Annotated in this window: 57 protein-coding genes and 2 tRNA genes (1 of these 59 only partly in view); 28 read left to right on the top strand and 31 right to left on the bottom strand. The window is 70.6% G+C overall.

Translation table 11 applies throughout. The features are described from left to right. The 3 genes in view from MICNX66_RS12115 to MICNX66_RS12105 are tightly spaced (at most 45 nt apart) and all read right to left on the bottom strand, a layout consistent with a single transcriptional unit that may run on beyond the window. On the bottom strand, nucleotides 1-854 hold the 5' portion of the coding sequence (locus tag MICNX66_RS12115) for an NUDIX hydrolase (protein WP_187662092.1). 133 nt of this gene lie to the left of the window's left edge; the window shows 854 of its 987 coding nt (coding positions 1-854); its start codon is at nucleotides 852-854; the stop codon falls past the left edge of the window. Next, nucleotides 851-3,019: an RNA degradosome polyphosphate kinase gene (locus MICNX66_RS12110; protein WP_187662091.1), complete on the bottom strand. Its 2,169-nt coding sequence runs from the start codon at nucleotides 3,017-3,019 to the stop codon at nucleotides 851-853. Before MICNX66_RS12110 ends, MICNX66_RS12115 begins: the two co-directional genes overlap by 4 nt. A gap of 45 nt (nucleotides 3,020-3,064) precedes the next feature. Next, the gene (locus MICNX66_RS12105; protein ID WP_060923071.1) at nucleotides 3,065-3,748 is read right to left on the bottom strand and encodes a winged helix-turn-helix transcriptional regulator; all 684 of its coding nucleotides are present in this window, start codon (nucleotides 3,746-3,748) and stop codon (nucleotides 3,065-3,067) included. A 74-nt stretch (nucleotides 3,749-3,822) separates the two neighbouring features. On the opposite strand from MICNX66_RS12105, the gene MICNX66_RS12100 reads away from it, so the two are divergent. The 3 genes from MICNX66_RS12100 to ygfZ all read left to right on the top strand — a co-directional run bounded on the left by MICNX66_RS12100 (nucleotide 3,823) and on the right by ygfZ (nucleotide 5,994). Beyond that, a complete protein-coding gene (locus MICNX66_RS12100; protein ID WP_187662090.1) occupies nucleotides 3,823-4,113 on the top strand; it encodes a hypothetical protein in 291 nt (96 codons plus the stop codon). Between the two features lie 150 nt (nucleotides 4,114-4,263). Then, nucleotides 4,264-4,866, top strand: a complete 603-nt coding sequence (locus MICNX66_RS12095) for an FABP family protein (protein ID WP_187662089.1) — start codon at nucleotides 4,264-4,266, stop codon at nucleotides 4,864-4,866. Nucleotides 4,867-4,878: 12 nt separating this feature from the next. Then, entirely contained in the window at nucleotides 4,879-5,994 is a 1,116-nt protein-coding gene (ygfZ, locus tag MICNX66_RS12090; protein WP_187662088.1) for a CAF17-like 4Fe-4S cluster assembly/insertion protein YgfZ, read from the top strand. A gap of 15 nt (nucleotides 5,995-6,009) precedes the next feature. Here the strand turns inward: ygfZ and MICNX66_RS12085 are convergent, their stop codons facing one another. Beyond that, nucleotides 6,010-6,831 (bottom strand): class I SAM-dependent methyltransferase, encoded by an 822-nt coding sequence (locus MICNX66_RS12085; RefSeq protein ID WP_187662087.1) that lies wholly within the window; start codon nucleotides 6,829-6,831, stop codon nucleotides 6,010-6,012. Nucleotides 6,832-6,891: 60 nt separating this feature from the next. Between MICNX66_RS12085 and MICNX66_RS12080 the strand changes: the two genes are divergently transcribed. Next, nucleotides 6,892-7,641, top strand: a complete 750-nt coding sequence (locus MICNX66_RS12080; RefSeq protein ID WP_101848551.1) for a phosphoglyceromutase — start codon at nucleotides 6,892-6,894, stop codon at nucleotides 7,639-7,641. Nucleotides 7,642-7,722: 81 nt separating this feature from the next. Here the strand turns inward: MICNX66_RS12080 and phoU are convergent, their stop codons facing one another. After that, complete coding sequence (gene phoU, locus MICNX66_RS12075) at nucleotides 7,723-8,421, bottom strand: phosphate signaling complex protein PhoU (protein WP_187662086.1); 699 nt, start codon at nucleotides 8,419-8,421, stop codon at nucleotides 7,723-7,725. Nucleotides 8,422-8,636: 215 nt separating this feature from the next. Here phoU and MICNX66_RS12070 point away from each other — a divergent pair, with 215 nt between their 5' ends. Both MICNX66_RS12070 and MICNX66_RS12065 read left to right on the top strand, forming a co-directional pair. Then, nucleotides 8,637-9,860: a sensor histidine kinase gene (locus MICNX66_RS12070; protein ID WP_187662085.1), complete on the top strand. Its 1,224-nt coding sequence runs from the start codon at nucleotides 8,637-8,639 to the stop codon at nucleotides 9,858-9,860. Further along, a complete protein-coding gene (locus tag MICNX66_RS12065; protein ID WP_071328841.1) occupies nucleotides 9,857-10,540 on the top strand; it encodes a response regulator transcription factor in 684 nt (227 codons plus the stop codon). Before MICNX66_RS12070 ends, MICNX66_RS12065 begins: the two co-directional genes overlap by 4 nt. Nucleotides 10,541-10,598: 58 nt before the next feature. Here the strand turns inward: MICNX66_RS12065 and MICNX66_RS12060 are convergent, their stop codons facing one another. After that, nucleotides 10,599-11,069: a DNA modification methylase gene (locus MICNX66_RS12060; protein ID WP_187662084.1), complete on the bottom strand. Its 471-nt coding sequence runs from the start codon at nucleotides 11,067-11,069 to the stop codon at nucleotides 10,599-10,601. 134 nt (nucleotides 11,070-11,203) lie between these two features. Between MICNX66_RS12060 and MICNX66_RS12055 the strand changes: the two genes are divergently transcribed. From MICNX66_RS12055 to MICNX66_RS12035, 5 genes are all read left to right on the top strand, one after another. Beyond that, nucleotides 11,204-11,686 (top strand): CarD family transcriptional regulator, encoded by a 483-nt coding sequence (locus tag MICNX66_RS12055; protein WP_045255828.1) that lies wholly within the window; start codon nucleotides 11,204-11,206, stop codon nucleotides 11,684-11,686. Between the two features lie 68 nt (nucleotides 11,687-11,754). Beyond that, a complete protein-coding gene (ispD, locus tag MICNX66_RS12050) occupies nucleotides 11,755-13,002 on the top strand; it encodes a 2-C-methyl-D-erythritol 4-phosphate cytidylyltransferase (protein ID WP_187662083.1) in 1,248 nt (415 codons plus the stop codon). Nucleotides 13,003-13,011: 9 nt separating this feature from the next. Next, nucleotides 13,012-14,418 carry a cysteine--tRNA ligase gene (gene cysS / locus MICNX66_RS12045; RefSeq protein WP_187662082.1) on the top strand — a complete coding sequence of 469 codons (1,407 nt, stop codon included), beginning with the start codon at nucleotides 13,012-13,014 and terminating at the stop codon, nucleotides 14,416-14,418. Beyond that, complete coding sequence (gene rlmB, locus MICNX66_RS12040) at nucleotides 14,411-15,415, top strand: 23S rRNA (guanosine(2251)-2'-O)-methyltransferase RlmB (protein ID WP_187662081.1); 1,005 nt, start codon at nucleotides 14,411-14,413, stop codon at nucleotides 15,413-15,415. Before cysS ends, rlmB begins: the two co-directional genes overlap by 8 nt. 15 nt (nucleotides 15,416-15,430) lie before the next feature. Continuing rightward, nucleotides 15,431-16,072 carry an NAD(P)-dependent oxidoreductase gene (locus MICNX66_RS12035; RefSeq protein ID WP_187662080.1) on the top strand — a complete coding sequence of 214 codons (642 nt, stop codon included), beginning with the start codon at nucleotides 15,431-15,433 and terminating at the stop codon, nucleotides 16,070-16,072. 26 nt (nucleotides 16,073-16,098) lie between these two features. On the opposite strand, the gene MICNX66_RS12030 is transcribed toward MICNX66_RS12035, so the two are convergent. Further along, nucleotides 16,099-17,400, bottom strand: coding sequence for a DUF4032 domain-containing protein (locus MICNX66_RS12030; RefSeq protein ID WP_187662079.1), 1,302 nt, complete (start codon nucleotides 17,398-17,400; stop codon nucleotides 16,099-16,101). Between the two features lie 79 nt (nucleotides 17,401-17,479). Continuing rightward, complete coding sequence (locus MICNX66_RS12025; RefSeq protein WP_187662078.1) at nucleotides 17,480-18,583, bottom strand: ABC transporter ATP-binding protein; 1,104 nt, start codon at nucleotides 18,581-18,583, stop codon at nucleotides 17,480-17,482. A 228-nt stretch (nucleotides 18,584-18,811) separates the two neighbouring features. Between MICNX66_RS12025 and MICNX66_RS12020 the strand changes: the two genes are divergently transcribed. The 4 genes from MICNX66_RS12020 (at nucleotide 18,812) to MICNX66_RS12005 (ending at nucleotide 21,401) form a co-directional block, all read left to right on the top strand. After that, nucleotides 18,812-19,762 carry a thioredoxin domain-containing protein gene (locus MICNX66_RS12020; RefSeq protein WP_187662077.1) on the top strand — a complete coding sequence of 317 codons (951 nt, stop codon included), beginning with the start codon at nucleotides 18,812-18,814 and terminating at the stop codon, nucleotides 19,760-19,762. Nucleotides 19,763-19,804: 42 nt separating this feature from the next. After that, a tRNA-Thr gene (locus tag MICNX66_RS12015) sits at nucleotides 19,805-19,880 on the top strand. 115 nt (nucleotides 19,881-19,995) lie between these two features. Then, nucleotides 19,996-20,283: a hypothetical protein gene (locus tag MICNX66_RS12010; protein WP_187662076.1), complete on the top strand. Its 288-nt coding sequence runs from the start codon at nucleotides 19,996-19,998 to the stop codon at nucleotides 20,281-20,283. 164 nt (nucleotides 20,284-20,447) lie between these two features. Continuing rightward, nucleotides 20,448-21,401 (top strand): aldo/keto reductase, encoded by a 954-nt coding sequence (locus MICNX66_RS12005; protein WP_187662075.1) that lies wholly within the window; start codon nucleotides 20,448-20,450, stop codon nucleotides 21,399-21,401. Nucleotides 21,402-21,408: 7 nt separating this feature from the next. Here MICNX66_RS12005 and MICNX66_RS12000 read toward each other — a convergent pair whose 3' ends face one another. From MICNX66_RS12000 to MICNX66_RS11985, 4 genes are read right to left on the bottom strand one after another with little or no spacing between them, the layout of a single operon-like run. Next, on the bottom strand, nucleotides 21,409-22,083 hold the full coding sequence (locus MICNX66_RS12000; protein WP_187662074.1) for a response regulator: 675 nt from the start codon (nucleotides 22,081-22,083) through the stop codon (nucleotides 21,409-21,411). After that, on the bottom strand, nucleotides 22,080-23,348 hold the full coding sequence (locus MICNX66_RS11995) for a sensor histidine kinase (RefSeq protein WP_187662073.1): 1,269 nt from the start codon (nucleotides 23,346-23,348) through the stop codon (nucleotides 22,080-22,082). The genes MICNX66_RS12000 and MICNX66_RS11995 overlap by 4 nt, the downstream gene beginning before the upstream one ends. 8 nt (nucleotides 23,349-23,356) lie before the next feature. Further along, on the bottom strand, nucleotides 23,357-24,181 hold the full coding sequence (locus tag MICNX66_RS11990; protein ID WP_187662072.1) for an ABC transporter permease: 825 nt from the start codon (nucleotides 24,179-24,181) through the stop codon (nucleotides 23,357-23,359). Next, nucleotides 24,178-25,089: an ABC transporter ATP-binding protein gene (locus tag MICNX66_RS11985; protein ID WP_187662071.1), complete on the bottom strand. Its 912-nt coding sequence runs from the start codon at nucleotides 25,087-25,089 to the stop codon at nucleotides 24,178-24,180. Before MICNX66_RS11985 ends, MICNX66_RS11990 begins: the two co-directional genes overlap by 4 nt. A gap of 164 nt (nucleotides 25,090-25,253) precedes the next feature. Here MICNX66_RS11985 and MICNX66_RS11980 point away from each other — a divergent pair, with 164 nt between their 5' ends. Further along, complete coding sequence (locus MICNX66_RS11980; RefSeq protein WP_187664202.1) at nucleotides 25,254-26,168, top strand: DMT family transporter; 915 nt, start codon at nucleotides 25,254-25,256, stop codon at nucleotides 26,166-26,168. On the opposite strand, the gene MICNX66_RS11975 is transcribed toward MICNX66_RS11980, so the two are convergent. Together MICNX66_RS11975 and msrB are read right to left on the bottom strand one after the other, a co-directional pair. Beyond that, on the bottom strand, nucleotides 26,165-26,860 hold the full coding sequence (locus tag MICNX66_RS11975; protein ID WP_197971842.1) for a nitroreductase family protein: 696 nt from the start codon (nucleotides 26,858-26,860) through the stop codon (nucleotides 26,165-26,167). The genes MICNX66_RS11980 and MICNX66_RS11975 overlap by 4 nt on opposite strands. After that, nucleotides 26,857-27,261, bottom strand: coding sequence for a peptide-methionine (R)-S-oxide reductase MsrB (gene msrB, locus MICNX66_RS11970; RefSeq protein WP_101848572.1), 405 nt, complete (start codon nucleotides 27,259-27,261; stop codon nucleotides 26,857-26,859). Before msrB ends, MICNX66_RS11975 begins: the two co-directional genes overlap by 4 nt. Nucleotides 27,262-27,332: 71 nt before the next feature. Here msrB and MICNX66_RS11965 point away from each other — a divergent pair, with 71 nt between their 5' ends. The 4 genes from MICNX66_RS11965 (at nucleotide 27,333) to groL (ending at nucleotide 30,976) form a co-directional block, all read left to right on the top strand. Beyond that, nucleotides 27,333-28,325: a DUF2332 domain-containing protein gene (locus tag MICNX66_RS11965; RefSeq protein ID WP_187662070.1), complete on the top strand. Its 993-nt coding sequence runs from the start codon at nucleotides 27,333-27,335 to the stop codon at nucleotides 28,323-28,325. A gap of 9 nt (nucleotides 28,326-28,334) precedes the next feature. Next, nucleotides 28,335-28,595, top strand: coding sequence for a DUF3263 domain-containing protein (locus MICNX66_RS11960; protein WP_187662069.1), 261 nt, complete (start codon nucleotides 28,335-28,337; stop codon nucleotides 28,593-28,595). A 70-nt stretch (nucleotides 28,596-28,665) separates the two neighbouring features. Further along, nucleotides 28,666-29,232, top strand: a complete 567-nt coding sequence (locus MICNX66_RS11955) for a LytR C-terminal domain-containing protein (RefSeq protein WP_332107624.1) — start codon at nucleotides 28,666-28,668, stop codon at nucleotides 29,230-29,232. 124 nt (nucleotides 29,233-29,356) lie between these two features. After that, entirely contained in the window at nucleotides 29,357-30,976 is a 1,620-nt protein-coding gene (groL, locus tag MICNX66_RS11950) for a chaperonin GroEL (RefSeq protein ID WP_025105526.1), read from the top strand. Between the two features lie 77 nt (nucleotides 30,977-31,053). On the opposite strand, the gene MICNX66_RS11945 is transcribed toward groL, so the two are convergent. The 3 genes from MICNX66_RS11945 to MICNX66_RS11935 all read right to left on the bottom strand — a co-directional run bounded on the left by MICNX66_RS11945 (nucleotide 31,054) and on the right by MICNX66_RS11935 (nucleotide 33,907). Then, nucleotides 31,054-31,341 (bottom strand): WXG100 family type VII secretion target, encoded by a 288-nt coding sequence (locus tag MICNX66_RS11945; protein ID WP_187662068.1) that lies wholly within the window; start codon nucleotides 31,339-31,341, stop codon nucleotides 31,054-31,056. 123 nt (nucleotides 31,342-31,464) lie between these two features. After that, a complete protein-coding gene (locus MICNX66_RS11940; protein ID WP_187662067.1) occupies nucleotides 31,465-33,153 on the bottom strand; it encodes a sensor histidine kinase in 1,689 nt (562 codons plus the stop codon). A gap of 61 nt (nucleotides 33,154-33,214) precedes the next feature. After that, nucleotides 33,215-33,907, bottom strand: a complete 693-nt coding sequence (locus tag MICNX66_RS11935) for a response regulator transcription factor (protein ID WP_025105529.1) — start codon at nucleotides 33,905-33,907, stop codon at nucleotides 33,215-33,217. A 119-nt stretch (nucleotides 33,908-34,026) separates the two neighbouring features. On the opposite strand from MICNX66_RS11935, the gene MICNX66_RS11930 reads away from it, so the two are divergent. Continuing rightward, nucleotides 34,027-35,034, top strand: coding sequence for a CPBP family intramembrane glutamic endopeptidase (locus MICNX66_RS11930; RefSeq protein ID WP_187662066.1), 1,008 nt, complete (start codon nucleotides 34,027-34,029; stop codon nucleotides 35,032-35,034). Nucleotides 35,035-35,049: 15 nt separating this feature from the next. On the opposite strand, the gene MICNX66_RS11925 is transcribed toward MICNX66_RS11930, so the two are convergent. From MICNX66_RS11925 to MICNX66_RS11915, 3 genes are read right to left on the bottom strand one after another with little or no spacing between them, the layout of a single operon-like run. Beyond that, complete coding sequence (locus MICNX66_RS11925; protein WP_187662065.1) at nucleotides 35,050-36,690, bottom strand: DNA repair helicase XPB; 1,641 nt, start codon at nucleotides 36,688-36,690, stop codon at nucleotides 35,050-35,052. A gap of 36 nt (nucleotides 36,691-36,726) precedes the next feature. After that, nucleotides 36,727-38,430, bottom strand: coding sequence for a helicase-associated domain-containing protein (locus MICNX66_RS11920; RefSeq protein WP_187662064.1), 1,704 nt, complete (start codon nucleotides 38,428-38,430; stop codon nucleotides 36,727-36,729). Between the two features lie 10 nt (nucleotides 38,431-38,440). Then, nucleotides 38,441-38,716: a multidrug ABC transporter ATPase gene (locus tag MICNX66_RS11915; RefSeq protein WP_187662063.1), complete on the bottom strand. Its 276-nt coding sequence runs from the start codon at nucleotides 38,714-38,716 to the stop codon at nucleotides 38,441-38,443. Between the two features lie 114 nt (nucleotides 38,717-38,830). On the opposite strand from MICNX66_RS11915, the gene MICNX66_RS11910 reads away from it, so the two are divergent. Then, on the top strand, nucleotides 38,831-39,211 hold the full coding sequence (locus MICNX66_RS11910) for a cold-shock protein (protein ID WP_025105533.1): 381 nt from the start codon (nucleotides 38,831-38,833) through the stop codon (nucleotides 39,209-39,211). Beyond that, nucleotides 39,195-39,806, top strand: coding sequence for a DUF3027 domain-containing protein (locus MICNX66_RS11905; protein WP_187662062.1), 612 nt, complete (start codon nucleotides 39,195-39,197; stop codon nucleotides 39,804-39,806). Before MICNX66_RS11910 ends, MICNX66_RS11905 begins: the two co-directional genes overlap by 17 nt. A gap of 9 nt (nucleotides 39,807-39,815) precedes the next feature. Here MICNX66_RS11905 and serC read toward each other — a convergent pair whose 3' ends face one another. Next, nucleotides 39,816-40,928 (bottom strand): phosphoserine transaminase, encoded by a 1,113-nt coding sequence (serC, locus tag MICNX66_RS11900; protein WP_187662061.1) that lies wholly within the window; start codon nucleotides 40,926-40,928, stop codon nucleotides 39,816-39,818. A gap of 100 nt (nucleotides 40,929-41,028) precedes the next feature. On the opposite strand from serC, the gene MICNX66_RS11895 reads away from it, so the two are divergent. The 4 genes from MICNX66_RS11895 (at nucleotide 41,029) to MICNX66_RS11880 (ending at nucleotide 43,726) form a co-directional block, all read left to right on the top strand. Next, nucleotides 41,029-41,730: a metal-dependent transcriptional regulator gene (locus tag MICNX66_RS11895; protein ID WP_025105536.1), complete on the top strand. Its 702-nt coding sequence runs from the start codon at nucleotides 41,029-41,031 to the stop codon at nucleotides 41,728-41,730. 344 nt (nucleotides 41,731-42,074) lie between these two features. Next, on the top strand, nucleotides 42,075-42,800 hold the full coding sequence (locus tag MICNX66_RS11890; protein ID WP_232089064.1) for a M23 family metallopeptidase: 726 nt from the start codon (nucleotides 42,075-42,077) through the stop codon (nucleotides 42,798-42,800). A gap of 307 nt (nucleotides 42,801-43,107) precedes the next feature. Further along, nucleotides 43,108-43,605: an HNH endonuclease gene (locus MICNX66_RS11885; protein WP_060921795.1), complete on the top strand. Its 498-nt coding sequence runs from the start codon at nucleotides 43,108-43,110 to the stop codon at nucleotides 43,603-43,605. 47 nt (nucleotides 43,606-43,652) lie between these two features. Further along, nucleotides 43,653-43,726 (top strand) — tRNA-Arg (locus tag MICNX66_RS11880). Between the two features lie 18 nt (nucleotides 43,727-43,744). Here the strand turns inward: MICNX66_RS11880 and MICNX66_RS11875 are convergent. Genes MICNX66_RS11875 through idi form a run of 8 tightly spaced genes read right to left on the bottom strand, consistent with a single transcriptional unit; the run spans nucleotide 43,745 to nucleotide 51,636 of the window. Beyond that, nucleotides 43,745-45,931, bottom strand: a complete 2,187-nt coding sequence (locus MICNX66_RS11875; RefSeq protein WP_187662059.1) for an MMPL family transporter — start codon at nucleotides 45,929-45,931, stop codon at nucleotides 43,745-43,747. Nucleotides 45,932-45,968: 37 nt separating this feature from the next. Beyond that, on the bottom strand, nucleotides 45,969-46,859 hold the full coding sequence (locus MICNX66_RS11870; RefSeq protein ID WP_187662058.1) for a prenyltransferase: 891 nt from the start codon (nucleotides 46,857-46,859) through the stop codon (nucleotides 45,969-45,971). Continuing rightward, entirely contained in the window at nucleotides 46,856-47,194 is a 339-nt protein-coding gene (locus MICNX66_RS11865; protein WP_187662057.1) for a lycopene cyclase domain-containing protein, read from the bottom strand. The genes MICNX66_RS11870 and MICNX66_RS11865 overlap by 4 nt, the downstream gene beginning before the upstream one ends. Next, complete coding sequence (locus MICNX66_RS11860; RefSeq protein ID WP_232089249.1) at nucleotides 47,191-47,535, bottom strand: lycopene cyclase domain-containing protein; 345 nt, start codon at nucleotides 47,533-47,535, stop codon at nucleotides 47,191-47,193. The genes MICNX66_RS11865 and MICNX66_RS11860 overlap by 4 nt, the downstream gene beginning before the upstream one ends. Then, nucleotides 47,535-49,127 (bottom strand): phytoene desaturase family protein, encoded by a 1,593-nt coding sequence (gene crtI / locus MICNX66_RS11855; protein WP_187662056.1) that lies wholly within the window; start codon nucleotides 49,125-49,127, stop codon nucleotides 47,535-47,537. Before crtI ends, MICNX66_RS11860 begins: the two co-directional genes overlap by 1 nt. Then, a complete protein-coding gene (locus MICNX66_RS11850; protein WP_187662055.1) occupies nucleotides 49,124-50,032 on the bottom strand; it encodes a phytoene/squalene synthase family protein in 909 nt (302 codons plus the stop codon). Before MICNX66_RS11850 ends, crtI begins: the two co-directional genes overlap by 4 nt. Further along, nucleotides 50,029-51,102, bottom strand: coding sequence for a polyprenyl synthetase family protein (locus MICNX66_RS11845; RefSeq protein ID WP_232089063.1), 1,074 nt, complete (start codon nucleotides 51,100-51,102; stop codon nucleotides 50,029-50,031). The genes MICNX66_RS11850 and MICNX66_RS11845 overlap by 4 nt, the downstream gene beginning before the upstream one ends. Before the next feature lie 12 nt (nucleotides 51,103-51,114). Beyond that, a complete protein-coding gene (idi, locus tag MICNX66_RS11840) occupies nucleotides 51,115-51,636 on the bottom strand; it encodes an isopentenyl-diphosphate Delta-isomerase (RefSeq protein WP_187662053.1) in 522 nt (173 codons plus the stop codon). A 75-nt stretch (nucleotides 51,637-51,711) separates the two neighbouring features. Between idi and MICNX66_RS11835 the strand changes: the two genes are divergently transcribed. Then, entirely contained in the window at nucleotides 51,712-52,344 is a 633-nt protein-coding gene (locus MICNX66_RS11835) for a MarR family winged helix-turn-helix transcriptional regulator (RefSeq protein WP_187662052.1), read from the top strand. Nucleotides 52,345-52,361: 17 nt separating this feature from the next. On the opposite strand, the gene MICNX66_RS11830 is transcribed toward MICNX66_RS11835, so the two are convergent. Further along, nucleotides 52,362-52,724, bottom strand: a complete 363-nt coding sequence (locus MICNX66_RS11830) for a histone-like nucleoid-structuring protein Lsr2 (protein WP_187662051.1) — start codon at nucleotides 52,722-52,724, stop codon at nucleotides 52,362-52,364. A gap of 89 nt (nucleotides 52,725-52,813) precedes the next feature. Beyond that, on the bottom strand, nucleotides 52,814-53,674 hold the full coding sequence (locus tag MICNX66_RS11825) for a LuxR C-terminal-related transcriptional regulator (RefSeq protein WP_187662050.1): 861 nt from the start codon (nucleotides 53,672-53,674) through the stop codon (nucleotides 52,814-52,816). Nucleotides 53,675-53,759: the final 85 nt, after the last annotated feature.

Genomic DNA, 53,759 nt, shown 5'->3' with positions numbered 1-53,759 from the left:
GTCGCGAGGGCGATCTCCGAGAGGAGCGCGGGGAGCACGGGGCCGTGACTGCAGAGCACCGCGGGCTTGCCTGCACGGATGCGGCGACCGACGACGGAACGGAGGTCGGCGACGCCGTCCTCCCATGCGTCCTGGCTGATCTTCTCGGTGAGGACCGGCTTGCGGTCCAGGGCCTTGGCGAGCGGGGTGACGGTCTGCACGCAGCGCACCGCGTCGCTGGTGACGATCTTGCGCACGCCGAAAGCGCGGAGCGGTCCGACGATGGCCTTGGCCTGCCGCTTCCCGCGGTCGGTGAGCGGCCGGGCCGCGTCCGCCTTGTCCCACTCCGACCGGGGCAGGGCCTTCGCGTGCCGGAGGGCGATCACCGGGAAGGTCCGCAGCACGCCGTCGTCCACCAGCGCCGCGAACGCATCGAGGATCTCGAGGTCCACCGGGTAGCTCAGCGCGGCACGCGCCTTCTTCACGCTGACCCACTCGAGGGCGGCGATCTCGCGGTTCGGCACGAACGTCGAGGCGCGGATCGCGGCATCCGTGGCCTCGGCCGCCCAGTAGTGGACGACCTTCTGCTTGCGGGACGCGAGGTGATAGCGGCTGATCCCGACGGGGACGCCGAGTGCCACCCTGATGCCGGTCTCCTCGTGCACCTCGCGCACGGCGGTCTCCGCGAGCATCTCGCCCGGGTCGACCTTGCCCTTCGGGAGGGTGACGTCGCGGTACTTGGTGCGGTGGATGAGCAGGATGCGCAGCTTGCCGTCGACCAGACGCCAGACGACGGCCCCGGCCGCGTACACGGCCTTGTCCGCCCACTTCGCGTCGGCCGCGGACGCCGGGAGCTGGACCTGCCGCGCCGTCATCGAACCGCCCGCGCCCGACGACGTCGCTGGATCATCCCCATGGTCTTATCCTGCAGGTCGACGAGCGGCTTGCCATCGGCATCCACGGCGTGGCGCTCCCACACTCCGTCGCGGCCGAGATGCCACGACGAGGTCTGGTCGTCCATCGCCAGGTCGAAGAAGGCGGTCAGCTCCTTGAGGTGCGCGGGGTCGGTGACCCGCACCAGGGCCTCGACGCGACGGTCGAGGTTGCGGTGCATCATGTCGGCACTGCCGATGTACACCTGCGGGTCGCCGTCGTTCTCGAACGTGAAGATGCGGGAGTGCTCGAGGTAGCGGCCGAGGATGCTGCGGACCGTGATGTTGTCGCTGATCCCGTCGAGATCGGTCCGCAGGCTGCAGATGCCGCGCACCCACACGTCGACCTTCACCCCGGCGGCACTGGCGCGGTACAGCGCGTCGATGATCTCCTCGTCGACCATCGAGTTGACCTTGATGCGGATGTGCGCGGGCTTTCCCGACTCGGCGATCCGGCGTTCCGCGTCGATCAGCCGGACGAGGCCCTTGCGGAGGTGGAGCGGGGCGACGAGCAGACGCTTGAACTTCTTCTCGATCGCGTAGCCGCTGAGCTCGTTGAACAGCCGCGTGAGATCCTTGCCGACCTGGGCGTCGGCGGTGAACAGCCCGAAGTCCTCGTAGATGCGGCTGGTCTTCGGGTTGTAGTTGCCGGTGCCGACGTGCGAGTAGTGCTGGAGCTTGCCGTCCTCCTCGCGGATCACGAGGGCGAGCTTGCAGTGCGTCTTGAGGCCGACCAGGCCGTACACCACGTGCACGCCGGCCTTCTCCAGCTTGCGCGCCCAGACGATGTTGTTCGCCTCGTCGAATCGCGCCTTCACCTCGACGAGCGCGAGCACCTGCTTGCCGGCCTCGGCCGCGTCGATGAGGGCCTGCACGACGGGGCTGTCTCCGGAGGTCCGGTACAGCGTCTGCTTGATCGCGAGCACGTGCGGGTCGCGGGCGGCCTGCTCGAGGAACGCCTGCACGCTCGTGGTGAAGGACTCGTACGGGTGGTGCACGAGGACGTCGGACTTGCGGATCGCCTTGAAGATGTCGGCTCGGTTGCTCGACCCCGCGGGCTGGAAGGCGACGGCGGTGGTGGGCAGGTGCGGCGGGTACCGCAGGTCCGGACGGTCGATCCGCGACAGGTCGAACAGTCCGCGCAGGTCGAGCGGTCCAGGCAGGCGATAGACCTCGAGGTCGGTGATGTCGAGTTCCCGGACCAGCAGGTCCATGGTGACATCGTCCATGTCGTCGGTGATCTCGAGCCGGATGGGCGGACCGAACCGACGACGCAGCAGCTCGGCCTCGAGCGCCTGGATCAGGTTCTCGCTCTCGTCCTCCTCGATCTCCACGTCCTCGTTGCGGGTGAGGCGGAAGGCGTGGTGGTCCAGCACCTCCATGCCGGGGAAGAGGTCGCCGAGATGGTTGGCGATGAGTTCCTCCAGCCGCAGGAAGCGCTTGATCTCGCCGCCGCCCGGCACCTCGACGAAGCGCGGCAGCATGGGCGGCACCTTGAGACGGGCGAACTCCTGCCGTCCGGTCCGCGCGTTGCGGATGCGGATGGCGAGGTTCAGGGAGAGGCCGGAGATGTAGGGGAACGGGTGCGCCGGGTCGACCGCCAGCGGCATCAGCACCGGGAAGACCTGCGCCCCGAAGTAGTCCGAGAGCGCCCGGCGCTCGTCGTCGGTGAGATCGGACCACTCGGTGATCTCGATGCCGGAGTCGGCGAGAGCGGGACGGACGAGCGTCGTCCACGCGTCCGCGTGGCGGAGCTGGAGCGCGTGGGCCTCCCGCGAGATGTCGGCGAGGGCGTCGACGGGGGAGCGCCCGATGTTGGTCGGCACGGCGAGACCGGTCATGATGCGCCGCTTGAGTCCGGCGACACGCACCATGAAGAACTCGTCGAGGTTGCTGGCGAAGATCGCCAGGAAGTTCGCCCGCTCCAGCTCCGGCAGCGACGGATCCTCCGCGAGCTCCAGCACGCGCTGGTTGAACGCGAGCCAGCTCAGCTCGCGGTCCAGATAGCGGTGGTCGGGGAGCTGCGAGTCCGGCGCCTCGACGGCGTCGTCGAAGTCGTCGTCTTCGGCGTCACCGAGGCCGGCGTCGGCGAGTGCGGGATCGATCATGGGGTACATCTAAGCACCGGCAGGTGTCGGACGTGTGAACAGCGGTCAGCGCGAGCCGACCAGGCTGTCGTCCTCGTAGACGTTGAAGCGGTAACCGACGTTGCGCACCGTGCCGATGATCTGCTCCTGATCGCCGAGCTTGGCGCGCAGCCGCCGCACGTGCACGTCGACGGTCCTGGTACCGCCGAAGTAGTCGTACCCCCACACCTCGCTCAGCAGCTGCTCACGGGTGAACACCCGCGAGGGATGGGTCGCGAGGAAGTGCAGGAGCTGGAACTCCTTGTAGGTGAGGTCGAGCGGTCGCCCGTGCAGCTTCGCCGAGTACGACTGCTCGTCGATCGTGACCCCGGAGGCCTGCACGCGCGCCGGCTCCGCGACCTCGTCCCGTCGGGCGAGCGCGAGGCGCACGCGGGCGTCGATCTCGGCGGGGCCGGCGGTGGACAGCAGCACATCGTCGATGCCCCATTCGCCCGACAGTGCGCTCATGCCGCCCTCGGTCACGACGAGCAGGAGCGGCGCATCCTGCCCGGTCGCCCGCAGCAGACGGCACAGCGACTTCGCCCCGACGAGGTCGTGACGGCCGTCGACGATCACGATGTCGTACTCCGGGGCGTTGATGAGCTGGGCCGGCTCGGCGGGGATCTGCCGCGTGCGATGACTCAGCAGCTCGAGGGCGGGCAGCACCTGCTCCGAGAGCGGAGCATTGGTCAGAACCAGCACCAGGGCCACGCGCACTCCTCACCGGCGGGGGGATCGACGCCGTGCCGCCATGATAGCGGCCGCCGATGCGCAAGAATGGTGACATGTCAGAACCGGCTCTCGCGCCCCGCAACGCCTTCACCGGCGTGATCGCGGTCTGGGCGACCGCGTTCGTCGGCAGCATCGTCATCGGGATCTTCGCTCCGGAGGAGTGGCGGATCCCCTGGATGCTCGTGGGCTTCGGTGCGGTCGTGCTCCTCTCCTTCGCGGTGCAGCTCTGGTACGGCCGCACGCAGGGCTTCATCTTCCGCGTCGCGAGCAGCGTGACGGGCTCCCTGCTGCTGATGGGGATCATCTCCGTCGGCTTCGGCCTGGCCGCCCTCATCCCTGCCTGAGCCGGATCGCCGGGGGTAAGGTGGAGGTCATGGACATCATGGCGCTCGAAATCTTCTTCATCGGCCTGCTGGGCCTGGCGAGCCTCGCGATCGTGTTCGTCTCGGCCGTGGTGCTGCGCAACCTCTTCCGCGGCCAGCGCTGACGACATCGTGATCGAGCTCCCCACAGACCTCCCCGCCGACCTCGCCCCGCTGGCGTGGTTGATCGGCGTGTGGGAGGGCTCCGGGGTGATCGACTACCCCGTCGGGGAGGAGCGGCTGCAGGGGGAGTTCACCCATCGCGTGAGCTTCAGCCATGACGGCGGACCGTTCCTCAACTACGCGGCGACCGCCACGTTCGTCGGCGATGAAGCCGCACCCGCCGTCCCGCTGACCGCCGAGTCCGGATTCTGGCGACTGGCGCGACCGGCTGCGGCGACCGATGCAGGTCCCGCCCTGCTCCCGCCGACGGCGACGCCCGTGACCCGCACCGTCGACGACGTCGAGACGCTGCGATCGCCCAACGGCGCCTTCCCGCTCGAGGTGTCGCTGGCCCGCTCGGACGGCATGCTCGAGTACTACGTCGGTGAGATCAACGGTCCTCGTGTCGACCTCTCGTCCGACGCCATCGTGCGCGGCGCCGGTGCCAAGGACTACGCCTCCGCCTCGCGGATGTACGGGCTCGTCGACGGGCACCTGCTGTGGGCGTGGGACATCGCGGCCCTCGGCACACCTCTGCGGGCGCACGCCTCGGCGCGTCTCGCCCGCGTCTGAACGGAGCACACCGTGAGCAGCAGCGTCTTCGACGGCGTCCCCGGAGCGATCACGGGTGAGCGCGGGATCGCCCACTTCGGCGACCCCTTCCGCGAGCAGCGGCGTCTCGCAACCGGAACGGCCATCGCGCCCCTCGACGACCGGACGGTCATCGAGGTGTCCGGCCCCGAACGCCTCCCGTGGCTCGACTCCATCACGTCCCAGGCGGTGAGCGGCTTGCGCGCAGGGGAGAGCACCGAGCTCCTCGTGCTCGACCCGCAGGGGCGGGTGGAGCACGCGGCCGGCGTCCTCGACGACGGCATCTCGACCTGGCTCCTCGCGGACGCCGGCGACGCCGAGGGACTCGCGACGTGGCTGACACGGATGAAGTTCCGCACCCAGGCCACCGTCGAGCTGCGCCCCGACCTCGCGCTGCTCGGATTCGTCGACGGCGGCTCCGCTGCCGACCGCGTGCGCGGCCTCGACGGTGTGCGGGTGTGGGTCGACCCCTGGCAGCGCATCAGCGTGGGCGGCCACCAGTACGCCGCGGTGTCCTCCCACCCCGGGGCGGACCTCGCCTGGCGGATCGGCATCGTGCCCGAGACGGCGGCGCGCGCACTCGCCGCGGACCTCGACCGCGAGGACGTCGCCGGGCTGCTCGCCGCCGAGGCCCTGCGGATCGCCGCCTGGCGTCCGCGCTGGGCAGCCGAGGTCGACGAGCGGTCGTTACCGCACGAGTCGGACTGGCTCCGCAGTGCCGTGCACTTGAACAAGGGCTGCTACCGCGGCCAGGAGACGGTCGCGAAGGTGCACAACCTCGGGCATCCGCCGCGGCGTCTCGCACTGCTCCAGCTCGACGGCAGCGACGCCGTGCTTCCGGAACCCGGTGCTCCGGTGTTCGCGGGTGATGACGAGGTCGGGCACATCACCTCCTCCGCGCGGCATCACGAGGACGGGCCGATCGCCCTCGCTCTCCTGTCCCGCCGCGCCCCCGTCGGCGACCTCGTCGTCCGCGCCGAAGGGATCGACATCGCCGCGTCCCAGCAGATCATCGTGCCAGCGGACGCGGGCGCCACCGCGGATGTGCCGCGACTGACGCGGCTGTCCCGCCGTCCCACAGCGCCGGATCCCCGCGACGCCGGAGTCTGAGCTGACGGGCGCCGGTCAGGCCGGTGCCACCGCCTCCCACGGCAGGGTGAGCTCTCCCAGTCGCCAGCGGCTCCGTCCGCCCTGCACGGGCCAGCCCTGCGCGCGCAGTGCGGCCACCGCGGCGAGGAAGCGCTGCGTGGCTCCGAAGGTCGACAGGGGAGCGGCGCGCTCCCACTCCCGGTCCAGGTCGACGAGCAGTGCGTGGATGCGCTCGCCGGGGACGTTGCGATGGATGAGGGCCTTGGGCAGCCGCTCCGCGACGATGCTCGGGACCTCGAGTCCGCGGAGGCGAAGGGAGATGGAGAAACGGAGGGGAGCGCCGACGGGATCGACATCCACCCAGCTCGCGACGCGCCCGATCTCGTCGCAGGTCCCCTCCACCAGCAGTCCTTCCGGCGAGAGGCGGTGCGCCATCGTCCGCCAGGCGCCCGCGACCTCGGCTTCGTCGTACTGCCGCAGGACGTTCATCGCCCGGATGACGGCGGGGCGCCGGCCGTCAGGGAGCGGCACCTCGAATCCGCCGCGGGCGAAGGAGACGCGGAGGTCGGCGGGGAATGGAGTCCGGCCGGCTCGGACCTCGCCGAGCTGCTGCTCTGCGGTGGACACCCGCTCCGGATCGAGTTCCAGACCGCGCACCTCCGCGTCCGGCCGCACTCGTCGCAGTCGTGCGGCCAGCTCGAACGCGGTCACCCCGCTCGCCCCGAAACCGAGGTCGACGACGAGCGGGTCCGCGGCGCGACGGAAGGCGGGGGAGGCGGCGATCCACCGGTCGTTCCGACGCAGCCGGTTCGTCCCGGTCGTGCCGCGGGTCGGCCGACCGAGGGGAGATGACGCCATGCGTCCATCCTCCCTCCTCCGCCGCTGCGCCCGCTCCGCGCCCCCGGATAAACTGGCGACATGACTGCGAAGCGCACCCTGATCCTGCTCCGCCACGGCCAGAGCGAGTGGAACGAACTGAACCTCTTCACCGGCTGGGTGGACGTCCGCCTGACCGAGCAGGGCAAGGGCGAGGCCCGTCGCGGCGGTGAGCTGCTCGCCGAGTCCGGCATCCTGCCCGACGTGCTGCACACGTCGCTGCTGAGCCGGGCCATCCAGACCGCCGACATCGCGCTGGATGCGGCCGACCGGCTGTGGATCCCGGTGAAGCGGTCGTGGCGCCTCAACGAGCGTCACTACGGCGCTCTGCAGGGCAAGGACAAGGCACAGACCCTCGAGGAGTTCGGCCCGGAGCAGTTCCAGCTGTGGCGCCGCTCGTTCGACGTCCCGCCGCCCCCGCTGGACGACGCGAGCGAGTTCAGCCAGGTGGGCGACGCCCGCTACGAGGGCATCGACGGCGAGGTGCCGCGCACGGAATCGCTCAAGCTCGTCATCGACCGCCTCCTGCCGTACTGGGACGCGGAGATCGTCCCCGACCTCGAAGCCGGCAAGACCGTGCTCGTGACGGCACACGGCAACTCGCTGCGCGGCCTCGTCAAGCACCTCGAGGGGATCAGCGACGACGACATCGCCGGCCTGAACATCCCGACCGGCATCCCGCTCGTGTACGAGCTCGACGAGAACAACGCGCCGACCGGTCCCGGCCGGTACCTCGACCCGGAGGCCGCCGCCGCCGGTGCCGCGGCCGTGGCCGCCCAGGGCAAGAAGTAACCGAGACCCCGGTTTCACGTCGAGACCCCCTGCTGCAGTCGCCTGCAGCAGGGGGTCTCGACGGTAAGGCGGGGTTTCGGGTCAGGCGTGACCGAGCTGCTCCTGCTGCTCCACCGCGAGGGCGATGTCCTCCTCCTCGACGTGCCAGTCGCCCGTCGCGAGGTAGACGACCTTCTTGGCGACGGCGACCGCGTGGTCCGCGAACCGCTCGTGGTACCGGCTGGCGAGCGTCGCGTCGACCGTGGCGACGGCCTCGCCCTTCCAGTTGTCGCTGAGCACCTTCTCGAAGACGCTGGCGTGCAGCTCGTCGACGTCGTCATCGGCGTTGCGGATGGCGTCCGCGAACTTGAGGTCCTGCGTGCGCAGGAGCTCGGCGAGCGTGCGGGAGATCTCCACGTCCAGCTCGCCCATCTTCACGAAGGTGCCCTTGAGGCCCTTCGGGATCGCGCGCTCCGGGAACCGCAGCCGCGCGAGCTGGGCGATGTGCTCGGACATGTCGCCCATCCGCTCCAGGGATGCGCTGACGCGGAGCGCCGTGACGACGATGCGGAGGTCGCGCGCGACCGGCTGCTGCCGGGCGAGGATCTCGATGGCCTGCTCGTCCAGCGCGACCGCGAGCTCGTCGATCTTGGCGTCGTCGGCGATGACCTCCTCGGCCAGCGCGACGTCGCTCGTGGCGAAGGCGCGGGTGGCCTTGTCGATGGAGACCGTCACGAGCTCGGCGATCTCGACGAGGCGGGACTGCAGGTCCTCGAGGGACTGGTGGAAGACTTCGCGCATGGTGGGCGCAACCTTTCGTTCGGATCCCGGCTGACGGTCCAGCGCGGGGCGGCGGGGCGTCCGCATGGGGGAGGACTGCGCGCGCGCAGGCCTGAAGCGATTGTCTGCTCCGAAGGTTAACGAACGGTGCCCAGCGAGTGAATAGTACGTCTCCGCTCCCCGTGATGGCGCGGAAACCCGCCGGATCGACGGTGAACGCGCTCTACGCTGGAGTCATGACCCTGCCGCAGCTCGCGCTGTCCTCCCTCGCCATCGGGTTGGCGATCGGCGTGGGCCTCTCGCTCCTCGTGGTCTGGGCGTACCGCGCCCGGGCGCGGGCGGAGGAGGAGACCTCGATGGTCATCCCGACCGGGATCACCGACGTGCTGCGCAGCATGGACGATGCCGCGTGCGTCGTGGACGTCTCGGGGCTCGTGCTGGCCACCTCCAAGGCCGCGACGCGTTTCGGGATCGAGGTCGGGTCGACGCTCGACAATCCCGAGCTCCGGCAGCTCGTGCGCGGTGTGCGCTCGACGGGGGAGACGGCGACGGCCTCGATGCGGATCACCCGCGGCGGTCTGAGTCTCGACCCCCGACTCGTGTCGGCCAGGGCGAGCGCGATCGGCACGCGCCTCGTGCTCCTCATCATCCGGGACGTGACTGAGCAGGAGCGCCTCGATCAGATGCGCCGCGACTTCGTGGCCAACACGAGCCACGAGCTGAAGACGCCCGTCGGCGCGGTGAGCCTGCTCGCCGAGGCCATCGAGTCCGCCGCCGACGATCCCGCTCAGGTCCGCGCGTTCGCCTCCCGGATCTCGGCGGAGGCCGGCCGGCTCGGCCAGCTCACCGGGCGCATCATGAGCCTGTCGCGGCTGCAGGCGGAGGACGGGCTGACCGAGGTCGCGCCCGTCTCGATCGACGAGGTCATCGCCTCCTCGATCGAGGCCCATGTCGTGCAGGCGGACTCGGCCGGCGTCGAACTCGCCCGCGGCGGCGACCGCGGCGTGTGGGTCCGCGGCGACGCGCAGATCCTCATCGAGGCCGTCGGCAACCTCATCGCCAACGCGATCGTCTACTCGCCCCGCGGCTCCCGGGTGGGCGTCGGGGTGAAGGCCGACGACGACGTCGTGGAGATCGCCGTGTCCGACCAGGGCATCGGGATCGTCGAGGCCGATCGCGAGCGCATCTTCGAGCGGTTCTACCGTGCCGACGAAGCCCGCTCGCGGCGCACCGGCGGCACCGGCCTCGGGCTGTCCATCGTCAAGCACGCCACTCAGCGGCACGGGGGAGAGGTGCGGCTGTGGTCGCGCCCCGGCCGAGGATCGACGTTCACCATCCGCCTGCCTCGCATCGACGCCCCCGCGAACAGCGGGCAGGGCAAGAAGAGCAAGAAGAAGCGCGCACGCAAGGGCGCCCCCGCGACCGGGGCGACGCGCGTCCGAAACGGAGAGACCGCATGACCCGCATCCTTCTCGTCGAAGACGAGCCCGACCTCGCCGACCCCCTCGCGTACCTGCTGCGCCGCGAGGGCTACGAGGTCGAGATCGCCGAGGACGGTCCCGGTGCGCTGACGGCGTTCCGGGAGCGCGGCGCCGACATCGTGCTGCTCGATCTCATGCTGCCGGGGATGCCGGGGACCGAGGTGTGCCGTCAGATCCGCTCGACGTCCGCCGTGCCGATCATCATGCTGACCGCCAAGGACTCCGAGGTCGACATCGTGGTCGGGCTCGAGCTCGGCGCCGACGACTACATCACCAAGCCCTACTCGTCGCGGGAGCTCCTCGCCCGGATGCGGGCGGTGCTGCGACGCGTCGTGCAGGCCGAGGGCGAGTTGGACGAACGGGTGCTGGAGGGCGGGCGCGTCTCGCTCGACATCGATCGGCACACGGTGTCGGTCGCCGGCGAGCAGATCAACATGCCGCTGAAGGAGTTCGAGCTTCTGGAGGTGCTGATGCGCAACTCCGGTCGGGTGCTCACGCGCGGCCAGCTCATCGACCGCGTCTGGGGGAGCGACTACTTCGGCGACACCAAGACGCTCGACGTCCACATCAAGCGCATCCGCTCGCGGATCGAGGAGAACCCCAGCGAGCCGGTGATGCTCGTGACCGTCCGCGGCCTGGGATATCGCTTCGAGGGCTGACGACAGACAGAAGAGGCCGGCACCCGCGGGTGCCGGCCTCTTCTGTTTGTCTGCGGACTCAGTCCTGCGGAGCGAGGTCCGAGTAGTACGGCAGCGTGCCGTCGAGGACCGGGATCTCGGTCGTCACACCGGCGGAGTCGCCGGACTGGAAGTGCATCGCGACGGTCGCGCCGGGCATCGTGTCGAGGCCGGTGATCTCCACGGGCTCCTCGTCGGCGCCGAAGCTTATCCTTCCGCCGGCAGGCACGGTGATCTGGAAGGGGTCGCCGCCCTCCAGCGAGACCGTGAGGGTGGCGCGGTCCTGCGACGGGTTGACCACAGCGCCGACGAAGTTGCCGACCGAGCCGTCCTCGTTCGCGATGATCAGGGCGTTGCGCACGGCGATGGGGCCGTCCTGATCGGAGACGTTCACGCCGTCGGAGGCGGCGTATTCGGTCTTCGTCGCCTGAGGGGTGATGAACGTGCACCCGGTCGCGCCGAGCAGAACGAGGGCGCTGATGGCGGCAGACGCGACAAGGCGCGATTTCACGGGTCCTCCTGAGGTCCGACGGGATATCCCTCCCCATTCTATGGGTAAGTCCGGAGCGCGCAGGGAACAGGGAGCGCGAACCTTAGCGCATATCCCCTGTGGTATCCTTGAGGTTGCCGAAAGGACATGTTTTTATGCTTTTTGAGGTTGGCGAGACCGTCGTCTATCCGCACCATGGCGCTGCGACCATCATCGAGGTCAAGGAGCGCATCATCAAGGGCGAGGCGAAGAAGTACCTGAAGCTCAACGTCACGCAGGGTGATCTCATCATCGAGGTCCCGGCTGAGAACGTCGACCTCGTCGGCGTTCGCGACGTGATCGGCAAGGAGGGCCTCGACCACGTGTTCGAGGTGCTGCGCGCGCCGTTCACGGAGGAGCCCACCAACTGGTCGCGCCGATACAAGGCGAACCTGGAGAAGCTCGCGTCCGGCGATGTCATCAAGGTGAGCGAGGTCGTGCGCGACCTCTGGCGCCGTGACCAGGACCGCGGCCTGTCCGCGGGTGAGAAGCGGATGCTGGCCAAGGCCCGGCAGATCCTCATCTCCGAGCTGGCGCTGGCCGAGAAGATCGATGAGGACAAGGCGGGCGCACTGCTCGACGAGGTCCTCGCGTCCTGAGACGTCCTCCACGAAAGGCGGGTGCTGCGGCACCCGCCTTTCGTCGTTCCCGCGGGTAACGTGAAGCTGTGAGCATCCTCCCCGTCCCGCACACCGCGATCATCGTCGTCGCCGCCGGCTCCGGCACCCGTCTCGAGGCGGGGGCACCCAAGGCCTTCGTCGGCATCGACGGGCGCACGATCCTGCGGCATGCCCTCGACGGTGTCTTCGCGGCGGCCCCGATGCAGGTCGTGGTGGTCGCCCCGTCGGGCTACGAAGGTGACGCGCAGACGGAGCTGCTGGCGGCTGCCGGCGATCGCGCCGACCTGGGCCGCGTGGTCACGGGAGGAGCGACGCGGCAGGAGTCCGTCGCCGCCGGACTCGCGGCCCTGTGGGGGGACATCACGACGGTGCTCGTGCACGATGCCGCCCGCGCCCTCACGCCGCCTACCGTCATCGATGCCGTGGCGGCGGCCGTGGTCGGCGACGCCGGAGCGGTGCCGAGTCTGCCCGTGGTCGACACGCTCAAGCGGGTGGCCGACGGCCTCGTCGTCGGCGCCGTGGATCGCGCGGAGCTCGCGGCCGCGCAGACGCCGCAGGGATTCCCGCGCCGATTGCTGGAAGCGGCGTACGCGGAGGCGACAGCCCAGGGCACCGAGTACACGGATGACGCCGCGCTCTTCGCCGCAGCCGGGAATGCGGTGCGGCTGGTGCCCGGCTCGGAGCGTTCGTTCAAGATCACCACCCCCGCCGACCTCGAGCGCGCGCGCCTCCTCGTGGCGACGACTCCGGGGGCGCCCTCCGCGGCGGCGCGGCCGTCGGCGGTCGTTGTCGACGCTCCCCGCGTGGGGATCGGCACGGACGTGCATGCCTTCGGCGGCGACGGGGCGCTGTGGCTGGCGGGGCTGGAATGGCCGGGGGAGCCCGCGCTCTCCGGGCACTCCGACGGCGACGCCGTCGCCCACGCCATCGTCGACGCGCTGCTCGGGGCTGCAGGGCTCGGCGACATCGGGCAGCACTTCGGCACGGCCCATCCGGAGTACGCGGGGGCTCACGCGGACGTCTTCCTCTCCCGCACCGGGGAGCTCCTGGCGGAGGCGGGGTTCGCGATCGGCAACGTGTCCGTCCAGTTCCAGGGCAACCGTCCGCGATTCAGCGGACGCCGCGGGGAGGCCGAGGCGGCGCTGTCGGCGGCGCTCGGGGGCGCCCCGGTGACGGTCACGGCCACGACGACGGACGGTCTCGGGTTCCCCGGGCGGGGCGAGGGGATCGCGGTCACGGCCGTCGCCGTCGTCATCCCGCGACCGGAGCGGGGTCTCCCAGCGCCCGCCGAGTAGGCTTGAGCGGTGACTCTCCGCCTCTACGACACCCGCGCACAGCTGCTGCGCGACTTCGTGCCTCTCGATCCCGAGAACATCACGATGTACGTCTGCGGACCCACGGTGCAGTCCGGACCGCACATCGGTCACGTCAGAGCTGCTCTGAGCTTCGATCTCCTTCGCCGCTGGCTGACATACCGCCACGGGCGCGTGACCTTCGTGCGCAACGTCACCGACATCGACGACAAGGTCCTCGCGAACGCCTCGGAGTCCGAGCCGTGGTGGGCGCTCGCCTACCGGATGGAGCGGGAGTTCGCCGCCGCCTACGCCGGCATCGGCATCCTCCCGCCCACCTACGAACCGCGTGCGACGGCCTCCGTGCCGCAGATGCAGGAGCTCATCGCGCTGCTCATCGACCGAGGCCACGCGTACCCCGCCCCCGATGGTTCGGGAGACGTGTACTTCGACGTGCGTTCCTGGCCGTCCTACGGCGACCTCACCCATCAGTCCGTGGACGCGATGGAAGCGGCGCAGGACGCCGACCCGCGCGGCAAGCGCAACCCGCAGGACTTCGCCCTCTGGAAGGGTGCCAAGGCCGACGAGCCCGCCGACGCGACGTGGGCGTCGCCATGGGGTGCCGGGCGCCCCGGCTGGCACATCGAGTGCTCGGCCATGGCGAAGCGGTACCTCGGTGCGGAGTTCGACATCCACGGCGGGGGACTGGACCTGCGGTTCCCGCATCACGAGAACGAGCTCGCGCAGTCGAGTGCAGCGGGCGACGGCTTCGCCCGGTACTGGGTGCACAACGGCCTCGTGACCGTCGACGGACAGAAGATGTCGAAGTCGCTCGGCAACTTCACGCTCGCGCGGGACGTGCTCGCTGAGCGGGACCCGCTCGTCGTGCGCTACGCCCTCGCGGCGGCGCACTACCGATCGAGCCTCGACCTCTCGGAATCCTCCTGGTCGGAAGCGGAGGCGGCGCTCGGCCGCATCCGCTCCTTCCTGGAGCGGGCGCTCCGCGCGGCCGGCTACGGGATCGGCGCCGATGACGCGCAGAGCCTGCCGTCGGCGTTCGTCGATGCGATGGACGACGACCTGGGCGTTCCGCAGGCGCTGGCCGTCGTGCACGAGAGCGTGCGGGCCGGGAACTCGGCTCTGGACGCGGGCGACACCGCAGCGGCCCTGGACGCGGCGCGGGCGGTGCTCGGCATGACCGGTGTGCTCGGCCTCGTCGAGGAGGCGGGCTCCCGTAAGGCCGGGGATGCGCAGGCAGCGGCGCTCGACGCGCTGGTGCAGGAGATGATCGCGCAGCGCGCCACCGCGCGCGCGGAGAAGGACTGGGCGGCGGCGGATCGCATCCGAGACGCGATCGCCGCCGCAGGAATCACGCTGGAGGACACTCCGGCCGGAACTCATTGGAGTATCGATGGCTAAGCCAGGGCGCCCCGGCGCGAGCAAGGGAAACAAGAAGGGCCCCACCAAGGGCACGGGAGGTCTCGGGCGCAAGGCGCTCGAGGGGCGTGGCCCGACGCCGAAGGCGGAGGACCGCGCGTGGCACCCCGCCGGTAAGCGCAAGGCCGCGGCCGAGCGCTTCGCCGCGGCCGGGGGCAAGGGCAAGCCCGGCGGGCGTCCGGCCTCCGGGGGCAACCCGAACCGCACCGCCAGGTCGAAGGACAACACCACCGACACCGAGACGGTCACCGGCCGCAACTCGGTGCTCGAGGCGCTGCGCGCGAAGATCCCGGCGACCGCGATGTACATCGCGCAGCGCGTCGAGATGGACGACCGGGTCAAGGAGATGCTGTCGATCGCGACCCACCGCGACATCCCGGTGCTCGAGGTCACCCGCCAGGAGCTCGACCGCATGGCCGGCTTCGACGGCGTGCACCAGGGCGTGGCGCTCAAGGTGCCGCCGTACGAGTACGCCCACCCGCAGGACCTGCTGGAGGAGGTCATCGACCGCGGGGAGACGCCGCTGTTCGTCGCCCTCGACGGCATCACGGACCCCCGCAACCTCGGCGCGATCATCCGCTCGACGGCGGCGTTCGGCGGCCACGGCATCATCCTGCCGCAGCGTCGTTCCGCCGGTGTGAACTCCGCGGCGTGGAAGACGAGTGCGGGCGCGGCGGCGCGCATCCCGGTCGCCCTGGCATCGAATCTCACGACGCAGCTCAAGGAGTTCAAGAAGCAGGGCGTCTTCGTGCTCGGGCTCGACGGCGACGGCGACGTGTCGCTGCCGGCGCTGGAGCTGGCGGACCGCCCCGTCGTCATCGTCGTGGGCTCGGAGGGCAAGGGCCTGTCCCGCCTCGTGACCGAGACCTGCGACCAGATCGTCTCCATCCCCATCTCCGCGGCGACCGAGTCGCTGAACGCGGGCATCGCGGCCTCGGTCGCGCTGTACCAGGTCGCGACCGTCCGCGCCGCGGACTGACCGAGAGGAACACGCATGGCCCGCATCATCGTCCTGGGAGGAACCGGCTACGCCGGACGCCACATCGTCGCGGAGGCGGTGAGCCGTGATCACGCGGTCGTCGCAATCTCGCGCTCGACCCCCGCGGATCCGGTCGCGGGTGCGGCCTACGTGCAGGGGTCGGCGCTCGACCCCGCGACGCTGACCGAGGCGTTCGCGGGAGCGGACGCCGTGGTCTCCGCGCTCTCGCCGCGCGGTGACATGGAGGACCGCGTCCTCGAGGCGCTGACGAACGTGGTCGCGCTGATCGACGGCACCGAGACGCGGCTCGGCGTCGTGGGCGGCGCGGGCGGCAGCCTCGTCGCGCCGGGCGGTCCCCGTCTGTTCGATCAGGGCTTCCCGGAGGAGTACAAGCACGAGGCGCAGGTCGGCATCGACTCGCTGGCGCTCCTGGAGCGCACGGCCGAGAGCCTGGACTGGTTCTTCGTGCACCCGGCCGAGGTCTTCGGACCGTGGGCCGAGGGGGAGCGCACCGGTCGCTATCGGGACGGCGGTGACGTGCTCGTCCGCGATGAGGACGGCAAGTCCTACATCTCCGGGGCGGACTTCGCCGTCGCGATCGTCGACGAGATCGAGCAGGGCAACCACCACCGCGAGCGGTTCACCGTCGGCTACTGACGCCGTCCGGAACCGAAGGGGCGGCCTCAGACGAGGTCGCGCCAGTCCACCTCGTCGTCGTCGCCGAGAGCCAGCGTGCCGGTCACGACGGGGAGGCCCATCGTCTCCGTCGGCGGCCCCATGATGGTGGCTTCGTCGCGCCGGTGGCGGAGCACATCGTTGATGTAGCTCGTCAGCACCTCCGCGAGGGACACCGAGCGTCCCTGCGCCTGCGACAGATACCAGCGGTGCTCCAGCACCTGGTGGAACACCTCGGCCGGCTCCAGCTTGGCGCGCAGGTCGTACGGGATCGCGCGGACGACGGGCTCGAAGACGCGCGTGAGCCACTCGTGCGCGTACATCTCCTCGTCCGCCCACTGCTTGGTCGAGCGGGCGCGGAACTCGTCGAGGTCGTTGAGGAGCCGTCGGGCCTGGTTCTCCTCGACGTCGAGACCCGTGAGGCGGATGAGTCGGCGCTGGTGGTGTCCCGCGTCGACGACCTTGGGCTGGATCTCCACCACGGTGCCGTCGGCGGTCGTCGACATCGACATCTCGTCGATGTCGAAGCCGAGGGCGTTGAGCCGCTCGACCCGCTCGGTGATGCGCCAGGTCTCGGCGGCGGAGAAGGACTCCTGCGCGGTGAGCTCGGCCCACAGCGAGCGGTAGGAGGACACGATGCCGTCCGCGATCGCGACCGCGTCGACGCCGTGCTCCAGGCGGCCGCCCGCGGCGAGGTCCATGATCTCACCGGCGATGTTCGTGCGGGCGAGATCCAGATCGTAGGCGCGCTGTCCGTCCGTCAGGCCCTCCTCGTGCAGCTCCCCGGTCTCCGCGTCCACGAGGTACGCCGCGAACGCTCCGGCGTCCCGGCGGAACAGGGTGTTGGAGAGCGAGACGTCGCCCCAGTAGAAGCCGACGTTGTGCAGACGCACGAGCAGCAGGGCCAGCGCGTCGACGAGACGGGTGGCCGTGTCCGGGCGGAGCACCCGGGTGAAGAGCGCCCGGTACGGCATCGAGAAGCGCAGGTGCGAGGTGACCAGCGCCGCGGGCAACGGATCACCCGACGAGTCCGTGCGGCCGGCGATCACCGCGACCCGCTCCACGCACGGCACGTCGAGGCGCGCGAGGTTGCCGAGCATCTCGTACTCCCGCCGTGCCATCTCGGTCGTCGTCTCCTTGACGGCCACCACGCGACCCGAGAGGTCCGCGAAGCGGACGAGGTGGCGCGAGAGGCCTTTGGGGAGGGAGACGATGTGCTCGGACGGCCACTTCTCCAGGAGCGTCGACCACGGCAGGGCGAGCAGCCCGGGGTCGACCGTCTTGGCGGTGATCCGGAGGGATTCCTGCATGGGGACTCCTGAGGGGTGCCGGGGAAAAGACGCGGCGCGGGCGACCGAAGTCAGCCCGCGCCGCGGTGGAGGTGTCCGATCAGGCCGAGACGACTGGCTTGTCGTTCAGGCGGTCGCCGGACTCGAGGTCGAACGCGTGCACGTGACCCGGGTTCGCGGCGAGGGTGACGGTCTCCCCGGCGTTCGGGTGGTTGCGGCCGTCGACGCGGGCGACGAGGTCGGTGCGCTTGCCGTTGATCTCGGTGTGGCCGTAGAGGTAGCCGTCGGCGCCGAGCTCCTCGACGAGGTCGACGACGACCGAGAGGCCCTGACCGTCGGCCGGGCCGACGGTGATGTCCTCGGGGCGGACGCCCACGGTGACCTGGGAGCCGTTGGCACGGCCGACGGTGTCGCGGTCGAGCGGGACGACCTCGGTACCGAAGCGCACGCCGCCGTCGGCCAGGTCGGCCGAGAACAGGTTCATCGCGGGCGAGCCGATGAAGCCGGCGACGAAGACGTTCTCCGGCTTCTCGTACAGGTCGCGCGGCGAACCGACCTGCTGGAGCAGACCGTCCTTCAGCACGGCGATGCGGTCACCCATGGTGAGCGCCTCGGTCTGGTCGTGCGTGACGTAGACCGTGGTGACGCCGAGGCGGCGCTGCAGCGACGCGATCTGCGTACGGGTCTGGACGCGGAGCTTGGCGTCGAGGTTCGACAGCGGCTCGTCCATGAGGAAGACCTGGGGCTGACGGACGATCGCGCGACCCATGGCGACACGCTGACGCTGACCACCGGAGAGCGCCTTCGGCTTGCGGGTGAGGTACTGCTCCAGGTCGAGGAGCTTCGCGGCCTCGAGGACGCGTGCGGCACGCTCCTCCTTGCCGACGCCGGCGATCTTGAGCGCGAAGCCCATGTTCTCGGCGACGGTCATGTGCGGGTACAGCGCGTAGTTCTGGAACACCATCGCGATGTCGCGGTCCTTCGGCGGCACATCGGTGACGTCGCGGTCGCCGATGAGGATGCGGCCGGAGTTGACCTCTTCGAGGCCGGCGAGCATGCGGAGGGAGGTGGACTTACCGCAACCGGAGGGACCGACCAGGACGAGGAACTCGCCGTCTCCCACCTCGAGGTTGAGCTTGTCGACAGCCGGACGGGTGCCGCCGGGGTACAGGCGGGTGGCCTCGTCGAAAGTCACAGATGCCATCGTGTTTCTCCTTCACCGGCAGGTACGTGCCGGACGATCCGTAGTGAATGAAGCGGCGGAGCGACCCGCCGTGACCCTCCATCGGGTCGGGATCAGTATGGCACGAACGGCCGCACCTGGGTATTTCTCAGCCTCACTGGTTAGCATCGAACCCGGCCGTGCGCAGCGGCGATCACCGCCCGACGGTGGTCGGGGCCAACCCGGACCCCCTGAGACTCAAGAGGAACGATGTCGAGCGACGAAACGCCGAACGTCCCCGCCCCTCGCAATTCGCGCGAGGCCGTGCGGGAGAAGGCACAGAAGGTGCACGCCCAGCAGTCGCGGGCGCGTCTGATGCGACGGATCATCATCGGCGCGGTCGCGATCATCGCGGTCGGCGCGATCGGGACCGCGGTGACGCTCGCCGTGACCTCGCAGACGTCCAAGCCGCAGCTCAGCCCGAGCGGCATGGAGGCCGACGGCGTCGTGGTGACGGACATCGCCTCCGCCGCCATCGCCGGCACCGCCTCCGCCACGCCGGAGCCCGAGCCCACGGAGGCCGGTGCGACCGAGACCCCGGCACCGGAGCCCACCGCGGCCGGTGCGGTGGACGTGCACGTGTACGTCGACTACCTCTCGCCCGACGCCGGCAAGTTCGAGCGCGCCAACGCCCGTCTGCTCGCGCAGTGGATCGAGGACGGCGCCGCGACCGTGAGCTACCACCCGGTCGCCCTGCTCACCGCCAGCTCCAACGGCACCAAGTACTCGCTGCGCTCCGCTGCCGCCGCCGCCTGCGTCGCCACGCACTCGCCGGACCAGTTCTACGCGTTCAACCACGACCTCCTCGACGACCAGCCCGACGTGGGCAGCGACGGGATGTCCGACGAGGAGCTCGCCAACCTCGCGGGCGCCGTGGGCGTGGACGACGCGAAGACCGTGCGCTCGTGCATCGAGGACGGCGACTACGTCAACTGGGCGAAGGAGGCGACGACGCGTGCGCTCAAGGGGCCGCTTCCCGGCTCCGACGACCTCGTGCTCACCGCCGCCCCGATGATCGTCGTCAACGGCGAGGCCTATGTCGGCGCGCTGGACGACCCGCAGGAGCTGTCGACGTTCGTCATGTCCGTCGCCAGCGAGGCGTACTACGAGTCGACGTCCCCGACGCCGACCCCGACCGCCACCTCGGCGCCGGCGGAGTAGACCGTCACGCGTCCCCGCCATCGCTAAGCTGTGATGGCATCCGCCGACTTGGCGCAATTGGTAGCGCACCGTACTTGTAATACGGGGGTTACGGGTTCGAGTCCCGTAGTCGGCTCCACACACGAAGGCCCGCATCCCCTTGGAAACACCGGGGATGCGGGCCCTCTGCTCATCCGAGTGAGGAGGGCTGCCCACTTCACCGGCGCCCACGGCCCCAGCGCTAGGCTCTGCGCATGAGCGCACCCGCGGACGAGTCCGACCCGTCGCTGATTCCGCAGCGGCTCGCACTGCAGCGACGGAGGACGTGGGCGATCGTGCTCGCCGTCTTCTGGACGGTGAGCGCCGTCTGGTGGCTGAGCTCTGGTCTCTTGACGGACGCGCGCGCCCTCGATGCTATGCGGGTGGCCGTCGGAGCGGTGAGCGTGGGGTTGGCGATCGCGTACGCGCTCACAGTGCGGCGCGCGCTGCGGGACATCCGAGACTTCGACGCGCGACACGGAGCGGACGCGGGCCGCCGATAGCCGGCAGGTTCGCCGTGATGTCAGGGCGCCCGCATATCGCGTAGCACGTCGGAGGGTGTTATGTTACTGGGGTGCAGGTGGTCGGCACCCCGCCCCGGCCACCTGCGCATCTTTTCCGATCCCCCGTGGGAATGTTCGCGCCGCTCGCTGCGGTTGTCTCGGACATGACCCGCATCGGCTCCAGTGACCTCGACGTCTTCCCCCTCGCCCTCGGCGGCAACGTGTTCGGCTGGACCGCCGACCGTGACGCGTCGTTCGCCGTCCTCGACACCTTCCTCGACGGGGGCGGCGACTTCATCGACACGGCGGACTCCTACAGTGCCTGGGTGCCGGGCAACGAGGGCGGCGAGAGCGAGACGATCATCGGGGCGTGGCTCGCGTCGCGGCGGCCCCAGGGCGTCGTCGTCGCGACCAAGGTCAGCCAGCATCCCGACTTCCGCGGCCTCTCGGCCGGGAACGTCCGCCGCGCGGCGGAGGCATCCCTCGCTCGCCTCGGCGTGGACGAGATCGACCTCTACTACGCGCACTTCGACGATGAGTCGGTGCCGCTGGAGGAGACCGTCGAGGCATTCGGCGCCCTCGTCACGGACGGACTCGTGCGGCACGTGGCGGTGTCGAACTACACGGCCGACCGCATCCGGCAGTGGATCGACATCGCCGACCGGCTCGGCGTCGCGCGCCCCGTCGCCATCCAGCCGCATTACAACCTCGTGCACCGCAACGACGTCGAGGACACCATCATCCCCGTCGCCGAGGAGTTCGAGCTGGGCCTCGTGCCGTATTACGCGCTGGCGAGCGGCTTCCTGACCGGCAAGTACCGCTCGACGGATGCCGGGGGAGAAGGGTCGCCGCGCGCCGCCGGAGCCGCGAAGTACGCCACCGCGGCTGGACTTCGGATCATCGACGCGCTGGATGAGATCGGCGCCGCGCACGACGCATCCGTCGCCGCGACGGCTCTGGCCTGGCTGCGGGCGCAGCCGACCGTGGTGGCGCCCATCGCCAGCGCTCGGACGGTGGATCAGGTTCCGGATCTGCTCGCCGGAGCGCGGCTGGAGCTGTCGTCCGAGGAGGTCCAGCGCCTGAACCGCGTGTCGGCCTGGACGCCGCCTCAGAGCTGACCCGGCCTCACCGCCCGACGAGCCCGAGCCGGTGCGCGAGGATCACGGCGTGGATCCGGTCCCGTGCCCCGAGCTTGGCCAGGATGCGGCCGACGTGCGTCTTGACCGTGGACTCGCCGACGTAGAGGGTCGCCGCGATCTCGGCGTTGGAGAGACCCCTTCCCATCGCGAGGAAGACCTCCTGCTCGCGGTCGGTCAGGGAACGGTATCCGGCGTCGTCGACCGTCTCGGCCGCCGGCGCGGCGCTGCCCAGCTGCGGACCGACATGCTCCAACAGCATGCGGGTCACCCGCGGCGCGAGGGCGGCGTCGCCGCGGTGCACGGCACGGGCCGCGGAGAGCATCTCGTGGCGCTGGGCGTCCTTCAGGAGGAAGCCGCTGGCGCCCGCGCGGATCGCACCGAAGGCGTACTCATCGAGATCGAACGTCGTGAGGACGAGCACCCTCGTCTCGGGATGCGCGCCGACGATGGCTCTCGTCGCGGCGATCCCGTCGAGCTCCGGCATGCGGATGTCCATGAGCACGAGGTCAGGGGCGAGGGCAGCGCTCTGGGCGATCGCGGCGTTCCCGTCGGCGGCTTCTCCGATGACGACGATGTCGGGCTCCGCCTCCAGGACCATGCGGAAACCCAGACGGATCAGCTCCTGGTCGTCGACCAGGAGCACACGGATCGGCGCTGTCATGTGTTCTCCTCTCCGCCCGGCGACACGGCCGGGGCCTCGGCCGACGTCGGCAGGACAGCCCGCAGGGTCCATCGCCCCTCGCCGTCCGGCCGGGACTCCAGGGTGCCGCGGACGTGCGCGGCACGCTCCGTGAGCCCTCGTAGTCCGAAGCCGCCCTCAGCGGGAGCCCCGGCCACGCCGTCGTTGACGATCTCCACCCTCACGGTAGCGGGCGTGTACTCGAGGCGCACGGACGCCGTGGTCGCCGTCGGCGCGTGCCGCATCGCGTTCGTCAGCCCCTCCTGCACGATCCGGCCGAGGGCATGGGCCACGTCGGACGACACCTCCGCCTGACCGGCTGTGGCGAGGGTGACCGGATACCCGGTCCGCTGCGCCGCCGCGACGGTCTCCTGCGGTGACGCGGGAGACACCGGCGCGAGGAGCAGCGGCGCGTCGTCGTCTCGCAGCACGCCGAGCATCGCCCGCATCTGGGTGAGCGCGCTGCGGGCGGTGTCCGCCGCGGAGGTGGCGGCTGCGCGGGCCTGCTCTCGGTCCGGGGTGGCGGCCGCTCCCTCGGACAGCGCCACGACCACGGTCAGGGAGTGCGACACGATGTCGTGCATCTCCCGCGCGATCCGCGCGCGCTCGGCGGCTGCGGCGAGCTGCGCCTGCTGATCCCGCTCCACGAGAAGCTGCCGCGAGCGATCGATGACGGCGTCCAGATAGCGTTTGCGGTTGCCCACGTTCGCGCCGATCAGGGTGCCGATGAGCCCGAGTACGACCGTGCCGAGGAGCGCGTTGACCGCCTCTTGAAGGGTGAAGACGCCGGCCCAGAGGAGGAGCCCGGCCCCGGAGGCGGTCGTCGCGACCCCGATGCCGAAGGCCGTCCACGCCGCGCGGGCGGAGCGGTAGACGGCGAGGGAGTAACCGGCGATCAGCAGGAGCGGGCTGCTCCCGGGCAGGGCGGTGAACAGGAGGAAGGCTTCGAGCAGGATCGCCGCGACCGCGGGAAGCCAGGGCTTCCGTCGACGCCAGAGCAGGGTGGCGCACGCCGCGATCACGCACAGCGGCAGCAGGGCGGCGAGCACGAGCCCGACGGGCCCGCGGTCGGCGTCATCGATGCGCGCGGCGGGGGTGATCGTGAGGATGATGCAGAGCAGGGTGAGCAGGACGTCGGCGAGGACGGGATAGCGCGCCCAGAAACGACGGAACACCCCGGGAGGACGAGGGAGCCGTAGCCCCTCGTCCTCCCGGACGGTGTCCGTTCCGCGTCGCGTCGCCGGCACCCGGTCTCCTACGCGTCGCGCGTGCGGAGGACGGCCCAGGCGGCCAGCAGGCCGCCGACCACCCAGCAGCCCAGCGTGAGGTAGGCGACCGGAGCGTCGAGCGTCGCCGTGTCACCGGGCAGGATCGCGTTCTGCGCGGCGGCGACCGGCAGGTAGGCCGAGGCGTCGAGCACCCAGGCCCAGGCCTCGCCGGCCATCGAGAAGAAGCTCGCGACGATCGGGAGCACGAACAGCAGACCGACCGTCGCCGCGATCGCCCCGGCGCCCGAGCGCAGGATGAAGCCGAAGGCCACACCGATCAGCGCGAAGACGGCCATGGCGAGCGAGGCGACCACGATCGGCAGGACGGAGCTCGAGGGGTCCGACCAGTCGATGCCCCGCTCGCGTCCCGCGACCACGGCGGAGACGGCCGCCGCCGCGGCACCGAAGATGACCAGCGACGACACGAACAGGAAGCCCGCGAGCACGAGCGACTTCGCCAGCAGCACGGACCCGCGGATCGGGTCGGCTGTCAGCGTCGAGCGGATCATGCCCGTGGAGTACTCCCCGGTCACCGAGATCGCGCCGATGATGCCGGCGAGCAGCATCGTGAACTGGATAGGCATGACGACGGCCTGGATCGGGTCGAACCCGGGGGCGTCGATCGCCTGGGCGATGAGGACGGCGATGCCGATCGTGAGCACGGCGGCGATTGCGATGGACCACCACGTCGACCGGAGGGTGGTGAGCTTGATGGCCTCGCCGCGCACGGCGCGCGCGAACGTGAGGCGCCGGCCGGAGTCGGCGGCGTGGGGTGCGACGGCCGGGGTCGTCACGGCGGGGGCGGCGGTCATGAGAGCTCCTTCGTGCGGTACTCGACGGCGTCGCCGGTGAGGGCGAGGTAGGCCTCTTCGAGGGATCCGGTGGTCGGGGTGAGTTCGTGCAGCGGGATCCCCCGCTCCGCGGCGAGGTCGCCGATGCGCGCCGCCGGGAGCCCCGCGATGTCGAGCAGATCGGGAGCCGCGCTGACGATCTCCACGTCGGGACCGCCCACGGCGGCCACGAGGTCGGTCGGGCGCGGCGTCCGCACGCGCACGCGGTTGGTCGTCCACGAACGGACCAGCTCGGCGAGCGGGGCATCGGCGAGGACCTTGCCCCGTCCCATCACGATGACATGGTCGGCGGTCTGCGCCATCTCGCTCATGAGGTGACTGGACAGCAGCACCGTCCGGCCCTCGGAGGCGGCGTGTCGCACGAACTGCCGCACCCAGCGGACGCCCTCGGGGTCGAGGCCGTTGACGGGCTCGTCGAGGATGAGGGTGTGCGGATCGCCCAGCAGTGCGGAGGCGATCCCCAGGCGCTGCCCCATGCCGAGGGAGAACTTCCCGGCGCGCTTCCGGGCGACCGAGCCGATGCCGGCGAGCTCGATGACCTCGTCGACGCGGGAGGTGGGGATGCCGTGCGTGGCGGCCATCGCGCGGAGGTGATCGCGCGCCGTCCGTCCGGTGTGCACCGCCTTCGCGTCCAGCAGCACGCCCACCTCGGTGAGCGGTGCGCGGAGCTTGCGGTACTCCCGCCCGGCGACGGTCGCCGTCCCGGCCGTCGGACGGTCGAGCCCGACGATCATGCGCATGGTCGTCGACTTCCCTGCGCCGTTCGGTCCGAGGAAGCCGGTGACGCTGCCGGGCTGCACGGTGAAGGACACGCCGTCCACAGCGGTCTTGTCCCCGAATCTCTTGGTGAGGCCTTCTGCGGTGATCATGGGTTCCACGCTACGGATCGGCGGGCCGCGGCGCGTCCTCCCGGAGGACGATTCCCGGAAGCGGTGGGATCGTCCTCCGGGAGGACCGTGTGGGGGAGGACGGGTGGGCTGCGTCGCTCCGATAGTGTCGACAGGTGACCCCCGCCCGCCGACTCCCCGCTCCTCTGGCCCTCGGGGGAGCCGTCGCGATCGGGGTCATGACCGCGGTCCAGGCGCGCATCAACGGCGTGCTGGGCGTGCGCGTCGACAACGGCATCGTCGCCGGTTTCCTGTCCTTCGCCGTCGGGCTCGTGGCGCTCGCCGTGGTCATCTCGTTCCTGCCCTTCGCCCGGCGCGGCGCGATGCGCCTCGGACGGGGGATCCGGGAGCGCAGCATCCCGTTCTGGATGCTCCTCGGCGGTGCCTGCGGTGCGCTCACCGTGTCCACTCAGGGGTTGACGGCGGGGATCCTCGGCGTCTCGCTCTTCACCGTCGGCGTCGTCGCGGGACAGACCCTGCACGGCCTCGTCCTCGACCGCATCGGCTTCGGCCCGGCCGGCGTCGTGGCCGTGACCCCCGGTCGCGTGATGGGCGGCGTGCTGGCCCTCGCCGCGGTCGGCATCTCCCTCTCCGGCGATGTGCTCGCGACCGCCCCGCTGTGGATGCTGCTGCTTCCGTTCGCCGCCGGCGTGGGCATCGCCTGGCAGGCGGCGACCAACGGGCGGCTGGCCCAGCGCGTGCAGTCGCCGATCGCCGCCACCCTGATGAGCTTCATCGCTGGCACCCTGGTGCTGGCGGTCGCCGCCGGCACCAGCGTCGCGGTGCGGGGGTGGCCGGCCGCGCTGCCGACCGAGCCCTGGCTCTACCTCGGCGGTTTCCTGGGGGCCGGCTACATCCTGCTCGGCGCGTTCATCGTCGCGCACACGGGCGTGCTGCTGATGGGCCTGGGCTCGGTGCTCGGGCAGCTCGTCACGTCCGTCGTGATCGACCTGCTCTGGCCGGCGCAGGCGGGACCGGCACTGTGGCAGGTGATCGCGATGGTGATCGTGGCGGTCGGCTCGGTCCTCGTCGCGGTGCCCTGGCGTCGCCGCCGGCTCTAGGAACCGCTCTTCCTGGCGGCCTTCTTCGCCTTCTTCTTCGCCTTCTTGCGGGCCTTCTTGCGGGCCTTCTTGCGGGCCTTCTTCTCCGCCGTGGCGGCCTTCTTGTCCGCGGCCTCCCGCGCGGCTTCCTCCGCAGCCGCCCGGGCTTCGGCGGAGAGCTTCGGCGGGCGGGTCAGGAGGGCGCGGGCGTCGACGGTCTTGCGTCGGCCCGGGCTCTTGCCCTCGGGCTTCGCGCCGACGTAGAGCCACCCGAGGAGTTCCTCGTCCGTACCCAGTCCATGCATCCGCGCGACCGGCTCCGAGCGCGTGTAGTGCCCGGTGCGCCAGATGACGCCCCACCCCGCCTCATCGAGCAGCAGGCTCAGCACATGGGCGACGCCGGACGCCACCGCCTCCTGCTCCCAGCGCGGTACCTTCTCGCTCGGGCGGTAGCTCGCGACCACCGCGATGAGGAGCGGAGCACGCAGCGGCTTCGTGGAGGGCTCCGCGTCCCCCTGCGCCTCGGCGATCGCGGCGCCGAGCGCCTCACGGTCCGCGCCGCGGAGTTCGATCAGACGCCAGGGGCGCAGCGACGAGTGGTCGGCGACGCGGCCGGCGGCGCCGACGAGCGTCACCAGCTCCTCACGTCCGGGAGCGGTGTCGCCGACCTTCGACCAGGACTGCCGTGCGCGGACGGCGTCGAGGGCGCTCACGACTCGTCGGGCGTGAAGTTCAGCGCGATCGAGTTCATGCAGTAGCGGTCACCGGTGGGCGTGCCGAAGCCGTCCGGGAAGACGTGGCCGAGGTGCGAGCCGCACGACGCGCACCGGACCTCGGTACGGACCATGCCGAGGCTGTCGTCCTCGAGCAGCTCCACCGCGTCCGGGCGGACCGACTCGTAGAAGCTCGGCCAGCCGCAGCCCGAGTCGAACTTGGTGCCGCTCTTGAAGAGCTCCGCACCGCAGGCGCCGCAGGTGTAGAGACCGGCGCGCTCCTCGTCGAGCAGCTCACCGGTCCAGGCGCGCTCGGTCGCCGCCTGGCGCAGTACGGCGTACTGCTCCTCGCCGAGCTCTTCGCGCCACTCGTCTTCGGTCTTGTTCACGCTGTAGGGCATCGTGTCCTCCTGAGTCCCTTCCATTCTCCCTTGTGCGGAGCCTTCGTGGCGCTCCGCGTCAGAATGGACGAATGACCGACGCCGTGCACGAGCGCTATGCCCGATTCGCCGCGATGGAGGCGCCGGGGCGCAGCGCGCTGTATGCGGAGTGGGCGGCGGGGGTCGCCGAAGACCAGGAGATCACACACCTCCTCCAGCGGATCCCCGCGACCCGACGTCAGCCTCCCCTCGTCTTCGCCGTGTCCCGCCTGCTCGGTGCCGGTCATGGGCCGTACTCGGAGTGGCGTCGCTTCGTCCTCGCGCACGCCGACCGGCTCGTCGAGGAATGCACACGGCGCGCGCTCCAGACCAACGAGCCGCTGCGTACCGCCGCGCTGCTCCCGGTGCTCTCCGAGATCGACGGGCCCCTCGCTCTGCTGGAGGTCGGCGCCTCCGCCGGCCTCTGCCTGTACCCCGATCGCTATTCGTATCGCGTCATCGACGGAGACGGACTCGTCCGTCAGGCGCTCGATCCCCTCGACGGCCCCTCGTCGGTGGTGCTGGAGAGCGTCGTCTCCGGAGACCTGCCGTCGCTGCGGATGCCCGAGGTCGTGTGGCGTGCGGGGATCGACCTCGCGCCGCTGGACGCCGCCGACGACGAGGATCGGCGCTGGCTGCGCGCTCTCGTGTGGCCGGGGGAGGAGGGGAGGGAGCAGCGCATCACGGGCGCTCTCGACATCGCGGCCGCCGACCCGCCTCTTCTCGTCGCCGGAGACGCGGCTGTCCACCTGGAGGACCTGGCGCGGGCCGCCCCGGCGGACGCCACGCTGGTGATCACGACGCCGGGCGTTCTCGTGCACATCCCGCGGGCGGAGCGGGAGGCGCTGGTCGCGAGGATCACGGCGCTCCCCGCGCACTGGGTCACGATCGACCCGCCCGCCCTGCTCGACGTCTGGGATCCGCCGGTCGCCGCGGAGACGTGGCCTGGGTTCGTCGTCGCGCTCGACGGTCGGGTGCGCGCCGCAGCCGATCCGCTCGGCGCCCGGTGGGAGTGGCGCGCGGGCGAAACGCCGACCACGACCTAACCTGAGGACATGCCCGCAGACCACCTCACGGAGCGCGATCGCGCGATCCTCGCCCTGGAGGCCTCCTGGCCGCGCCACGGCGGCATGAAGGAGGAGGTCATCCGTACGCGGCTGGGGATGAGCGCGGCGCGCTACTACCAGCTCCTCGGTCGGCTCATCGACTCGGAGGCGGCCCTCGCCTTCGATCCGATCCTCGTCGGCCGCCTGCGTCGGCTGCGGGATGCCAGGAGCGCCCGGCGGTCGGCGCGGGTCCCCGGCTTCACGGGCTGACCCGACCCGCGGCACGCGATCGGGCTCGTCGCGGAACGGTTTGCCAGGGACGTGCCGCTAGCATCGAGGGGTGTCCAAGCCCCCCCGTGACCGTTTCGACGAGGTCCCCCGTTCCACCGGACGCGTGGGAGCACACCGCGCGGAAGCCCCGGGCATGAACGGCTGGGTCGTGCTGCTGTGGTCCTTCGTCGCCGCTCTCGTGCTCATCATCGCCGGCATCTTCGGCGCCCTGGCCGTCATGGGACGGATCGACCTCTTCCCGGAGGCGGCGCCGTCCGCGGCCCCCACGCCTGAGCAGACCGGGGTGATCGACCCGAGCTATTCGGTGCTCATCCTCAACGCGACCCCGGACAGCGGGCTGGACGATCAGATGCGCGACACCCTCATCAACGCCGGGTGGGCGGCGGCGACCGTGCTCGCCACCGACAGCGCCAGCGACGACTTCGAGACCACGACCGTCTATTACGTCAGCGCCGAGGACGAGGAGGCGGCGAAGGGCCTCGCCGGCGTCATCGGCGGTGCCGAGGTGCAGCAGAGCGACTACTACGCCGGCCAGACGGAGGACGGGCAGAAGCAGCTCACCATCGTGATCGGCGTCGACCGGGCCGCGTCGGTGCCGGAGACTCCCGCCCCCTGACGCCCGTCTCCCTCCCGGATCGTGCGGCTTGCACTCGATGGTGTCGAGTGCCAGAATGGCGTTAGCACTCTCTCACTCTGAGTGCTAAACCCACCGTCTACGTCCAGGAGGGACGACAAAACTCATGGCAAAGATCATCGCCTTCGATGAGGAGGCCCGCCGCGGCCTCGAGCGTGGCCTCAACATCCTCGCCGACGCGGTCAAGGTGACCCTCGGCCCGCGTGGTCGCAACGTCGTGCTCGAGAAGAAGTGGGGCGCCCCCACGATCACGAACGACGGTGTCTCCATCGCCAAGGAGATCGAGCTGGACGACCCGTACGAGAAGATCGGCGCGGAGCTCGTCAAGGAGGTCGCCAAGAAGACCGACGACGTCGCCGGTGACGGCACGACGACCGCCACGGTGCTCGCCCAGGCCCTGGTCCGCGAGGGGCTGCGCAACGTCGCGGCCGGCGCCGACCCCATCTCGCTCAAGCGCGGCATCGAGAAGGCCGTCGCCGCGATCACCGAGGAGCTGCTGAGCACGGCGAAGGAGATCGACTCCAAGGAGCAGATCGCCGCGACCGCCTCCATCTCGGCCGCCGACCCGGCGATCGGCGAGCTCATCGCCGAGGCCATCGACAAGGTCGGCAAGGAGGGTGTGGTCACCGTCGAGGAGTCGCAGACCTTCGGCACCGAGCTCGAGCTCACCGAGGGCATGCGCTTCGACAAGGGCTACCTGAACCCGTACTTCGTCACGGACCCGGAGCGCCAGGAAGCCGTCTTCGAGGACCCGTACATCCTCATCGCGAACCAGAAGGTCTCCAACATCAAGGACCTCCTGCCCATCGTCGACAAGGTGATCCAGGACGGCAAGGAGCTCGTCATCATCGCCGAGGACGTCGAGGGTGAGGCCCTCGCGACCCTCGTGCTGAACAAGCTCAAGGGCATCTTCAAGTCGGTCGCCGTCAAGGCCCCCGGCTTCGGCGACCGCCGTAAGGCGCAGCTGCAGGACATCGCGATCCTCACAGGCGGCCAGGTCATCACCGAAGAGGTGGGCCTCAAGCTCGAGAACGCCACGCTCGACCTGCTCGGCCGTGCGCGCAAGGTCATCGTCACCAAGGACGAGACCACGATCGTCGAGGGTGCCGGCGAGGCCGACCAGATCGAGGGTCGCGTCACGCAGATCCGTCGCGAGATCGAGAACACCGACAGCGACTACGACCGCGAGAAGCTGCAGGAGCGCCTGGCGAAGCTCGCCGGTGGTGTGGCCGTCATCAAGGCCGGCGCTGCGACCGAGGTCGAGCTCAAGGAGCGCAAGCACCGCATCGAGGACGCCGTCCGCAACGCGAAGGCGGCCGTCGAGGAGGGCATCGTCCCCGGTGGTGGCGTCGCGCTCATCCAGTCCGGCACGAAGGCGCTCGACGCTCTCTCGCTCGAGGGCGACGAGGCGACCGGTGCGAACATCGTGCGCGTCGCGATCGAGGCTCCGCTGAAGCAGATCGCGCTGAACGCCGGTCTCGAGCCGGGCGTCGTCGCCAACAAGGTGTCCGAGCTCCCCGCGGGCCAGGGCCTGAACGCTGCCAGCGGCGAGTACGGCGACATGTTCGCACAGGGCATCATCGACCCGGCGAAGGTCACGCGTTCCGCGCTGCAGAACGCCGCGTCGATCGCCGGTCTGTTCCTGACGACGGAGGCCGTCGTCGCCGACAAGCCGGAGAAGGCTGCTGCTCCCGCGGGTGACCCCACGGGCGGCATGGACTTCTGATCCTCTGACAGGATCGGAGACCCCGGTCTCACCGACAGAAAGCCCCCGGCTCCGGCCGGGGGCTTTCTGGGTGTCCCTCAGCGGAACAGGCTCGCCGAGTACTGATCTGCGTCGGCGTACTGGGTGGCCACGGCGCCGAGCGAGGTGCCGATACCGTCCAGGACGAGCTCGACGTGCTGCTGGGCGCCCTGCCACTCCTCCGCGCACCCCTGGAACGCGGTGGCGGCGGTGCCGACCCAGGCGGTCTGCAGGTGCCTGAGCTGCGACATGAGGGTGGCGGATTCGGCGCGCAGACGCTCGATGGTGGCGCGCGTCGCGGCTTCGGCCGCGTGGACGGCGTCGGTGTCGACGGTGAAGACGGTCATGGGAACTCCCTTCGAGGAAACCCCGACGATACGCAGGCGGCAGTCCCGGGGCGCCCGGAGAGGGAGCGCGGCACCGCGGACGGGAGAACGCCGTGGTGCGAGCCGACTGTGCAGAAGAGGCGGTTACGGCAGGTCGAGGCGGTCGAGCGGCTGCGTGTCCTCGAGGAGATGCTCCGGGGTCGAGCGCGCCGGCGCCAGTGGCAGCGTCACGGTGAAGGTGGCTCCGCCTCCAGGGCTCTCGGAGACCGCGATGTCGCCGTTCAGAGCCTTGAGGATGGAGGCGACGATGGCGAGCCCGAGACCGGATCCACCGGTCTCCCGTGCCCGGGACGTGTCGGCGCGCCAGAACCGCTCGAAGATCTGCTCCCGGATCTGCGGGGGGACACCCTCGCCGTGATCGACGATCGAGATGCTCGCGGTCCCGGCGACGCGGTCCGAGTCCACCACGATCTCGATCGGACTGTCCTCCGGGGAGAAGCGGCGCGCGTTCCCCAGGAGATTCGTGACCACCTGGCGGACCTTGTTCTCCTCGCCGAGCACGATCGGCGGCGTCCGGACCGGGATGTCCGCGACCTCGGTGAAGTCGATGGCGGGGGGCTGCTCCGCCGTGCGCGGACGGCGGCGCAGCCGCGACAGGGTGGCCCGGGGCCGGGTCTTGGGTGCGGGGTCCTGGGCGATGGGCACCACGGGCGTGCGGATGGGGGCGGTCGGGACGTTCTCGACCGTCCGGTCGATCACGGAGATCACGCGTCCGGGCGCCGCGGCGCGCACGTCGAGGGCGGCGTCGCGGGCGATGGGGCGGAGGTCGAGAGGGACGATCTCCGGCTCGCGCTCCTCGTCCAGCCGTGCGAGCGCGAGGAGATCCTCCACGAGCACGCCCATGCGGATCGCCTCCTTCTCGATGCGCTCCATCGCCCGAGCGGTGTCCTCCTCGCCCTTGATCGCGCCCATGCGGTACAGCTCGGCGTACCCGCGCACGCTGACGAGCGGGGTCCGCAGCTCGTGACTGGCGTCTCCGATGAACCGGCGCATGTGCTGCACCGTGCGGTCGCGTTGGGCGAGGGACCGGTCGACGCGGTCCAGCATCGTGTTGATGGCCGCATTGAGGCGGCCGACCTCGGTGGTCGGCTCCAGGTCGGTGAGCCGCTGCCGGAAGTCGCCGGCGGCGATCGACATGGCGGTCTGCTCCACCTGCCCGAGCCGTCGGAAGGTCAGCGTCACGAGGCCGCGGGTGAGCAGCGCTGCGACGAAGATCGTGATGAGGGCGATGGTGATGTAGATGCCGAAGTACTGACTGATGATGCGGTCGGCTTCGGCGAGGGGGAGCGCCACCATCTGGATGCTGAGCGGGTCGCCCTCCTGCTGCACGACCGCGGCAGCCGCGTGGTAGACGCCGCCGTCCGCGTCCTCGAGCGCGAGGACCTGCTCCTCATTCGCCTGGGCGTCGGAGAGCGAGTACTCGGCGGGGAAGACCGGAGCTCGGCCCGACGCGCTCGGCGCGGTCGCGCGCAGGGCTCCCTCCGCGTCGTAGACCGCGAAAGAGAAATCACGCGGCTTCTCGTCTCTCGGCGTGTATGTGGTGACGCCGTCGATCGTCGTCGTGTCGAAGTACCGGTTGACGAGGTCGCTGGTCACCAGCGCAGGGAGCTGCGCGTTGATGTTCTCCACCAGGGCGTTCCGCAGCAGCGGTACGGTCCCGATGCCCGCGACGAGGAGGCCGAGCGCGAGGACGGCCACGGTGACGCCGGTGACCTTGGCGCGGAGGCTGATGCGCCGCCACCACGCGGTGACCGCATCCGGCTTGTGCGCCATGCGGTCCTCCCTGCTGCGACGGCGGTGCCGTCCGGGGACGGCGGGTGCGGGCTCGACGGTCTCAGACCGTCTTGCCCACCTTGAGCATGTACCCGAAGCCGCGCTTCGTCTGGATCAGCGACTCCTCGGTGTGCGGGTCGATCTTGCGGCGGAGGTACGAGATGTAGCTCTCCACGATGCCGGCATCGCCGTTGAAGTCGTACTCCCACACATGGTCGAGGATCTGCGCCTTCGACAGCACCCGGTTCGGGTTCAGCATGAGGTAGCGGAGGAGCTTGAACTCGGTCGGGCTCAGGTCGATCGGCTCCTTGCCGACGTGCACGTCGTGCGTGTCCTGGTCCATCGACAGCTCGCCCGCGCGGATGATCGACTCCTCGTCGGCCTGCATCGTGCGGCGGAGGATGGCCTGGGCCCTGGCGACGATCTCGTCCAGGCTGAACGGCTTGGTGACGTAGTCGTCGCCGCCGGCGTTGAGTCCCTCGATCTTGTCCTCCGTACCGTCCTTGGCCGTGAGGAAGAGGATGGGTGCGGTGAAGCCGGCGCCGCGGAGGCGCTTGGTCACGCTGAACCCGTTCATGTCGGGGAGCATGACGTCGAGGATGATGAGGTCCGGCTCCTCTTCGAGGACGGCGGAGATCGTGGCGGCGCCGTTGGCCACCGTCTTCACCTGGAACCCGGCGAAGCTGAGACCCGTGGAGAGCAGGTCGCGGATGTTGGGCTCGTCGTCGACGACCAGGATGCGCGCAGCAGTCATGACCCCATTATGGTGACTTCGGCCATGCGCGCGCTGATTATCCTGCGGAACGGCGTGGATGCGGTCGATCCGTCGGCAGGTGGATGTGCTGCACAGGCGGTCCGGGGGAGGATCGAGGCATGAGTTCGATCGAGGACGCCACCGCCGCCCCCGTCACCCCGTCCGCCGCGTCTCCTGAGGGGGCCGACGGAGGGCTCGAGTACCACCGTCTGGCGCTCCTCCGCCCGCGCCCCCGGTGGTGGAAGCCGCTGCTCACCGGGCTCCTCGGCATCGCGTTCTACCTCGCGATCCTCGTGCTCGTGATCGTGCCGCTGGTCGTCGTGTCCGCCCTCGTCCCGGGTTGGGCGGCGGAACTGCAGATGATGTTCCGGACCACCGCCTACTTCCAGCTCGACCGTCCGTGGCTCCTCGTGGCGCTCGTGCTCCCGCTCATCCTCATGATCCCGGCGCTGCTGCTCGCCTCGCGGGTGGTGCAGGGGCGGGGCGTCGGCCTGCTCTCCTCGGTCACCGGGCGGCTGCGGATGGGGTGGCTCGGCCGGACCCTCGGGCTGGCACTCGCCGTGTTCGTGGTCTACTTCGCCGTGGTGCTCGGCTGGTCGGCCGCTGCGGGCGACGCGGTGACGCCGGACTTCTCCCACCCGGGGCTGCTGCTCATGGTGGTGCTCCTGCTCGTGCTGATCCCGTTCCAGGCCGCAGCGGAGGAGTACGTCTTCCGGGGGTACCTCATGCAGCTCGTCGGGAGCTGGCTGAGGCACCCCGCCTTCGCGATCCTGCTGCCGGTGCCGCTGTTCGTGCTGGGGCACGGCTACGACGTCTGGGGTGCGGCGAGCGTCGGCCTCTTCGCCGTCGTCGCCGCCTGGCTGACGTGGCGCACGGGCGGTCTGGAGGCGGCGATCTCGCTCCACATCGTCAACAATCTGCTGATCTTCCTGCTCGGCTCCGTCGCCGTGGTCGATGCGAACGCGACCTCGGGCACGCCGGTCGATCTCCTCGGCTCCGCGCTGGCGATGCTCGTCTTCGCCGTCGTCGCCGACCGCTGGGCCCGCCGCCGGGGCATCGAGCGGACCGCAGCGATCACCGACGGCGCCGCGGGCACGCATCAGCTCCCGCGGATGCTGCGCGGCTGAGCGCCGTCACCGCCGTCAGGCGGCGATCGCCTCGGCGTCCATGATCGTGTAGCTGTACCCCTGCTCCGCGAGGAACCGCTGCCGGTTCTGCGCGTAGTCCTGGTCGATGGTGTCGCGTGCCACGAGCGTGTAGAAGCTCGCGGTGTGGCCGGACTGCTTCGGACGGAGAAGGCGCCCGAGACGCTGGGCCTCCTCCTGCCGGGAGCCGAACGAGCCGGACACCTGGATGGCGACCGATGCCTCGGGGAGGTCGATGGAGAAGTTCGCGACCTTGGACACCACGAGCAGCGAGATGTCGCCCTCCCGGAATGCCCGGTACAGCTCTTCCCGCTCCTCGACCGGAGTGGACCCGGTGATCTGCGGGGCATCGAGCGCCTGCGAGAGCGCGTCGAGCTGGTCGAGGTACTGGCCGATGACGAGGATCTGCTCGCCCTGGTGAGCCGCGATCAGCTCGCGCACCGCGTCGATCTTGGCCGGGGCGGAGGCCGCGAGCCGGTAGCGCTCGTCGTCGGTGGCCGCCGCGTACTCCAGGCGGTCCGCCGGGGGAAGGTCGACTCGCACCTCGAAGCAGGCGGCGGGGGAGATGAAGCCCTGCGCCTCGATCTGCTTCCAGGGGGCGTCGAAGCGCTTCGGGCCGATCAGGCTGAAGACGTCGCCCTCGCGGCCGTCCTCGCGGACCAGGGTCGCGGTGAGGCCGATCCGGCGGCGGGCCTGGAGGTCGGCGGTGAGCTTGAACACGGGCGCCGGCAGCAGGTGCACCTCGTCGTACACGATGAGGCCCCAGTCCAGCGCGTCGAGGAGGGCGAGGTGCGCGTACTCGCCCTTCCGCTTCGCGGTGAGGATCTGGTACGTCGCGATCGTGACGGGTTTGACCTCCTTGGCCTGCCCGGAGTACTCGCCGATCTCCTCGGGGGTGAGGCTGGTGCGCTTGAGCAGCTCGTCCCGCCACTGCCGCGCGGACACCGTGTTCGTCACGAGGATGAGGGTCGTCGTCTTGGTGGCCGCCATGGCCCCGGCGCCGACGATCGTCTTGCCCGCACCGCAGGGGAGCACGACCACGCCGGAGCCGTCCTTCGAGAAGGCGTCGACGGCGTCCTGCTGATACAGACGGATGGCCCACCCGTCCTCGGCGAGCTCGATCTCGTGAGGGGTTCCTGGCGTGTAGCCGGCAAGGTCCTCCGCCGGCCAGCCGATCTTCAGCAGCTCCTGCTTGATCTGCCCGCGGGCCCAGGCGTCCACGACGAACGTCTCCGGGGTCGGGTGCCCGATGAGCAGCGGCTGGATGCGCTTGTTGTTCGCGACCTGGGCCAGCACGGCGGGGTCGGTCGAGCGCAGGATGAGCACGCCTTCATCGTCGCGCTCGATGACCAGGCGGCCGTACCGGTTGACCGTCTCGCGCAGGTCGACGGCGACCGAGGGCGGGACGGGAAAGCGCGACCACCGGTCGAGCGTCTCCAGCATGTCCTCGGCGGTGTGGCCGGCGGCGCGGGCGTTCCACAGCCCGAGCCGCGTGATCCGGTAGGTGTGGATGTGCTCGGGTGCGCGCTCCAGCTCGGCGAAGATCGCGAGCTCGTGGCGGGCGCTCTCGGCGTCGGCGTGGGCGACCTCGAGGAGCACGGTGCGGTCGCTCTGGACGATCAGGGGGCCATCAGACATAGCTGACCAGTCTACCGGCCCGTGGATGCACGGGGCCTAGGTCGGGACGACGGTCGCGGCGCGGATGCTCGACACGGGCAGGGTGCGCTCGACATCGGCCGCCCTGTCCCTTCCCCGCAGCCGTCCGCCGCCGATCCCGGTGGCCTCGAGGAGGAGGTCCCTGGTGGATCCGTCCGGCATGCCGACCGTCACCCGCAGCACGGCCTTCGCGCGCACCGCCGCCTCCAGCTCCCTGTCCAGCCACGCGGCGTCCGCGTCGGGTCCCTGGCGTTCGCGCAGCCGCGCGATCAGCGGTGCGTAGTCGGGGGCGGGGGCGGGGTCGGGTACGGCAGCCGGGTGTCGCGTGCGTACAGCGACGGTCCCGTCGCGATCGACGAGGGTCGCGGGGTACCTGGCGTCGGTCAGCGCCCAGTAGACCGTGTCCTGCCCGACCTTGGTCGTCAGCGAGCCGACGTGCGCGGTGAGCCCGAGCGGCCGGAGCGACTGGTCGACCGCCATGGCTTCGAGGAGGTGCGCGTCCGTGCTCTCCACCCGCGTGCGCCCCGTCTCCTCGTCCACGGAGACCCGCACGAGTCCGTGGCGTTGGCCGGTCTGCGCGACGAGGTAGCCGAGGGGCTGCGGAATGCCCGTGAGCGAGATCTCGCCGAGGAACCCCAGGATCGAGGCCTCGTCCTCCCCTGCGGCGAACGCATGTGCGACCGACTCCGCGGTGAAGCGGTACGACGAGGCCTGGGAGGCGGACTCCCGACGGGCCATGGTCCGCAGCCGCACGTCCAGGGCAGGCTGCAGGGGGCCCGGGGCGATCGCGGTGAGGTCGTTCTGGAGGAAGATCCGGTCCACCTCCGCGGGTAGGAGCGCCGAAAGGGCGGAGGGCTCGGCCTCCTCGCCGCGCCGCAGCGCCACGGACCACGGGGGCTCGGAGCCGTCCTCCGCGATGAGGCCGAGAAGACGAGCGGCCTCGAACTGTCGAGCCGCCTCCTCCGGCCAGGCCGGATCCCAGGGATGGGCGAGGGGCCATTGACTCGGCGGCAGCCACCCTCCCGTCGCCGTGCGGATCCCGCGGGGGAGCGTGTCACGGAAGGCGGTGGCCAGGAGGTTCCAGCGTGCGGGCGCGGGGGAACGGAGCCAGTCCTCGGCCGCAGGGGTGGTGCGTAGCAGGCGCTCGACGGGAGCGGCGAGACCGGCGCGCACGGCGAGCGCCACCAGCGGATCGACGCTCTCGACATCGAGGCCCGTCTCGGTGAGCTGACGCTTCTGGCCCGCGCTCACCGCACCGCCCATGAGGAGGGTGAACGGCTGCTCCCTGGCGAGGAGCAGGATGTCGGCGAGCACGCCGACGGTGGTGAAGGCGCGCTCCGCGGCGTGCGCGGAGACGGACTCCTCCGCTGCCGGTGCGGGGGTCTCGTCGAGGGGAGCAGGCCGAGACCTCCCGGCCACCGCCTCGGCGACGGGCGGGTGCGGTGTGCCGTCGGCGCGGAGCAGGGCGAGCGCGGTCAGACGCTCGCGGCCGGCGCCGGCTCCGTCTCCCGCCACGGCGTCGACGAGCGCGGCGGCCTCCGCGGCGGTCAGAGCGGGCAGCGCACGGCCGATCGACGCGGCGTCCAGCAGGGACTCGGCCGCGTCGAAGAGATCCTGCCAGGCGACATCGGGACGCACACCGCGCGCGGTCAGCAGCGCCGTCAGCTCGTCATCGCTCGCCGCGGCCAGGTCGTCGGCCAACGGGCGTGCGTGCGTGCTCATCGATGCGGCCTCAGCGACGCGACTCGGCGCGACCCTTCCGCACGAAGCTCATCACCAGCAGCGCGATGATCATGACGAAGGCGAGCGGCAGCCCCCAGTAGGGGATCGCGGCGATCACCGGCCACAGGCCCTCACCGAACGCGGCCCTGTCCATGCCGAGCGCGGTGCCGATGATGATGACGAAGAAGCAGATCACCGACGCGGCCGCGATACCGAGCGCGGTGAACGCCAGGATGCGGTCGATCCGACGGATGGGGACCTCCGGTCCGGGACTCTGCGTACTCATCCGCCCCAGCCTACTCGCACGCGCGGGAGCGGTTCCGTTCCGCCCGTGACCGGTAGGCTGGGGGACACGCGCACGAGCGCGCTCCGTCCGCATTCGATCCAGCGAGGTTCTCCCATGCCCACCGGCAAGGTCAGGTTCTACGACGAAGACAAGGGTTTCGGCTTCATCGCCAGCGATGACGGCCAGGACGTCTTCCTGCACGCCTCCGCGATGCCGGCCGGCACCGCGGTGAAGGCGGGTGCGCGCGTGGAGTTCGGCGTGGCCGACGGCAAGCGCGGTCTCCAGGCGCTGTCGGTCCGGGTGCTCGAAGCGCCGCCCAGTCTCGCGAAGGCGAAGCGCAAGCCCGCCGACGACATGGCGATCATCATCGAGGATCTCGTGAAGCTCCTCGACGGCATCGGCGGCGACCTGCGCCGCGGCCGCTACCCCTCCTCGAGCCACGGCCGCAAGATCGCGGCCGTCCTGCGCAAGGTCGCCGATGACCTCGAAGCCTGACGCCGACGCGCGGCTCGTCGAGGCGCACGACCTCGCGCTCGCCGCCCTGCGCGAGATCACCCCTGCCGCCACGGTCGGGCCGGCTGCCGGCTTCACGCCGGAGGAGGACGGATCCGTCTCCCTGCGATTCGAGAACCGGCTCCCCGGCTACCCCGGCTGGTACTGGACGGTGACGGTCGCCCGTGTCGAGGACGAGGAGCCCACCGTCCTCGAGGTCGAGCTGCTCCCCGGCGATGGTGCTCTGCTGGCCCCGGAGTGGGTGCCGTGGGCGGAACGCCTCGCCGAGTACCGCGCACACCAGGCGGAGCTGGCCGAGGCCGCCGCTGCCGGTGGTGAGGACGCCGACGGGGAAGAAGAGGACGCCGACGGCGACCTCGACGACGACGGCATCGACGATGACGAACTCGACGAGGACGGCTCCGACATCCTCCATGCCGGTGACCTCGACGGCGTGGACATCGACGAGCTCGACCCGTCCGATCAGGACGACGAACTCGACGCGTCCGATGAGGACGACGAGGACGACGAGGCAGAGGACTCCGAAGACGACGACGCCGACGCCCGCGATGCGGACGCCGGCGACGAAGAGGAGTGAGGCGGACGCTCAGCCGCCCAGGTTCTCCTGCACGAAGTCGATGGCCCGGATGAGCTGACGCACGTCGTCCGGCTCGATCGAGACGAACGTCGCCACCCGCAGCTGGTTGCGGCCGAGCTTGCGGTACGGCTCGGTGTCGACGATGCCGTTGGCGCGGAGCGCCTTGGCGATCGCCGCGGCGTCGACACTGTCGTCGAAGTCGATCGTCGCGACCACGGGCGAGCGGTGCGCCGGGTCGGTGACGAAGGGGGTCGCGACGGCGGACGCCTCCGCCCAGTCGTACAGCGCCGACGACGACTCCGCCGTGCGCGCAGCGGCCCAGGCGAGACCGCCGTTGCCGAGGATCCACCGCAGCTGGTCGTCCAGGAGGAGCAGCGTCGTGAGCGCAGGGGTGTTGAGCGTCTGGTTGAGCCGCGAGTTGTCCACCGCGTGCTTCAGGCTCAGGAACTCCGGGATGTAGCGTCCCGAGGCGGCGATCCGCTCGATGCGGTCGATCGCGGCCGGAGACACGGCGGCGAACCAGAGCCCGCCGTCCGAGCCGAGGTTCTTCTGCGGGGCGAAGTAGTAGACGTCGGCCTGCGTCATGTCGACGTCGATGCCGCCCGCGGCGCTCGTCGCGTCGATCACCGTCAGGGCACCGTCGGCGCGGACGCGCTCGATCGGCGCGGCCACGCCGGTCGAGGTCTCATTGTGCGGCCACGCGTAGACGTCGACGCCGTCGACAGGTTCGGCCGCGCTCCGCGATCCGGGCTCGGCGGAGCGGACATCCGGCGCCTCGAGCCAGGGGGCTCCTGCCGCCTTGGCGAACTTGCCGCCGAACTCGCCGAACACGAGGTTCTGGCTGCGTCGCTCGATCAGGCCGAAGGCCGCGGCGTCCCAGAACGCCGTCGAGCCGCCGTTGCCCAGGATGATCTCGTATCCCTCGGGGAGACGGAAGAGAGCGGCGAGCTGCTCGCGGACGCTGCCGACGAGGTTCTTCACCGGTGCCTGGCGGTGCGAGGTCCCGAGGACGGAGGCCCCCGTCGTGACGAGCGCCTCGAGCTGCGCGCCGCGCACCTTCGAGGGGCCGCAGCCGAAGCGGCCGTCTGTGGGCAGGAGGTCACGGGGAATCTCGATCGCCATGGCTAGATTCTAGGGGGATCCCGCCGTTCCTCCCGTCCGCGACCCCGTCCGATGTCGCCGGAGGAATGTAGGCTTGCCTAAGAACTTCCGGAGGGCCCACATGACGGATCTGATCGACACCACGGAGATGTATCTCCGCACCATCCTCGAACTCGAGGAGGAGAACATCGTGCCGCTGCGGGCGCGCATCTCGGAGCGCCTCGGGCACTCCGGACCGACGGTCTCGCAGACCGTCGGTCGCATGGAGCGCGACGGCCTCGTCGTGGTGTCCGAGGACCGCACGCTCGAGCTCACCGACGCCGGGCGCCGCAAGGCCGTCGACGTGATGCGCAAGCACCGCCTCGCCGAGCGTCTGCTGTCGGACGTGATCGGGCTGGACTGGGCCTTCGTGCACGAGGAGGCCTGTCGCTGGGAGCACGTCATGAGCGAGCAGGTGGAGCGTCGTCTCGTCGAGCTGCTCGGGCACCCCACCGAGTCGCCGTACGGCAACCCGATCCCCGGTCTCGACCAGCTCGGCGACCTTCCCGCCCGCACCTTCGACGAGGGTGTGATCGGTCTCGTGCAGCGGCTGAACGCCGCAGGCGAGCCGGTCGAGGGGACGGTCCGCCGTCTCGCCGAGCCGGCCCAGGTCGACCCGGAGCTCCTGGAGCAGCTGCGTGACGCGGGCGTCGTGCCCGGGGCCCGCGGCGACTTCCGCTTCAACGAGGGCTATGTGCTCATCCAGATGGACGGCAAGGAGGAGGGTCTCGAGCTCCCCGTGGAGCTGGCCTCGCACATCTTCCTCGTCGGCGAACCGGCCTGAGAAGGCCTCACCGAGGATTGTCAGTTTCCCAGGGTGACATGATCGTTATCTTCCGGTAACCTCGGTCAGGTCCTCAGCGAAGAAGCCCGCTGGGGGCGAACCGCGAAGATCCGCCTTCCGGCTCGTCGTCTTCCCGACAGGGACGCACTCGAACCCGAGTAGTGCATCTCTGCCCTGGGGCAGAACGTCGACGGGCCAGCACCACCCGAGGTGCGAGGGCTCAGGAGGACCACGTTTTGGCCGCAGACATCGAACCGACCGCGAAGACATCTGAAGATCGAGTACCCGCCCGGCGCACCGGTGCACGGGTCAGTGCTCGGAAGATCGCAGCCCCTCTCCGGTCGGTGGCGATCTTCGGTGCTGTCGGCGCTCTCGTCGCCGCTGTCGCGCTGCCCGCCTACGCGGCGTCCAAGCCGACGGACGCCACGGCGCAGACCGTGCAGCAGCTCGCCGCGGTCGACGCGCAGTCGCTCGTCGTCGCGTCGGAGGCCACGGCCGCTCCGCTCGTGCGCGGTGCCTTCAGCGCGACCACGCCGGAGGAGATCGAGAAGAAGAAGGCCGAAGAGGCCGCCGCCGCCGCGGCGCGGGCCGCCGCTGCCGCTGCCTCCGCGTCCGCGTCCGCACCCTCGTCCGGCACCTTCAACACGGCCGGCTACGCACTCGTCGCTCCCGGCTCCGGCCAGGTCCGCTACCCGCTGCCGCTCGGCTCCTGGAACGTCAGCCGCACCGTCGGCGGCGGCCACAACGGCGCCGACATGCTCGCACCCGCCGGCACGCCGATCTACGCCGCCGCGGCCGGCGTCGTGCGCGCCTCCGCCGAGAGCATCGGCGGCTACGGCGTCGCCGTCATGCTGGACAGCGTCGTGGGCGGTCAGCAGGTCCAGACCACGTACGGACACATGCTCTACGGGTCGCGCCAGGTGCAGGCCGGGCAGACCGTCGCCGCCGGACAGCTGATCGGCTATGTGGGCAGCACGGGACGGTCGACCGCGAACCACCTCCATTTCGAGGTCTGGATCAACGGCGGCCTCGTCGAGCCGATGTCCTGGCTTTCCGTCAACGCCGGCTGACCGGGACACGTTCTCGAGCATTCATCTCCCGTTCCGCCCCGGTCCTCGCGGGATGGGTTAGCCTGAACCCGTCGTCATACAGGCGGGAGAGGCTGATGGAGCGAACACCGAGCATCCGAACCATGGACGCTCTCGGTCGTCACGTCCTTCGGCATTGCCCGCAGGGATGCCGCGGTGCTGCCGCGCGCGAAAGGCGCCGTCTGTAGACGGCGCCTTTTCTCGTCCCTGCGAACACTCCTCCTCCTGCACGACGTCGTGTGAGTCGAGAGTGCCGGGAAGCCGTCCCGGCGGATCGAGAGGATGACGAATGCGCACACTGGTCCTGAACGCCGGATACGAGCCCTTGGCGATCGTGTCCTTCAAGAGAGCCCTCGTCCTGGTCATGAACGACAAGGCGACGGTCATCGAGAGAGTCGAGGACGACCCCGTCTGGGGAACCCACGGCGTCTACGATCGTCCGGCGGTGATCATCCTCTCCCGTTACGTGCGCGTCCCGCTCAGCCGTCGCGTGCCGGTCACCCGCCGCGGGGTCCTGCGGCGCGACGGGCATCGCTGCGGATACTGCGGCAAGGCCGCGGCGACGATCGACCACGTCCTGCCCCGCTCGCGCGGCGGCGCGGACTCCTGGGAGAACCTCGTCGCCTGCTGCCTGCGCTGCAACAACCTCAAGAGCAACCGCACCCCGCAGGAGATGCGGTGGCAGTTGCGGTTCACGCCGCGCCCGCCGCACGGGACGGCGTGGACGGTGCGCGGGGTGGAGCGCAGCGATCCCCGCTGGGAGCCCTACCTCGCCCTCGCCGCGTGAGAGCCAGCGCGAGGGCGCGCAACCGTGGTCCCGTAGACTGGCTGTGCGCCCTCGTAGCTCAGCAGGATAGAGCAGCCCTCTCCTAAAGGGCAGGTCGCAGGTTCGAATCCTGTCGAGGGCACTCCCGCTTCCGCATGCGTCAGGGCTGCCCGCGCCGCCACAGCTTCGACGGCCACCAGATGGTCTTCCCGATGTCGTAGGCGAGTGCGGGCACGAGGAGCGAACGCACCACGAACGTGTCCAGCAGCACGCCGAACGCGACGATGAACGCGAGCTGCACGAGGAAGAGGATCGGGATCACCGACAGTGCCGCGAACGTCGCCGCCAGCACCAGCCCGGCGGAGGTGATCACGCCGCCGGTGATGGAGAGCCCGCGGAGGATGCCCTCCCTCGTCCCGTGCTGCTTCGACTCCTCCCGCACCCTCGTCATGAGGAAGATGTTGTAGTCGATGCCCAGGGCGACGAGGAACACGAAGCCGTAGAGCGGGACCGCGGGGTCGGCACCGGGGAAGTCGAAGATGCCGTTGAACACCAGCGCCGAGACGCCCATCGCCGTACCGAAGGACAGCACCGTCGTGAGGATCAGCAGCACCGGCGCCAGGATCGAGCGCAGGAGCAGCATCAGGATGATCATGATGACGACGAGGATCACCGGGATGATGAGGTTGCGGTCGTGGATGGACGCGTCGTTCGTGTCGATCGAGGTGGCCGTCACCCCGCCCACCACGGCTCCGATGTCGTCGAGCTCTCCGCGCAGCTCGCGCACGGTGGAGGCGGCCGCGGCGGAATCGGCCGCACCCGTCAGCGTCCCCTGCAGGAGCACCTGGCCGTCGACCGTCGTGGGCTCCGGAGCGGGGGTCCCGGGAGGGCCGACGGCCGTGATCCCGTCCGTCGTCACCGGGGCGGACCCGCTCGGGGAATCGGCCGCGGTGACGGTCACCCCGTCGATCCCGTCGTTCGCGAGGAGCACGTCGGCGGCATCCTGCAGGCGGTCCTCGTCCACGATCACGGAGACGGGGCTCCCTGAGCCGCCGGGGAAGTGCTCACCGAGTGCGACCTGACCGTCGCGCGCCTCCGACGCTCCGAGCACGAGGTCGGACTGCGGGACGCCCTGTGCGTCGAGCTGTGTGACGCCGGCCGCGCCGGCGAGGAGGACGAGGGTGGTCGCGATCCAGATGACGCGGGGGCGCTTCTTGATGAGGCCCGACAGTCGCGCCCAGAGGCCGGTGGTGCGCATGCCGTGCTCCTCGGCCACGACCTCGGGCTCGAACCGGGGACGCCGGGGCCAGAAGACCGCGCGTCCGAACAACAGCAGCAGCGCGGGCAGGAGCGTGAGGGCCGAGAGCATCGCGAACACGATGCCGATCGCCGCGACCGGGCCGAGCGTGCTGTTCGACTTCAGGTCGCTGAGCAGCAGGCACAGGAGTCCCGCGATCACGGTGCCCCCGGAGGCGACGATCGGTTCGACCGATCCCTTCCACGCGGCGAGGAGGGCGACGCCCTTGTCCTGCGCGACCCGCAGCTCCTCCCGGAACCGCGCGACGAACAGGAGCGCGTAGTCGGTGGCGGCGCCGATCACGAGGATGAAGAGGATCCCCTGGGTCTGCCCGCTGAGCAGCAGGATCTCCCATTTCGCCAGCCACCACACGACGAGGAGCGCGACGCACAGCGCGAACAGGCTCGTGGAGAGCACGACGAGCGGCAGCAGGAACGAACGGTAGACGAGGACGAGGATCACGAGCACGGCGAGCAGGGCGACACCGAGCAGGAGTCCGTCGATGCCGGCGAACCCGGCGGCGAGGTCGGCTGTGAAGCCTGCCGGCCCCGTGATGTAGACCGTGATGTCGTCCGGTACCGCCGCGCGCAGCTCGTCGCCGAGAGCGGCGGTGGCATCGCTGAGCTCGGCGTCGCCGTCGATCGGGATGAAGGCCTGCACGGCCCGGCCGTCCTCGGAGGGGAGCGCGGGGGAGACGTCGTCAGTGACCCCCTCCACGTCCGGGGCGTCCGCCACGGCGGCGGAGATCGCCTCGAGTTCGGACGGCGTCAGCTCCTCCTCGGAGGTGAAGACCGCGATCGCCGGGATCGCGTCGCTGTCGGTGAACTCACCGAGGAGCTGCTGCACCGTCGTGGCGTCCGCGGACTCCGGCAGGTACGTCGTCTGATCGTTGGACGACACCTCGTCGACCTTGCCGAACAGCGGACCGCCGAAGGAGGCACCCGCCAGCCACACCAGGATGAGGGCGACCGGGAGGAACACGCGCAGCCAGGAGTGGCGTCGGGTGCGCTCGCGGGTCGGCGGCGTCGGTGCGGGGGCGGGGCGGGACATCGGGGTCCTTTCGGGAGAGGGGGCGGGGCGCGAAGGGTCAGGAGACCCAGGCGAGGATGAGGATCATCGTGGCGAGGAAGCCGGCGATGTAGTTGAGTGCGATGAACCGGCGCCAGGCGCGGTTGGTCCCGGCCGACGTCTCGTCGGTGACGTTCCACCACGGCGCGGCGTTGACGATGTAGGGCAGCGCCAGCACGGCGGCGAGCGGTCCCGGCCACGGGGTCAGCAGCATCGCACCGCCGGCGACGGCCCACAGCACGAGGGAGAGCCGGACGGTCGCCCTCGCGCCGATCACGGTCGCGATGGAGGAGATGCCACCCTCGCGATCGGGCCCGATGTCCTGCACGGCACCGAACGCGTGAGCGGCCATGCCCCAGAGGAAGAACGCGACGAGCACGAGGACGCTGGTCGTGGTGACGGGCGCTCCGGCGAGGGAGAGGCCGACGAGGGCGGGGCTGACGAAGTGCGTGCTGGAGGTCACGGAGTCCAGGAACGGGCGCTCCTTGAAGCGCAGCACCGGAGCCGAGTAGGCGAGGACGGCGAAGACACTCACGGCGAGCCACAGCCACGACGCCGGGGTGCCGACGGCGAAGAGGTAGACCAGGAACGGTACGTTCGTGGCGGCCGCCGCCCACAGCGTCGCGCGGTGGATGCGCGGGGACAGCAGCGCGCCCTCGATCCCGCCCTTGCGGGGGTTCGCCAGGTCGGAGGCGTAGTCGAAGACGTCGTTGATGCCGTACATCGCGAGGTTGTACGGCACCAGGAAGTACAGGGTGCCGATCACGAAGGTCGCGTCGATCTCCCTGGTGCTCAGCAGGTAGGCGGCGGCGAAGGGGAAGGCCGTGTTGATCCAGCTGATCGGCCGGGACGAGAGGAGGATCTGGGCGATGTCGTGGCCGATGCCGCCGCGGGAGGTCTTCTCCGTCATGCGTGCTCCTCCCGGTCTGCGGCGGTGCGCGTCCGGGATCGGCGCGCGCGCAGGGCGGTCCACAGCGCGGGGAGCAGCAGCACCCCGGCCAGCGGATACGCGAAGTCCTCGAGCGGCGCGAGACCGATGTGCACGCCGGCGAGCTGCGTCGGCGCGTAGTGGAACAGCCCGGTGGCGATCATGACGGTGTCGAACACTGCGGTCAGCACGAGGAGAGCGAGCGCGGTGAGCGTGAGGGCGCCGAGGTGCGGGGTGCGCCGCGCTCCGACGCAGAGGGCGACCGCGGCCAGAGCGGCGACGGCGAGGAACACGGCGGACAGCTGCAGGTAGGTCATCGCGCCGCTCCCTCCCCGGCGCTGACCCGACGGCGATCCAGAAGCCGGACGGCGCCGCCGTAGAGCACCATCGTGCAGACGACGAGGAAGATCAGGAAGATCGGCTCCTCCAGGGGGAGCTCCGGAGCCAGGACGATACCCGTGGCGATCGCCGCCTCGCCGCGGAAGAAGATCCCCGCCGCGATGCCGGCCACGTCCCAGACGAGGAAGAAGGCGAGTCCGACGATCGTGACGATGGCCGCCGCCACGGCATCCCGCCAGAAGAAGAGACGGAACCGCCAGTCGAGCAGCAGCATGCAGCCGAGGGAGACGAGCAGGGCGGTCAGGTAGATCGCGCCCATCATGCCTTCTCGGGTGTGGGGGTTCGGGTGGCCGGCTCCGGCAACGGGCCGGGCGAGTGGTCGCCTCGGATGCGCTTGAGCACGATCTCGGCGCTGATGAGGCACATCGGCACGCCGACGCCGGGCGCGGTGGTCGCTCCGGCGTAGTACAGCCCCCGCACGCGCCGGGAGGCGTTCTGCGCGCGGAACATGGCGCTCTGCGAGAGGATGTGCGCGGGGCCGAGCATCCCGCCCCGCCACGAGTGGTAGTCGTCGCGGAAGTCGGCCGGACCCACCGTCTCCCTGACCACGATCCGCTCGCGCAGGTCGGGGATCCCCGACCACGCTGCGATCATGTCGACCGCGGCGTCCGCGGCCTTCTCGACCTTCGGCGAGCCGGCGCCGTCGCTCCCGCCGTGGCCGAGCTCGACGTCGGCCGGGACCGGGATCAGGACGAAGAGGTTCTCGTGCCCGTCCGGCGCGACCCCCGCGTCCGTCGCGCTGGGCCGACAGACGTAGGTGGACGCCGGCGTGGGGACGCCGGGGGTGCGACCGAAGATCGCGTCGAAGTTCGCATCCCAGTCGTCGGTGAAGAACAGCGAGTGATGGGGGAGCTCGGGCAGGGTCCCGCGGACGCCGAGCATCACGAGCACGCCGCCGGGTCCGCTCGTGCGCCGCGCCCACCAGGACTCCGGATAGGACTGCAGCGTGGGAGGCAGCAGCGCCGTCTCGGTGTGGTGGAGGTCGGCGCCGGAGACGACGATGTCCGCGTCCTCGACGTGCTGATGGCCGTCGCGATCCGTCCAGCCGACACCGGTCACGTGGGTCGCACCGTCCGCGTCCTGCGTGCGGATCCCGGTGACCTCGGCACCCGTGACGATCCGCGCGCCGGCATCCTGGGCCAGCGCCGCCAACCGCTCGACGACACGCCAGAAGCCGCCCTGCGGATACAGCACGCCCTGGTCGAGGTCGAGCGCGCTCATCAGGTGGTACATCGCCGGCGCCGTCCGCGGGTCGGTGCCCAGGAAGACGGCGGGGTAGCCGAGGATCTGCCGCAGCACCGGGTGCCGGAAGCGCCGGGCGGCGAAAGCCTGGAGGCGGGTGCCGAGCAGCGAGAACAGTCGCGGCAGCGCGCGCACCACCTCGGGAGCGGCGAGCGTCCTGGTGCGGGTGAACGGATTGTAGAGGAAGTACCGCCTCGCCATGGAGCCGGCATCGTGGGCGGAGGCGAGATAGGTCTCGAGTGCCGCGGCGGAGCCCGGTTCCATCGACTCGAACAGCGCGGACACGGCTTCCCGCCCGGCGGGCACCGTCACGGGGTCGTCGCCGGACTCGGGCGAGCGGAAGACGCGGTACCCCGGATCCAGCAGCGTCAGGTCGAGCTGCTCCTCGGTGCTGGTCCCCATCATCGCGAAGTAGTGGTCGAAGACCTCGGGCATGAGGTACCACGACGGGCCGGAGTCGAATCGGAAACCATCGCGCTCGATGGTGCCCGCCCGTCCGCCGACGCGGTCGTTCTTCTCCAGCACCACGACGTCATGTCCGTCGCGCGCGAGCAGCCCGGCCGTGGCCAGACCGGCCACGCCCGCGCCGATGACGACGACGCGGCTCATCGGTCCCGCTCCAGGGCCGTGACGAGGACGGCGCGCGCAGCGAGCAGCGCCTTGATCGGGTCCGGCACGCGCACCCGGCGGCGGTACAGCTCCGCAGCCGGCGTGCGTGCGACGCGGTGCGTCAGGGCGGCGAAGAGGGCGAGGGCGCTCCGGACAGCGGCACGGGCGTCCTTCGGGAGCAGCGGGATCGCGGCTCTCGCGTCGGCGAGCTGACGGTGGACGGTGTCGACCCAGGTGTCGCGGTCGGCGTCGGTGAGAGGTTCCGTGCCGCCGAGGTAGCCGCGCTGCAGGCGGTCGGTGTCGTCGGCGAGGTCACGGAGGAAGTTCACGTTCTGGAACGCGGCGCCCAGCCGACGCGCTCCGCGGTCGAGGATGTCGAGCTCCGCCGGCGTCCGCGTGGCGTCGCGCAGGAAGACCCGCAGGCACATCAGGCCGACGACCTCCGCCGAGCCGTAGACGTACGCGGCGTGTGCGTCGGCGTCATAGGCCGTGAAGCCGGACGGGCCGGCGATGTCGGCCCTCATCGAGTCGAAGAACGGCTGGGTGAGGTCTTCGCCGATCCCACACTCGCGCGCCGTTCGCGCGAACGCGTGCAGGATGAGATCGCTGCTGTAGCCGGTCCGCATGGAGCGATGGGTCTCCGTGATGTAGGAGTCCAGGGCCGCGGCCTGTGCACCCGCATCGAGTCCGGCCTCGGCGGCGACGCCGTCGACGATCTCGTCCGCGATGCGCACCATGGCGTAGATGTTGCGCACGTGCTGGCGATGGCGTCGCCCGAGAAGACGCGTCGCCAGTCCGAACGACGTCGAGTAGGTGCGGATGACGTCGGATGTCGCGATCTCGGCAGTCCGGCTGAAGCGTCGCAGCGCCGCGTCGTCGCGGGGCTCGGAAGGGGTCGCGGTCATCGGCTGCGGCCCTCGATCCGGTCGGCCAGAGCGAGGATGATGCGTCCGGCGTCGGCCGAGAGCGTGCCCGCCTCCTCGGCTTCCGCCAGGACCGTCGACACGGCCGCGAGCTGCTCCTCCACGAGTCCTCGGACGAATCCCTCCGCGCCGCACTCGCGGAGGCGGTCGCGCATCTCCGCCGCGTCGTCGATGCTGAGGTCGTTCTCGCCGAACCGCAATTCGATGCCGGGCCAGTGGCTGGTCATCCGGGCGTACGCGATGATCGCGGTCTCCTTGCCCTCGCGGAGATCGGAATACGGGTCCTTGCCGTGAGCGTCCGGGTCCCCGAACACCGACAGCAGATCGTCCTGCAGCTGGTAGGCGAGACCGAGGTGGCCGCCGATCTCGGTCAGCTGCTCCTCGGCGGCGGTCGGAGCGCCGGACAGGATAGCCGCCGCGCGGAGCGGGAGGACGAACGAGTAGGCGGCGGTCTTCGACGCGCTGGTGGCGAGGATGGTGCGGAGGTCGGCCGCGATGATGCCGTCGCTGAGGGCGACGTCGGAGTGCTCCCCGGCGACGGTCTCGAACACGGTCGTCTCGAGGAGAGCGAGGAGCCGCTCCCGTCGCGGCGCGGGGACGTCGGCACGGGCGAAGCCGAGCACGGCGGTGGAGAGCAGGAGGTCTCCGAGGAGGATGGCGCTCGAGCGGCCCCAGTGCAGCGCCGCATCGCCGGCCTCGTCGGGGCGACGGGAGACCAGGGAACCGATAAGATTGGGACGGCGGCGGCGGGTGAGGTCGCCGTCGATGACGTCGTCGTGCAGGAGGAACGCGAAATGCAGCAGCTCGACATGAGCGGCCACGTCGATCGCCCGCGCCGTGTCCTTCTCCGTGAGGGGGGTCGTGGCGAGTGCGGACAGCAGGTCCATGAGCATGCGCGGGCGCAGGAGCTTCCCGCCGAGGGCGTGCTCAGCGGCCGTGTGCCACAGGGCGGCGAACTCCGCCCCGTAGTGCTCGGCGGCGGCAGTGCGCTCGGCGAACCGTCGTCGCAGCACCGCCTCGATCCTGGTGCCGAGGTCTTCTTCTGTCACCATGACCGCCATGGCTCAGACCTCCCCGTGTCGACGGAGGAGAGGGAGCTGCTCGGCGAGCCAGGGGCTGAAGGCGAAGGGGGTGCGGATGACCGCGGCGAGCAGGTCATCGACATCGACCCACTCCCACTCCGCCACCTCGTCCGGGTTCGCCGAGGGCTGCTCGTCGACCACCGCGACGTGCACCGGGCAGATCTCGTTCTCCACGATGCCACTCGCGTCCACGGCGCGGTAGCGGTAGTCGGGGAGAGCGAGGCGGATCTCGGTCACCTGAATCCCCAGTTCGTCGGAGCCGCGCCGCCGCACCGCATCGGCCATGTCCTCGCCGGGCTGCGGGTGCCCGCAGAAGCTGTTGGTCCAGACCCCGGGCCAGGTGCGCTTGCCGAGCGCGCGACGCGTGACGAGGAGGCGTCCCTCTCGATCCTGCACATAGCAGGAGAAGGCGAGGTGGAGAGGAGTGTCGGTCGTGTGGACTTCGCTCTTGGGCAGGATGCCGACGGCAGTCCCGTCTTCGGCGAGGAGTGTGACGTTGTCCATGGCGTCCTCTCGTCGTTTAGCTAACCTGGCGAAATATCAACTTAGCATGAAGCTGTTCGTGTGTAACATGATCGCATGCCCTCCGAGCCCCGCACCACCCCGGTCGCCCACGCGACGGCGGCGGCGGAGCGGGACGAACTCGCTCAGGGGTCCATCTACGACGTCGACGCCAGCGACCCGCGCAGTACGCTCGTCGATCGTTCGGGCGTCGCCCCGGAGGATCTGCGTCAGATCGGACGCCTCATGGAGGCGCTCGGCGGGCTGCGCGAGGCTGAGCAGCGTCTCTCGCAGGCGTCCCGGCGCTACATGCAGCTGAACGAGACCGACATGCGCGCGCTGCACTACCTGATCGTGTGCGACAACCGAACGGTCGTGGCGACGCCCAGCGGGATCGCCCACCATCTCGGGGTCTCCACCGCCGCGACGACGAAGCTGCTCGACCGGCTGGAGAAGGGTGGGCACATCCGGCGCTCGCCGCATCCCACCGACCGACGAGCCCTCGCGATCACCATCACCCCCGAGACCAGGCACGCCGCGATGGAGACGGTCGGGCGGCAGCAGGCCAAGCGCTTCTACGCGGCGGCGCGTCTGTCGGCTGCGGAGCGAGAGGTCGTGATCCGCTTCCTCCTGGACATGACGGAGGAGATCACCCTCCGCGATGAGGCGTGGGCGCTCGAGGGTGCGAAAGAAGATCCCGCCCGACCGTGAGGTGGGGCGGGACCGGGTCAATGCGCGGCGCGGTAGGCCTCGAGGATGGGAGCCGGTACGCGACCCCGCTCCGAGAGCGTGTAGCCGTTCTCCTTCGCCCAGGCGCGGATCGCGGCGACCTCCGGGTTGCGTGAGGGCCGCTTCCGCGACGAGGACGAGGACGAGGACCGTCCTCCGCTTGACGCCGCTCCCGATCCGGCCCGACGCCCGGCCGTGATGTAGGGCTCGAGTGCCTGTCGCAATTCCTCGGCGTGCGCGGAATTCAGATCGATCTCGTAGGAGGTGCCGTTCAGCGAGAAATGCACGGTCTCGCCTTCCCCGACCTCCAGGACGGTGCCGTCGATGTCGTCGACCAGCTGGTGCACAATTCGTCTCGCCATGGGGCCGACTTTATCGCGGGTGCGGGAATGCGCACAACAAAGGCCGTTTCGTCATGGCGAACAATGACGCAGCCGCCGAGAATGTCGATTCAGGGGAGAAGGCCGGCGCGACGCGCTTTGGTCACGGCGGCATGCCGCGTCGACGCATCCAATTTCGACATCGCGGTGCCGAGATAGGCCTTGACCGTCCCTTCCCGCAGACCGAGGTGCGCGGCGATCTCCGCATTCGTCGATCCCAGGGCGGCGCAGGCCAGGACATCCGTCTCGCGCGGGGAGAGGTGGACGACGGGGAGCGGGCCGGTCGTGGTCGTCGGCAGGTCGTCTCCGGCGAGGGTCAGCAGTCGGCGCTCGACCTGCGCCAGCCGCGCGCGGATGCCGGCGTCGTCGACGGTCGCGGCGATGCTGCGGAGCTCGGCGAAGCTCTCCCGCAGCTCCTCGCGCTGTGCCGGCGCGACCGCTGCGGGTGTCGGCGATGCGGCGCGGAGGCGCCGCTGCACCTCGTCGCGGATGCGCAGCTCGTCAGCGACGGACTGGGCGACCTGCATGGCCGGGGCCGTGGTCACGCCGCCGATCCTCTCCTCCGCCCACGCGCCGGCATAGAGCACGCCGCGAGGGCGGCCCTGGACGACGATCGGCAGGGCGAGCAGGGTCCGCAGGCCTTCGCCGAGGACGAAGACGTCGTAGTCGTGGGTGATCTGGCGGGAGGAGCCGTAGTCGCTCGTCATCCGCGGACGCAGCTCCATCATGGCCCGCCCGCCGAGACCGCGCTCGGGGCGTACGCGGAGACCGTCGAGAGCGCGTGTGCGGGCTCCGACGATGCTCGTGACGCTCACGACGCCCTCTTCGATCAGCCCACCGAACGCCACCGGGAAGCGCGTGCGCCGCGCCAGCTCGCGCACCGCGTTGGCGACGAGCTCCGCCTCGGGTTCGACGGTGATCGGAGAGCTCACGAATACCTACTTTCGGGGGTGACGGCGGTGTTCCCCGTTTCGTAGCGTCGACCCTACCACTCGGGCGGCGACGGCCGCGCGTGCA

Origin of the sequence: Microbacterium sp. Nx66, from assembly GCF_904066215.1 — a bacterium.
GTDB lineage: Bacteria > Actinomycetota > Actinomycetes > Actinomycetales > Microbacteriaceae > Microbacterium > Microbacterium meiriae.
The sequence above is the reverse complement of the archived record's forward strand: the minus strand, read 5'-3'. Positions and strand labels throughout refer to the sequence as shown.

Excerpts from the sequence above, each read along its gene's own strand:
- msrB (WP_101848572.1), bottom strand. The coding sequence starts at position 27,261 with ATGCCCTACAGCGTGAACAAGACCGAAGACGAGTGGCGCGAAGAGCTC.
- MICNX66_RS12080 (WP_101848551.1), top strand. The coding sequence starts at position 6,892 with ATGACTGCGAAGCGCACCCTGATCCTGCTCCGCCACGGCCAGAGCGAG.
- MICNX66_RS11860 (WP_232089249.1), bottom strand. The coding sequence starts at position 47,535 with ATGGGCGCGATCTACCTGACCGCCCTGCTCGTCTCCCTCGGCTGCATG.
- phoU (WP_187662086.1), bottom strand. The coding sequence starts at position 8,421 with ATGCGCGAAGTCTTCCACCAGTCCCTCGAGGACCTGCAGTCCCGCCTC.
- MICNX66_RS11935 (WP_025105529.1), bottom strand. The coding sequence starts at position 33,907 with ATGACTGCTGCGCGCATCCTGGTCGTCGACGACGAGCCCAACATCCGC.
- MICNX66_RS12085 (WP_187662087.1), bottom strand. The coding sequence starts at position 6,831 with ATGGCGTCATCTCCCCTCGGTCGGCCGACCCGCGGCACGACCGGGACG.
- MICNX66_RS12005 (WP_187662075.1), top strand. The coding sequence starts at position 20,448 with ATGACCCGCATCGGCTCCAGTGACCTCGACGTCTTCCCCCTCGCCCTC.
- MICNX66_RS12000 (WP_187662074.1), bottom strand. The coding sequence starts at position 22,083 with ATGACAGCGCCGATCCGTGTGCTCCTGGTCGACGACCAGGAGCTGATC.
- MICNX66_RS12055 (WP_045255828.1), top strand. The coding sequence starts at position 11,204 with ATGCTTTTTGAGGTTGGCGAGACCGTCGTCTATCCGCACCATGGCGCT.
- idi (WP_187662053.1), bottom strand. The coding sequence starts at position 51,636 with ATGGACAACGTCACACTCCTCGCCGAAGACGGGACTGCCGTCGGCATC.
- MICNX66_RS11895 (WP_025105536.1), top strand. The coding sequence starts at position 41,029 with ATGACGGATCTGATCGACACCACGGAGATGTATCTCCGCACCATCCTC.
- MICNX66_RS11930 (WP_187662066.1), top strand. The coding sequence starts at position 34,027 with ATGAGTTCGATCGAGGACGCCACCGCCGCCCCCGTCACCCCGTCCGCC.
- MICNX66_RS11945 (WP_187662068.1), bottom strand. The coding sequence starts at position 31,341 with ATGACCGTCTTCACCGTCGACACCGACGCCGTCCACGCGGCCGAAGCC.
- MICNX66_RS12010 (WP_187662076.1), top strand. The coding sequence starts at position 19,996 with ATGAGCGCACCCGCGGACGAGTCCGACCCGTCGCTGATTCCGCAGCGG.
- serC (WP_187662061.1), bottom strand. The coding sequence starts at position 40,928 with ATGGCGATCGAGATTCCCCGTGACCTCCTGCCCACAGACGGCCGCTTC.
- MICNX66_RS11925 (WP_187662065.1), bottom strand. The coding sequence starts at position 36,690 with ATGTCTGATGGCCCCCTGATCGTCCAGAGCGACCGCACCGTGCTCCTC.
- rlmB (WP_187662081.1), top strand. The coding sequence starts at position 14,411 with ATGGCTAAGCCAGGGCGCCCCGGCGCGAGCAAGGGAAACAAGAAGGGC.
- MICNX66_RS11865 (WP_187662057.1), bottom strand. The coding sequence starts at position 47,194 with ATGACCTACCTGCAGCTGTCCGCCGTGTTCCTCGCCGTCGCCGCTCTG.
- crtI (WP_187662056.1), bottom strand. The coding sequence starts at position 49,127 with ATGAGCCGCGTCGTCGTCATCGGCGCGGGCGTGGCCGGTCTGGCCACG.
- MICNX66_RS12100 (WP_187662090.1), top strand. The coding sequence starts at position 3,823 with ATGTCAGAACCGGCTCTCGCGCCCCGCAACGCCTTCACCGGCGTGATC.
- MICNX66_RS11915 (WP_187662063.1), bottom strand. The coding sequence starts at position 38,716 with ATGAGTACGCAGAGTCCCGGACCGGAGGTCCCCATCCGTCGGATCGAC.
- MICNX66_RS11920 (WP_187662064.1), bottom strand. The coding sequence starts at position 38,430 with ATGAGCACGCACGCACGCCCGTTGGCCGACGACCTGGCCGCGGCGAGC.
- MICNX66_RS11960 (WP_187662069.1), top strand. The coding sequence starts at position 28,335 with ATGCCCGCAGACCACCTCACGGAGCGCGATCGCGCGATCCTCGCCCTG.
- MICNX66_RS12025 (WP_187662078.1), bottom strand. The coding sequence starts at position 18,583 with ATGGCATCTGTGACTTTCGACGAGGCCACCCGCCTGTACCCCGGCGGC.
- MICNX66_RS11835 (WP_187662052.1), top strand. The coding sequence starts at position 51,712 with ATGCCCTCCGAGCCCCGCACCACCCCGGTCGCCCACGCGACGGCGGCG.
- MICNX66_RS11910 (WP_025105533.1), top strand. The coding sequence starts at position 38,831 with ATGCCCACCGGCAAGGTCAGGTTCTACGACGAAGACAAGGGTTTCGGC.
- MICNX66_RS11850 (WP_187662055.1), bottom strand. The coding sequence starts at position 50,032 with ATGACCGCGACCCCTTCCGAGCCCCGCGACGACGCGGCGCTGCGACGC.
- MICNX66_RS12065 (WP_071328841.1), top strand. The coding sequence starts at position 9,857 with ATGACCCGCATCCTTCTCGTCGAAGACGAGCCCGACCTCGCCGACCCC.
- MICNX66_RS11885 (WP_060921795.1), top strand. The coding sequence starts at position 43,108 with ATGCGCACACTGGTCCTGAACGCCGGATACGAGCCCTTGGCGATCGTG.
- groL (WP_025105526.1), top strand. The coding sequence starts at position 29,357 with ATGGCAAAGATCATCGCCTTCGATGAGGAGGCCCGCCGCGGCCTCGAG.
- MICNX66_RS12070 (WP_187662085.1), top strand. The coding sequence starts at position 8,637 with ATGACCCTGCCGCAGCTCGCGCTGTCCTCCCTCGCCATCGGGTTGGCG.
- MICNX66_RS12035 (WP_187662080.1), top strand. The coding sequence starts at position 15,431 with ATGGCCCGCATCATCGTCCTGGGAGGAACCGGCTACGCCGGACGCCAC.
- MICNX66_RS11990 (WP_187662072.1), bottom strand. The coding sequence starts at position 24,181 with ATGACCGCCGCCCCCGCCGTGACGACCCCGGCCGTCGCACCCCACGCC.
- MICNX66_RS12030 (WP_187662079.1), bottom strand. The coding sequence starts at position 17,400 with ATGCAGGAATCCCTCCGGATCACCGCCAAGACGGTCGACCCCGGGCTG.
- MICNX66_RS11845 (WP_232089063.1), bottom strand. The coding sequence starts at position 51,102 with ATGGTGACAGAAGAAGACCTCGGCACCAGGATCGAGGCGGTGCTGCGA.
- MICNX66_RS12110 (WP_187662091.1), bottom strand. The coding sequence starts at position 3,019 with ATGATCGATCCCGCACTCGCCGACGCCGGCCTCGGTGACGCCGAAGAC.
- MICNX66_RS12020 (WP_187662077.1), top strand. The coding sequence starts at position 18,812 with ATGTCGAGCGACGAAACGCCGAACGTCCCCGCCCCTCGCAATTCGCGC.
- MICNX66_RS11905 (WP_187662062.1), top strand. The coding sequence starts at position 39,195 with ATGACCTCGAAGCCTGACGCCGACGCGCGGCTCGTCGAGGCGCACGAC.
- MICNX66_RS11870 (WP_187662058.1), bottom strand. The coding sequence starts at position 46,859 with ATGACGGAGAAGACCTCCCGCGGCGGCATCGGCCACGACATCGCCCAG.
- MICNX66_RS11940 (WP_187662067.1), bottom strand. The coding sequence starts at position 33,153 with ATGGCGCACAAGCCGGATGCGGTCACCGCGTGGTGGCGGCGCATCAGC.
- MICNX66_RS11875 (WP_187662059.1), bottom strand. The coding sequence starts at position 45,931 with ATGTCCCGCCCCGCCCCCGCACCGACGCCGCCGACCCGCGAGCGCACC.
- MICNX66_RS11965 (WP_187662070.1), top strand. The coding sequence starts at position 27,333 with ATGACCGACGCCGTGCACGAGCGCTATGCCCGATTCGCCGCGATGGAG.
- MICNX66_RS11985 (WP_187662071.1), bottom strand. The coding sequence starts at position 25,089 with ATGATCACCGCAGAAGGCCTCACCAAGAGATTCGGGGACAAGACCGCT.
- MICNX66_RS11830 (WP_187662051.1), bottom strand. The coding sequence starts at position 52,724 with ATGGCGAGACGAATTGTGCACCAGCTGGTCGACGACATCGACGGCACC.